The 54,800-nt window shown below is 64.3% G+C and carries 58 protein-coding genes and 1 tRNA gene (1 of these 59 running past the window's edge); 22 read left to right on the top strand and 37 right to left on the bottom strand.

Annotated features, from left to right (window positions below; all coding sequences use genetic code 11):
* Positions 1–3 precede the first annotated feature (3 nt).
* Entirely contained in the window at positions 4–603 is a 600-nt protein-coding gene (locus tag ACTJKX_RS18390; RefSeq protein WP_440726226.1) for a nitroreductase family protein, read from the top strand.
* Between the two features lie 154 nt (positions 604–757).
* A tRNA-Gly gene (locus ACTJKX_RS18395) sits at positions 758–832 on the top strand.
* A 130-nt stretch (positions 833–962) separates the two neighbouring features.
* Here the strand turns inward: ACTJKX_RS18395 and ACTJKX_RS18400 are convergent.
* A complete protein-coding gene (locus tag ACTJKX_RS18400) occupies positions 963–1,388 on the bottom strand; it encodes a septal ring lytic transglycosylase RlpA family protein (RefSeq protein ID WP_440726086.1) in 426 nt (141 codons plus the stop codon).
* A 200-nt stretch (positions 1,389–1,588) separates the two neighbouring features.
* Between ACTJKX_RS18400 and ACTJKX_RS18405 the strand changes: the two genes are divergently transcribed.
* The 3 genes from ACTJKX_RS18405 to ACTJKX_RS18415 all read left to right on the top strand — a co-directional run bounded on the left by ACTJKX_RS18405 (position 1,589) and on the right by ACTJKX_RS18415 (position 2,821).
* On the top strand, positions 1,589–1,780 hold the full coding sequence (locus ACTJKX_RS18405) for a CsbD family protein (protein ID WP_440726087.1): 192 nt from the start codon (positions 1,589–1,591) through the stop codon (positions 1,778–1,780).
* A gap of 35 nt (positions 1,781–1,815) precedes the next feature.
* Positions 1,816–2,076 carry a GlsB/YeaQ/YmgE family stress response membrane protein gene (locus tag ACTJKX_RS18410; RefSeq protein WP_105864168.1) on the top strand — a complete coding sequence of 87 codons (261 nt, stop codon included), beginning with the start codon at positions 1,816–1,818 and terminating at the stop codon, positions 2,074–2,076.
* Positions 2,077–2,668: 592 nt separating this feature from the next.
* Positions 2,669–2,821 carry a hypothetical protein gene (locus ACTJKX_RS18415; protein ID WP_440726088.1) on the top strand — a complete coding sequence of 51 codons (153 nt, stop codon included), beginning with the start codon at positions 2,669–2,671 and terminating at the stop codon, positions 2,819–2,821.
* A 42-nt stretch (positions 2,822–2,863) separates the two neighbouring features.
* Here ACTJKX_RS18415 and ACTJKX_RS18420 read toward each other — a convergent pair whose 3' ends face one another.
* The 12 genes from ACTJKX_RS18420 to ACTJKX_RS18475 all read right to left on the bottom strand — a co-directional run bounded on the left by ACTJKX_RS18420 (position 2,864) and on the right by ACTJKX_RS18475 (position 14,279).
* Positions 2,864–3,826, bottom strand: a complete 963-nt coding sequence (locus ACTJKX_RS18420) for a threonine ammonia-lyase (RefSeq protein WP_440726089.1) — start codon at positions 3,824–3,826, stop codon at positions 2,864–2,866.
* Positions 3,827–3,863: 37 nt separating this feature from the next.
* Positions 3,864–4,592 (bottom strand): amino acid ABC transporter ATP-binding protein, encoded by a 729-nt coding sequence (locus ACTJKX_RS18425; RefSeq protein WP_440726090.1) that lies wholly within the window; start codon positions 4,590–4,592, stop codon positions 3,864–3,866.
* The gene (locus tag ACTJKX_RS18430; RefSeq protein WP_440726091.1) at positions 4,589–5,323 is read right to left on the bottom strand and encodes an ABC transporter permease; all 735 of its coding nucleotides are present in this window, start codon (positions 5,321–5,323) and stop codon (positions 4,589–4,591) included. Before ACTJKX_RS18430 ends, ACTJKX_RS18425 begins: the two co-directional genes overlap by 4 nt.
* An 8-nt stretch (positions 5,324–5,331) precedes the next feature.
* Complete coding sequence (locus tag ACTJKX_RS18435) at positions 5,332–5,997, bottom strand: ABC transporter permease (protein WP_440726092.1); 666 nt, start codon at positions 5,995–5,997, stop codon at positions 5,332–5,334.
* Positions 5,998–6,111: 114 nt separating this feature from the next.
* Entirely contained in the window at positions 6,112–6,900 is a 789-nt protein-coding gene (locus ACTJKX_RS18440) for a transporter substrate-binding domain-containing protein (protein ID WP_149253916.1), read from the bottom strand.
* A gap of 72 nt (positions 6,901–6,972) precedes the next feature.
* On the bottom strand, positions 6,973–7,935 hold the full coding sequence (locus ACTJKX_RS18445) for an ornithine cyclodeaminase family protein (protein WP_440726093.1): 963 nt from the start codon (positions 7,933–7,935) through the stop codon (positions 6,973–6,975).
* Positions 7,932–8,534, bottom strand: a complete 603-nt coding sequence (locus tag ACTJKX_RS18450) for a helix-turn-helix transcriptional regulator (RefSeq protein ID WP_246683681.1) — start codon at positions 8,532–8,534, stop codon at positions 7,932–7,934. Before ACTJKX_RS18450 ends, ACTJKX_RS18445 begins: the two co-directional genes overlap by 4 nt.
* Before the next feature lie 133 nt (positions 8,535–8,667).
* Positions 8,668–9,825 carry a M20 metallopeptidase family protein gene (locus ACTJKX_RS18455; protein ID WP_440726094.1) on the bottom strand — a complete coding sequence of 386 codons (1,158 nt, stop codon included), beginning with the start codon at positions 9,823–9,825 and terminating at the stop codon, positions 8,668–8,670.
* A 156-nt stretch (positions 9,826–9,981) separates the two neighbouring features.
* A complete protein-coding gene (locus ACTJKX_RS18460) occupies positions 9,982–10,983 on the bottom strand; it encodes an ABC transporter ATP-binding protein (RefSeq protein WP_440726095.1) in 1,002 nt (333 codons plus the stop codon).
* 164 nt (positions 10,984–11,147) lie between these two features.
* Complete coding sequence (locus ACTJKX_RS18465; RefSeq protein WP_440726096.1) at positions 11,148–11,987, bottom strand: carbohydrate ABC transporter permease; 840 nt, start codon at positions 11,985–11,987, stop codon at positions 11,148–11,150.
* Between the two features lie 10 nt (positions 11,988–11,997).
* Entirely contained in the window at positions 11,998–12,930 is a 933-nt protein-coding gene (locus ACTJKX_RS18470; protein WP_394310674.1) for a carbohydrate ABC transporter permease, read from the bottom strand.
* Between the two features lie 92 nt (positions 12,931–13,022).
* Entirely contained in the window at positions 13,023–14,279 is a 1,257-nt protein-coding gene (locus ACTJKX_RS18475; protein ID WP_440726097.1) for an ABC transporter substrate-binding protein, read from the bottom strand.
* A 372-nt stretch (positions 14,280–14,651) separates the two neighbouring features.
* Between ACTJKX_RS18475 and ACTJKX_RS18480 the strand changes: the two genes are divergently transcribed.
* From ACTJKX_RS18480 to ACTJKX_RS18500, 5 genes are all read left to right on the top strand, one after another.
* Complete coding sequence (locus ACTJKX_RS18480) at positions 14,652–15,554, top strand: BadF/BadG/BcrA/BcrD ATPase family protein (RefSeq protein ID WP_440726098.1); 903 nt, start codon at positions 14,652–14,654, stop codon at positions 15,552–15,554.
* Positions 15,555–15,634: 80 nt separating this feature from the next.
* Complete coding sequence (locus tag ACTJKX_RS18485) at positions 15,635–16,417, top strand: GntR family transcriptional regulator (RefSeq protein WP_068288356.1); 783 nt, start codon at positions 15,635–15,637, stop codon at positions 16,415–16,417.
* Positions 16,418–16,431: 14 nt separating this feature from the next.
* Positions 16,432–17,442 carry an SIS domain-containing protein gene (locus ACTJKX_RS18490; protein WP_394310716.1) on the top strand — a complete coding sequence of 337 codons (1,011 nt, stop codon included), beginning with the start codon at positions 16,432–16,434 and terminating at the stop codon, positions 17,440–17,442.
* Complete coding sequence (gene nagA / locus ACTJKX_RS18495) at positions 17,439–18,611, top strand: N-acetylglucosamine-6-phosphate deacetylase (RefSeq protein WP_394310678.1); 1,173 nt, start codon at positions 17,439–17,441, stop codon at positions 18,609–18,611. The genes ACTJKX_RS18490 and nagA overlap by 4 nt, the downstream gene beginning before the upstream one ends.
* A gap of 253 nt (positions 18,612–18,864) precedes the next feature.
* Positions 18,865–19,101, top strand: coding sequence for a hypothetical protein (locus ACTJKX_RS18500; protein ID WP_311942777.1), 237 nt, complete (start codon positions 18,865–18,867; stop codon positions 19,099–19,101).
* Between the two features lie 91 nt (positions 19,102–19,192).
* Here the strand turns inward: ACTJKX_RS18500 and ACTJKX_RS18505 are convergent, their stop codons facing one another.
* Entirely contained in the window at positions 19,193–19,384 is a 192-nt protein-coding gene (locus tag ACTJKX_RS18505) for a hypothetical protein (RefSeq protein WP_440726099.1), read from the bottom strand.
* A gap of 95 nt (positions 19,385–19,479) precedes the next feature.
* On the bottom strand, positions 19,480–20,493 hold the full coding sequence (locus ACTJKX_RS18510; RefSeq protein WP_440726100.1) for a histone deacetylase family protein: 1,014 nt from the start codon (positions 20,491–20,493) through the stop codon (positions 19,480–19,482).
* A 157-nt stretch (positions 20,494–20,650) separates the two neighbouring features.
* On the opposite strand from ACTJKX_RS18510, the gene ACTJKX_RS18515 reads away from it, so the two are divergent.
* Positions 20,651–20,896 (top strand): hypothetical protein, encoded by a 246-nt coding sequence (locus ACTJKX_RS18515; RefSeq protein WP_367625180.1) that lies wholly within the window; start codon positions 20,651–20,653, stop codon positions 20,894–20,896.
* A gap of 7 nt (positions 20,897–20,903) precedes the next feature.
* On the opposite strand, the gene ACTJKX_RS18520 is transcribed toward ACTJKX_RS18515, so the two are convergent.
* Positions 20,904–21,653 carry an SDR family NAD(P)-dependent oxidoreductase gene (locus ACTJKX_RS18520; RefSeq protein ID WP_149253902.1) on the bottom strand — a complete coding sequence of 250 codons (750 nt, stop codon included), beginning with the start codon at positions 21,651–21,653 and terminating at the stop codon, positions 20,904–20,906.
* 185 nt (positions 21,654–21,838) lie between these two features.
* On the opposite strand from ACTJKX_RS18520, the gene rhmD reads away from it, so the two are divergent.
* Together rhmD and ACTJKX_RS18530 are read left to right on the top strand one after the other, a co-directional pair.
* A complete protein-coding gene (rhmD, locus tag ACTJKX_RS18525) occupies positions 21,839–23,017 on the top strand; it encodes an L-rhamnonate dehydratase (protein ID WP_394310684.1) in 1,179 nt (392 codons plus the stop codon).
* Positions 23,018–23,078: 61 nt separating this feature from the next.
* Positions 23,079–23,765 (top strand): GntR family transcriptional regulator, encoded by a 687-nt coding sequence (locus ACTJKX_RS18530; protein ID WP_311942790.1) that lies wholly within the window; start codon positions 23,079–23,081, stop codon positions 23,763–23,765.
* Between the two features lie 39 nt (positions 23,766–23,804).
* Here ACTJKX_RS18530 and ACTJKX_RS18535 read toward each other — a convergent pair whose 3' ends face one another.
* From ACTJKX_RS18535 to ACTJKX_RS18620, 18 genes are all read right to left on the bottom strand, one after another.
* On the bottom strand, positions 23,805–24,572 hold the full coding sequence (locus ACTJKX_RS18535) for an SDR family NAD(P)-dependent oxidoreductase (protein WP_394313667.1): 768 nt from the start codon (positions 24,570–24,572) through the stop codon (positions 23,805–23,807).
* A 1-nt stretch (position 24,573) separates the two neighbouring features.
* Positions 24,574–25,614: a histone deacetylase family protein gene (locus ACTJKX_RS18540; protein ID WP_440726101.1), complete on the bottom strand. Its 1,041-nt coding sequence runs from the start codon at positions 25,612–25,614 to the stop codon at positions 24,574–24,576.
* A 15-nt stretch (positions 25,615–25,629) separates the two neighbouring features.
* Entirely contained in the window at positions 25,630–26,397 is a 768-nt protein-coding gene (locus ACTJKX_RS18545; RefSeq protein ID WP_440726102.1) for an SDR family NAD(P)-dependent oxidoreductase, read from the bottom strand.
* A gap of 1 nt (position 26,398) precedes the next feature.
* Positions 26,399–27,790, bottom strand: a complete 1,392-nt coding sequence (locus ACTJKX_RS18550; protein ID WP_440726103.1) for a glutamine synthetase family protein — start codon at positions 27,788–27,790, stop codon at positions 26,399–26,401.
* Positions 27,790–29,178, bottom strand: a complete 1,389-nt coding sequence (locus tag ACTJKX_RS18555) for an aspartate aminotransferase family protein (protein ID WP_440726104.1) — start codon at positions 29,176–29,178, stop codon at positions 27,790–27,792. The genes ACTJKX_RS18550 and ACTJKX_RS18555 overlap by 1 nt, the downstream gene beginning before the upstream one ends.
* Before the next feature lie 240 nt (positions 29,179–29,418).
* Positions 29,419–30,741, bottom strand: coding sequence for an NAD(P)/FAD-dependent oxidoreductase (locus ACTJKX_RS18560; protein WP_440726105.1), 1,323 nt, complete (start codon positions 30,739–30,741; stop codon positions 29,419–29,421).
* Positions 30,742–30,753: 12 nt separating this feature from the next.
* Positions 30,754–31,644: an ABC transporter permease gene (locus tag ACTJKX_RS18565; RefSeq protein ID WP_440726106.1), complete on the bottom strand. Its 891-nt coding sequence runs from the start codon at positions 31,642–31,644 to the stop codon at positions 30,754–30,756.
* An 11-nt stretch (positions 31,645–31,655) separates the two neighbouring features.
* The gene (locus ACTJKX_RS18570) at positions 31,656–32,606 is read right to left on the bottom strand and encodes an ABC transporter permease (RefSeq protein ID WP_440726107.1); all 951 of its coding nucleotides are present in this window, start codon (positions 32,604–32,606) and stop codon (positions 31,656–31,658) included.
* Positions 32,607–32,993: 387 nt separating this feature from the next.
* Complete coding sequence (locus tag ACTJKX_RS18575) at positions 32,994–34,667, bottom strand: peptide ABC transporter substrate-binding protein (protein WP_440726108.1); 1,674 nt, start codon at positions 34,665–34,667, stop codon at positions 32,994–32,996.
* An 81-nt stretch (positions 34,668–34,748) separates the two neighbouring features.
* Entirely contained in the window at positions 34,749–36,080 is a 1,332-nt protein-coding gene (locus tag ACTJKX_RS18580) for an NAD(P)/FAD-dependent oxidoreductase (RefSeq protein ID WP_311942817.1), read from the bottom strand.
* 1 nt (position 36,081) lies between these two features.
* The gene (locus ACTJKX_RS18585) at positions 36,082–36,780 is read right to left on the bottom strand and encodes an SDR family NAD(P)-dependent oxidoreductase (RefSeq protein WP_440726109.1); all 699 of its coding nucleotides are present in this window, start codon (positions 36,778–36,780) and stop codon (positions 36,082–36,084) included.
* Positions 36,777–37,298 (bottom strand): MarR family winged helix-turn-helix transcriptional regulator, encoded by a 522-nt coding sequence (locus ACTJKX_RS18590; protein WP_149253889.1) that lies wholly within the window; start codon positions 37,296–37,298, stop codon positions 36,777–36,779. The genes ACTJKX_RS18585 and ACTJKX_RS18590 overlap by 4 nt, the downstream gene beginning before the upstream one ends.
* Complete coding sequence (locus tag ACTJKX_RS18595) at positions 37,295–38,938, bottom strand: ABC transporter ATP-binding protein (RefSeq protein ID WP_440726110.1); 1,644 nt, start codon at positions 38,936–38,938, stop codon at positions 37,295–37,297. Before ACTJKX_RS18595 ends, ACTJKX_RS18590 begins: the two co-directional genes overlap by 4 nt.
* Before the next feature lie 144 nt (positions 38,939–39,082).
* Complete coding sequence (locus ACTJKX_RS18600) at positions 39,083–40,441, bottom strand: MATE family efflux transporter (protein ID WP_440726111.1); 1,359 nt, start codon at positions 40,439–40,441, stop codon at positions 39,083–39,085.
* A gap of 96 nt (positions 40,442–40,537) precedes the next feature.
* A complete protein-coding gene (locus ACTJKX_RS18605) occupies positions 40,538–41,851 on the bottom strand; it encodes an MFS transporter (RefSeq protein ID WP_440726112.1) in 1,314 nt (437 codons plus the stop codon).
* 194 nt (positions 41,852–42,045) lie between these two features.
* The gene (locus tag ACTJKX_RS18610) at positions 42,046–42,993 is read right to left on the bottom strand and encodes a DUF6282 family protein (protein ID WP_440726113.1); all 948 of its coding nucleotides are present in this window, start codon (positions 42,991–42,993) and stop codon (positions 42,046–42,048) included.
* 45 nt (positions 42,994–43,038) lie between these two features.
* Positions 43,039–43,959 (bottom strand): hypothetical protein, encoded by a 921-nt coding sequence (locus tag ACTJKX_RS18615; protein ID WP_440726114.1) that lies wholly within the window; start codon positions 43,957–43,959, stop codon positions 43,039–43,041.
* 131 nt (positions 43,960–44,090) lie between these two features.
* Positions 44,091–44,873 (bottom strand): IclR family transcriptional regulator, encoded by a 783-nt coding sequence (locus ACTJKX_RS18620; RefSeq protein ID WP_440726115.1) that lies wholly within the window; start codon positions 44,871–44,873, stop codon positions 44,091–44,093.
* A 114-nt stretch (positions 44,874–44,987) separates the two neighbouring features.
* Here ACTJKX_RS18620 and ACTJKX_RS18625 point away from each other — a divergent pair, with 114 nt between their 5' ends.
* Entirely contained in the window at positions 44,988–45,773 is a 786-nt protein-coding gene (locus tag ACTJKX_RS18625; RefSeq protein ID WP_440726116.1) for an HpcH/HpaI aldolase family protein, read from the top strand.
* 27 nt (positions 45,774–45,800) lie between these two features.
* Here the strand turns inward: ACTJKX_RS18625 and ACTJKX_RS18630 are convergent, their stop codons facing one another.
* From ACTJKX_RS18630 to ACTJKX_RS18640, 3 genes are read right to left on the bottom strand one after another with little or no spacing between them, the layout of a single operon-like run.
* On the bottom strand, positions 45,801–46,079 hold the full coding sequence (locus ACTJKX_RS18630; RefSeq protein WP_149253881.1) for a DUF6460 domain-containing protein: 279 nt from the start codon (positions 46,077–46,079) through the stop codon (positions 45,801–45,803).
* Positions 46,080–46,081: 2 nt separating this feature from the next.
* On the bottom strand, positions 46,082–47,752 hold the full coding sequence (locus ACTJKX_RS18635; protein WP_440726117.1) for a cisplatin damage response ATP-dependent DNA ligase: 1,671 nt from the start codon (positions 47,750–47,752) through the stop codon (positions 46,082–46,084).
* Positions 47,749–48,789: a ligase-associated DNA damage response exonuclease gene (locus tag ACTJKX_RS18640; protein WP_440726118.1), complete on the bottom strand. Its 1,041-nt coding sequence runs from the start codon at positions 48,787–48,789 to the stop codon at positions 47,749–47,751. Before ACTJKX_RS18640 ends, ACTJKX_RS18635 begins: the two co-directional genes overlap by 4 nt.
* A 130-nt stretch (positions 48,790–48,919) precedes the next feature.
* Here ACTJKX_RS18640 and ACTJKX_RS18645 point away from each other — a divergent pair, with 130 nt between their 5' ends.
* From ACTJKX_RS18645 to ACTJKX_RS18680, 8 genes are all read left to right on the top strand, one after another.
* Entirely contained in the window at positions 48,920–49,990 is a 1,071-nt protein-coding gene (locus ACTJKX_RS18645) for a purine-nucleoside phosphorylase (RefSeq protein ID WP_440726119.1), read from the top strand.
* A gap of 330 nt (positions 49,991–50,320) precedes the next feature.
* The gene (locus ACTJKX_RS18650) at positions 50,321–50,596 is read left to right on the top strand and encodes a DUF4242 domain-containing protein (protein ID WP_311942855.1); all 276 of its coding nucleotides are present in this window, start codon (positions 50,321–50,323) and stop codon (positions 50,594–50,596) included.
* A gap of 53 nt (positions 50,597–50,649) precedes the next feature.
* The gene (locus ACTJKX_RS18655) at positions 50,650–51,093 is read left to right on the top strand and encodes a VOC family protein (protein WP_394313698.1); all 444 of its coding nucleotides are present in this window, start codon (positions 50,650–50,652) and stop codon (positions 51,091–51,093) included.
* Complete coding sequence (locus ACTJKX_RS18660; RefSeq protein WP_311942860.1) at positions 51,077–52,150, top strand: GlxA family transcriptional regulator; 1,074 nt, start codon at positions 51,077–51,079, stop codon at positions 52,148–52,150. Before ACTJKX_RS18655 ends, ACTJKX_RS18660 begins: the two co-directional genes overlap by 17 nt.
* 554 nt (positions 52,151–52,704) lie before the next feature.
* The gene (locus tag ACTJKX_RS18665; RefSeq protein ID WP_394313700.1) at positions 52,705–53,616 is read left to right on the top strand and encodes a class I SAM-dependent DNA methyltransferase; all 912 of its coding nucleotides are present in this window, start codon (positions 52,705–52,707) and stop codon (positions 53,614–53,616) included.
* A gap of 139 nt (positions 53,617–53,755) precedes the next feature.
* Positions 53,756–54,109 carry a hypothetical protein gene (locus tag ACTJKX_RS18670; RefSeq protein ID WP_311942864.1) on the top strand — a complete coding sequence of 118 codons (354 nt, stop codon included), beginning with the start codon at positions 53,756–53,758 and terminating at the stop codon, positions 54,107–54,109.
* A gap of 71 nt (positions 54,110–54,180) precedes the next feature.
* Entirely contained in the window at positions 54,181–54,534 is a 354-nt protein-coding gene (locus ACTJKX_RS18675; RefSeq protein WP_311942866.1) for a hypothetical protein, read from the top strand.
* Positions 54,535–54,706: 172 nt separating this feature from the next.
* Positions 54,707–54,800 carry the beginning of a ligase-associated DNA damage response DEXH box helicase gene (locus tag ACTJKX_RS18680; protein ID WP_440726120.1) on the top strand. 2,555 nt of this gene lie beyond the right edge of the window, so the window shows 94 of its 2,649 coding nt (coding positions 1–94); the start codon lies at positions 54,707–54,709; its stop codon lies off the right edge, out of view.

A 54,800-nucleotide genomic window follows, 5' to 3' on the forward strand; every position in this document is an offset into this window, starting at 1 on the left:
CTCATGTCCAAGACCTTTATCGATCATATCAAGACCCGCCGCACGCAATATGCCCTGGGCAAGACGCTGCCCAAGAGCGAGGAAGAGATCAGCAGATTGATCCAGGACGTGATCAAGCATGTCCCGTCCTCCTTCAATTCGCAGAGTTCGCGCGCCGTGATCCTGTTCGGCAAACAGAGCGACAAATTCTGGCATCTGACCAAGGAAATCCTGCGCAAGATCGTGCCCGCCGACAGCTTCGCCTCGACCGAGGCCAAGATGGATTCCTTCGCCGCCGGCGCCGGCACCGTGCTGTTCTTCGAGGATCAGGACGTGGTGAAGAGCCTGCAGGAGCAGTTCCCGCTCTATGCCGACGCCTTCCCGGCCTTCTCCGAGCAGTCCGGCGGCATGGCGCAGTTCGCCGTGTGGACGGCCCTGGCCGAGCACGGCATCGGCGCCAGCCTGCAGCACTATGCCCCGCTGGTCGACGAGGCCGTGCAGAAGGAATGGCATGTGCCCAAGTCCTGGAAGCTGCGCGCCCAGATGCCCTTCGGCTCCAACGAGCAGCCCTTCCCCGAGAAGAGCTTCATGAACGACAATGATCGCTTCAAGGTCTACAGCTGAGGGCCGCCGGCGCCGCGAGCCGGCGCAGTGAGCCGATAGTTGCGAGATCGTCAGGCCCGGCCTTGAGCCGGGCCTTGTCACATTCAATGAAAAGCGCAGGGGCGGCCTTGATCCATCCCTGAGAAACAGGCTACAAGATCGCAGCAATCGCTGCGCGGGTGTAGTTCAGAGGTAGAACGTCAGCTTCCCAAGCTGAATGTCGTGGGTTCGATTCCCATCGCCCGCTCCAAAATCCTCCTGGCAACAATGGTCAAGTAGCCATTGCGCGCTTGGGGCAAGCCGGTCGCACAAAGTCCCGGACGCAAAGGTACCCCTCCAGGCCAAGGGGGTGAAGATGCAGCTGTCCATGCAGCCGTTGGCTATCGTCGACGAGGCGGGAGCCTTGGCGGCGAGTTGCCCTTGTCCGAGGCCTGGGAAGACGCCGCAATCCTAGCGACTGAAACTCTCGTCGTGCCCATGCCGAGCATGCCGACGGCCTTGGCCGCTCCATAGGAGAGGTCGATCATGCGGCCACGCTTATGGGGGCCTCGATCGGTGACGCGGACGACAACGCTCTTGTGGTTCCTAAGGTTGGTAACGCGCAGCGTCGTTCCGAAAGGCAGGGTCCGATGGGCAGCCGTCAGCCCGGCTGGATTGAAGCGTTCGCCGTTGGCGGTACGGCGCCCTTTCAGCTCCCTACCGTAAAAGGATGCTGTACCCAGGGTTTCTGCATGTCCAGAAACCATAGCCATGAAGATGATTATCATGGAAAAGGCGAAAATTCCGCTTATGAGGCGCATACCCATCCAGTCAATTCCTTCTGTAATTGACGATTAATTACGGTAGGAATCGAATGGTTTCGATTTTGTTATCTCTCGATTGCGGCAATTTCGCTACCACCGCTCACGTACTGCGGCGGATTAATCCATAAGCCAAAATCACTACGGAACCTCGAAAGGACACCAGCGTTTGTGAGCTGGGGGTCTGCATTCAAGGGAGTAACCGAGTGAACAGCACAACGGACAAGGTGAAGGGTATCGCCAACAAAGTGGCGGGTTCGGTGAAGGAAGGCGTCGGCAAGGCCGTGGGTAATCAGGAGATGGAAGCCGAAGGCGCGATTCAAAAAGCCAAGGGAGAGATTCAGGAGGCCAAAGGCAAGGTCAAGGACGCGGTCAAGTCGGTCATCGACAAGGCGTAAATCCCAGACAATCCAATAGAAGCGGAGGTGAAGGAATGGATCGTCCTGAAGTTGGCTGGATCGCTGCGATCATTATCGGCGGCTTGGCCGGTTGGCTGGCTGAGATGTTCATGAAGAGCAACACCGGCGTTCTCATGAACATCATTCTTGGCATCGTCGGTGCGGCCCTCGCCAGCTTTCTGCTGGGGTTGATAGGCGTGGGCTTCGGCGGGTGGCTGGGCTACCTCATCGCGGGCTTTATCGGCGCCTGCATCCTCATTGCGCTCGCGCGAATGCTAAGCGGTTCTCGCGTCTGACGCTCGAGGCCAGATGGGGTGAACGCCACCCCGTCTGGCTTTCGCGGAAATATGACGGAGGAAACGCCTTGGCACCGCCTGGCTTGCGCCAGATCTGCAGTCTGTCGGCATTCGAACGACCGAAGTCCTGGGTGATCCTCGAAAATGCCGAGGCATTTCGGCTTGGCCATCGGCTATCTTCACTTCGGAGAAGTCGAGAGCCATTGAGGATTTTGCTCGCAATGAAGGCGTCCGTCTGCGCTGGCCTATCCTCCATTCGGCTTTGAAATATCCGCATCATGTCCCTGCGGCCTTGACTATTTCACCCCCGGGTGTTACCGGTAAGTAACATCGATGGAGAATCAGGAGGCTTTCGGGGGAAGGGGGTTCTCGCCGATTTCAAGGGCTCCAATAGCCAGCGAAACACGGATCTTTCTGTCCGCATTGCGCATGTTTTGAGCATGCGCTGATCAGCGTTGAGATCGGTGCACTTCTTATTCAATAACGAAATCATATTTAATTTTTAGCTTGCGTGAAATTTCATCGCGCTCGTGGAGCATGGGGCTTCCTCCTCGGAAGCATTGCCTCTCTATATTTTCAAGAGATTCCAGAAATGAAGATCATCCTTACGTCTATTTTTCTATTTCTTAGCGCCGTCACCGCCATCACGCTCACGTCGGTATCGGCTGAGCCTGCGGGCGACAGCACGGCCGTCACGCAGAATCAGGCCCACGCAGCCGCGCACAGCGCGGGTTCCTTCGTCTAATCGATCAACGGCCCGGTTCGATCCACGGATTGGGCCGTTTCTTCAGCTGAATACGGCCTTGACCAAATTGTCCCGGTCGTAATTGGCCCCGCACAGCAGCACCACATTGACCTGGTCGCGGCAAGCGTCCGCGACCTTGGCGAACCCTGCCAGGGCCAGGCCGGCAGATCCTTCCACCAGCATGTTCTCCTTGAAGGCGAGGTCGCGGAGCGCGGCGGCAATCTCTTCTTCCGAGCAGATGATCGTCTCGTCCACCACGGCCCTCGCCAGCTCGAGCGTGATCGTCTCCTCGGCAAGCCCGCCGGCGACGCCATCCGCCAGTGTCTCCAGATGCTCGGTCTCGACCACCTTGCCCGCTGCCATCGACAGGGCAAGCGCGCAGGAGTTGCGGGCCGCGACGCCATAGACGCGCGCACGGGGCAGGAAGCTCTTCAGCACACTGCCGATACCGCTGATCAGGCCCCCGCCCCCCATGGCGATGAAGACATTGTCGATGTCCGGGTGCTGTTCCAGGAGTTCCAGTCCGATGGTGCCCTGCCCGGCAACGACGTCGGGATCGTCATAGGCCGAGATATATTCATACCCCTTGTCGCGGGCGAGCTCGAGCGCGTGCTGCTCCGCATACCAGGTCTCCGCACCATGCAGCCGCGTCTCCACGCCATAGGAGCGGATGCGGGCGAGCTTGGCGGCGGCTACCGTCTCAGGCAATACCACGGTCAGGTCCCGCTCGAAGGAACGGGCGGCCTGGGAAGAACCGATGCCGTGATTGCCGGACGAGGCGGTGACGAGATGCCGGCCCGGCGCCAACGCCGAGATCTTGGCGCTGGCACCCCGGATCTTGAAGGAGCCGGTCAGCTGGAAGTTCTCGGCCTTGAAGAAGAGCCGGCTGCCTGCTTCGGCGCCGATCTGCCGGGACGGCAGCAGCGGCGTCTCGTAGATATGGGCCTTGATGCGCTGGCGCGCCTGCACCGAGCGGGCGGCCGAGGCCAGAACGTCTGGATTCATGACACTATTCTCCTTGGCCGAGCGTCGCCAGGCCGGGTCAATGCCGCGCGATCTGGCGCAGGAAATCCCGGGTGCGGGCGTGTTGCGGATTTTCAAAGAAGGCCTGAGGCCCTGCACTTTCCACGATCCGGCCGCCATCGAGGAAGACCACGCGGTCGGCCACATTCCTGGCAAAGCTCATCTCATGGGTGACAATGACCATGGTCAGCCCCTGGCGCGAAAGGTCGATCATCACATCGAGCACTTCCTTCACCATTTCGGGATCGAGGGCGGAGGTCGGCTCATCGAACAGCATCACTTTCGGCGACATGCACAGCGCCCGAGCGATGGCCACGCGCTGCTGCTGGCCGCCGGAGAGCTGGCCGGGATAGGAAGCGGCCTTGTCGGCGAGCCGCATGCGCTCCAGCATCGCCATGGCGAGTTCCGCCGCCTCCCTGCGGCCGAGCCTGCGCACACGGCGGGGTGCCAGCATCAAATTCTCGAGCGCCGTCTTGTGCGGGAACAGGTTGAACTGCTGGAACACCATGCCGACCTCGCCGGCGAGGTCGAGCACGTTGGAGCAGTCCCGCGCCAAGGCACGGCCGGCGATGCGGATATCGCCGCCGCTGCGCGTCTCCAGGCCGTTGAGGCAGCGAATGAAGGTGGATTTGCCGGAGCCCGACGGGCCGCACAGCACCACCCGCTCGCCCGCCTTCATCGACAGGCTGACGCCCTTGAGGACGGCATGGGGGCCATAGGATTTGGTGAGATTGTCGGCCTGGATCACGACGCCACCTCCGCAGGCCGGCGGCCAGCCGCCGCTGCCTTGCTCGAACCGAGGCCGGTCGAGCGGAACAACGCACTCTCGCTCACCCGGAAGATGAGGCTGAAGACGAAGCCCACCAGGAGATAGACGAGGCCGGCGACGATGAACACTTCGAAGGGCGCATAGGTCTTGGCGGTAAAGGCCCGCGCCGCGCCCGTCATCTCCATCACGGTCACCGCGCTCGCCAGCGAGCTCGCCTTCAGCACGAGGATGATCTCGTTGCCGATCGAGGGAAAGATCGCCCGATAGGTCTGCGGCAATACGACATCGATGAAGGTACGCCGGCGCGACAGGCCGAGCGAGATGCAGGCCTCGAACTGCCCGGCCGGTATCTTGCGAATGCCGCCGGCGATCACCTCGGCGACATAGGCCGAAGAATTAATGCCGATCGCCAGGATGGCGCAATAGACCGGATCGCGCAGGATCGGCCAGAACACGCTGCTGCGCACGGCAGGGAACTGCGCGAGGCCGTAATAGAGGATGAAGAGCTGCACCAGGAGCGGGCTGCCGCGCAGCAGGAAGGTGTAGAGCCAGGTCGCCCCGCGCAGCAGCCGGAACTTCGAGACCCGGCCCAGGGCGACCGGCAGCGCCACGATCTGCCCGACCGCAAAGGCAGCCAAGGTGATCAGCAGCGTCAGCTTGAGCCCGGTCAGGACGACGGGAATGGCGCGAAGCAGCATTTCCAAGGACATGTCGCCTCCTATCGCATCCAGGTCAGGCGGCTGTTGCCGAAGCTCAGCACGGCGGTCGAGACGGTGGTGATCAAGACGAAAAGGGCCGCGACGACGAGATAGAAGGTCATCGGCTGGTGGGTGGCGCCGGCCGCCACCACGCCCTTGCGCATCAATTCCTCCAGCCCGACGATGGAGACCAGCGCGCTTTCCTTCAGGATCACCAGCCATTGATTGCCGAGGCCGGGAAGCGCGTGGGAGAACATCTGCGGCAGGATGATCTTGCGGAACAATTGGCCCTGCTTGAGGCCGAGGCTGCGCGCCGCCTCCCATTGCCCCGGAGGAATGGTCTGCAAGGCGCCGCGCAGGATCTCGGTCAGATAGGCGCCCGACACGAAGGACAGCGCCGCGATGCCTGCCGCCAGCGCGCTGACCTCGACATAGGCGCCCATCAGGCCGGTGAGCAGCACCGTCCCGCCATAGAACACCAGGAAGATCACCAGCAGTTCCGGCAGGCCGCGAATGACGGCTACATAGGAGGCCACCAGCCAGCGCAGGGGCTTGGGACCGGAGCTCCAGGCGAAGACGGCGGCCACGGCAAGAACGAACCCGACCACGAAGCTGCCGACGGCCACCTGCAGGGTGACGAGAAGCCCCTGAAGGAGTTGCGGAAGATAGGTTGAAACCACGGACATCGGAGGGATCTCGCTTCGGGAGCCCGCTGGAGTAGCGCTCCCCCTCCCCTTTAGGGAGAGGGAGCAAGCATCCCATCGGCTCAAGGCGCTACGCGGCGGCGCCGGCGCTTACACTCATTTCTTCTTGAAGGAGACGTCGTATTTGAACCACTTCTCCGAAAGCTTGGCGACCGTGCCGTCGGCGAGCATGGCGTTGACGGCCTCGTCGATCCGCTTCTTCAAATCATCCTTGCCCTTCTTCAGGGCGATGGCCTGGCCCCGGCCGAACTCGGCATAGTCGGCACTGGTGATCAGCGGGCCGGCGATGGTGATGCCGCTGTCCTTTCGGGATGCCATCATGCCTTCCCAAGCGGAACGTTCCATCAGGCCGGCATCGAGGCGGCCGGCGACGATATCGTCGGCGACCTGCTCGGCCCGGTCATAGAGACGGACGTCGGCATCCTTGAAATGGGCCCGGATCACCGCCTCATGGGTCGAACCCGTCTGCGCACCGATCACCTTGCCGGCCAGCCCCTCTTCGAGAGCCTTGGTGTCTTTCGCCTGGGCGACGGGACTCCCGGCGGCGACGACGATGTTGTTGGGCGCATCGGCATAGGGTGCCGAGAAATCGACCTGCTTCTCGCGCTCGTCGTTGATCGACAGGCCCGACATGATCAGATCGTATTTGCCGACCTGCAGGCCGGGCAGCAGGCCGTCGAAAGCCTGGTTGGTCCAGCTGCAATCGGCACCGATGCGCTTGCAGACCTCGTTGCCGATGTCACGATCGAAGCCGACGATCTCATTGGCGGCATCGACGGACTCCCAGGGCGGAAAATCCGCACTGGAGGCGATGCGCAGGCTTTCGGCCCTGGCAGCCGAAACGCCCAGCAGCGCGGCGAGCGAAACCAACAATACTCTCTTCACGGCAGTCCCCTCTCAAGAAACATGAACGGCGCGGGCATGGCGGGCTGCCCGCTCAGACGACGAAAAACGGACTCACATCACCAGATCGGGCACCCGCTGCAGGGCTGTCCTGGTGATGGCGATGTCCTGGGTGGCCAGACCGGTGAGGTCGGCAATGGTGATCGCGTCGCTGGAACCGCGCCCCGGCTTCGATCCGTTCAGGATGGCGCCGAGTTCGAGGCAGTCCTCCTGCCGGAACAGGCCGGCCTGGAAGGCGGCGGCGAATTCGCCATGGTCGAGGCTCTGGCTGGCGAGATCGGCGACCAGCAGATCCGCCCGTGCCACCAGGGCCAGGTCCAGTTCCTGCTTGCCGGGGGCGTCAGCTCCGACGGCGGTGATGTGGGTGCCAGGCGTGACCCATTCGCTCGCGACATAGGGTGTGGTCGAGGGCGTGGTAGCGATGATCACGTCGGCCGAGCGACAGGCCTCTTCCAGATCGGCCGCAACCGAGACGTCGATGGGCGACCCGGCGAATTCGTCGGCGAGTTCGCGCGCCTTCTGCACCGAACGGCCCCAGACCAGGAACTGCACGGGACGCTTGGCCAGCGCCGCGGCGGCGCGGATCTGGAAGCGCGCCTGCGTACCCGTACCAAGCACGGCGAAGACTTCGCTGTCGGGGCGGCAGAGGGCGAAGGTGGCAACGGCGCCGCCGATGCCGGTGCGCAGATTGGTGAGCCAGCCTTCATCGTTGAGGATGGCGACGGTGGCGCCGGTGACGGCCGAAATCGCGATCATCATGCCGCTGCTCGACGGCAGGCCGCGCTTGGGATTGTCGTAGAAACCGGAAGCGATCTTGACCACGAAGATCGGGTCGCCGGCGATATAGCCATATTTGATGTGGCAATCGGCATTCTGCGCGGGCAGCCCGAGATAGCCGACCGGCGGCACATTGGCCCGGCCGTCCGCGACGGCGACATAGGCATCGGTGATGGCTGAGATGGCGGCGGCATCGATCGAAACCAGCTCCTGGAGCTGGGCCAGCGAAAGGCTAATCATTTCTCGTTTCTCAAATATTTGTAGACCGTCGCGCGCCCCATGCCGAGCACGCGCGAGATATAGGCGGCGGCGTTCTTGCCGCTGAAGGCGCCGCTGTCGGCAAGGGCAGTGACCAGATCCTTGCGGTCGGCATGGGTCATCGAGGAAATCGTGACGTTGCGCCCCTGCGTCCATTGCCGGATGAACTCGTTGATCCTTTCGTGCCAGTCTTCCTTGAACAGGGCATCCGGCCGGTAATGCGGCTCGGGCACGCGCACCAGCGCCGACAAGGTCTGCATCACGGCGTGGAAGTCGGAGACGTTGACGTTGATGCACATCACGCCCAGCGGAGCGCCTGCCTCGTCGCGCAGCACGACGGTGATCGACTTGAGGGCCCGGCCATCCCAGTTGACCTTCTCATAGGGACCGATCACCGGGTTCTGGCTGTCGAAATCGACCTCGTGCAGCAGCGAGGGCTCGCCCAGCACGCGCTTGGAGAAATTGCCGGCGATGTAGACGGCCTTGTCGGTGGCAAGCTCATGCAGGACCACCTCGACATAGGGCTGGAATAGCGCCGCGATGGCGTCGCAGATCGGGCGATAGCGGTGAAGGCTGTCCATAGGCATCCGATCCAAGCGTCATTCCCTGTCGCGGCGGTTGGCGCGGCTTCTCGATAAAGCTCGCCATGCCATCGCCATCCTGGCCGCAACGTTTAGGTCTCAAGAACAAAAAAGTCTACAAGAGATTTTATGTCTACAACAATGCCTGTTCGGCCGTGGCCGAAAGAAGGCGGACGCCAGTGCCGATGATGGCATCGTTGAAATCGTAGTCGGGCTGGTGAAGCCGGCCATTTCGGTCCGATGGGCCATTGCCGATCCAGGCATAGGCGCCGGGCAGATGCTCGAGAAAGGCGCCGAAATCGTCACCCGCCATGGTCGGCACGCCGATATGCAAGGCGGGGCTGCCGGGCAATGTGCGGGCAGCCCGGCGCATGATCTCGGCCTCGGCCGGCGTGTTGACCACGGGCGGGCTCGGCAGGTCGTCGAAGCCGATCTCGACCTCTGTCGAGGCGATCCTGGCGGCGGATTGGGCGATCTCCTCCACCCGCGCCTTCAGCAGGGCCAGAATGTCGGGGCGCAGGCCGCGGAAAGTGCCGGCCAAAGTGGCCTCACGCGAAATCACGTTCTGGGCAAAGCCGCCCTGGAACGAGCCGACGGTGACGACGGCCGCCTCGAGCGGATTGACGGCCCGGCCCACCGCCTGCTGGATGCCGGTGACGAAATGGCTGCCGGCCAGGACGGGATCGCCGGTCATGTGCGGCATGGCGGCGTGACCGCCGGGCGCCTTGAACTTCAGGGTGAATTCCCCCGCCCCGGCCATCACCGGGCCATCATGGACGATCACCTCGCCGGCCGGCACATCCGGCCAATTGTGCAGGCCGAAAATATTGCGGGCGGGGAAGCGCTCGAGCAGGCCGGCATCCAGCATGAGCTGGGCGCCGCCATAGCGCTCCTCCGCCGGCTGGAACACCAGATAGACCGTGCCGCGAAAACGGCGAGTAAGCGAGAGATAGGACGCCGCCCCCAGAAGCATGGTCATGTGGCCGTCATGGCCACAGGCGTGCATGGCGCCGGAGATCTGCGAACGATGGTCGAAGCTGTTGTGCTCATCCATGGCGAGGGCATCCATGTCGGCTCGCAGGGCCACGCCGGGCCCTTCCCCGCTCCCCTGGACGACGCCGACCACGCCATAGCCGCCGACGCCGGTATGGACGGGAATTCCCATTTCGGTCAGGCGTTCGGCAACGAAGGCCGAGGTCCAGGCTTCCTCGCGGGAGATCTCCGGATGGCGATGCAGGTCATGCCGCATTGCAACCAGGCGAGGCAGGGCATCTTCGACGATGTCGGTCATTGCAGGATTCATCCGTCAAATGGCAAGCATAGACGAACTAGTCCACAATGAATGTTTTGTCTACATGCACGAGAGACGACGGCGAGGCCGTATGCCGGTTTTCTCAGCTCCGTCGGCATGCCGACGGAGCGGGACCGGCACCCCGAACCGTGCCACTCAGCCGCGCAGGCGCTTGCCGTTCTCGTCGAAGCGCAAGGTCCTCGTCGCATCGGGCGTGGCGTAGATGGTGGCGCCCGGCTCGACCTGATACTCGCCGGAGAGCCGCACGGTGATCGAGCCTGCCTTCTCGGTATCGAGGTAGAGATAGGTGTCGGCACCCAGATGCTCGGCATAAACGACCGTGCCCTTCCAGTCGCCGGCCTCGCGGCTGACGGAGACATGCTCGGGCCTCACGCCGATCGTCTTGACGCTCTCGCCCAGGCGCGCACCATCGACGAAATTCATCTTGGGCGAGCCGATGAAGCCGGCGACGAAGGTGTTGTCGGGGTCGTTGTAGAGATGCATGGGAGCGCCGACCTGCTCGATATGGCCGGCATTCAGCACCACGATCTTGTCGGCCAGGGTCATGGCCTCGACCTGGTCGTGGGTGACGTAGATCATCGTCGCCTTGAGGCGCTGGTGGAGCTGGGCAATCTCGATGCGGGTATTGACGCGCAGCGCCGCATCAAGATTGGACAGGGGCTCGTCGAACAGGAAGAGCTTGGGCTCGCGCACCACGGCGCGGCCGATGGCGACGCGCTGGCGCTGGCCGCCAGAGAGTTCGGACGGCCGGCGGTCGAGATAGGGCTCGAGAGCGAGCATGGCCGAGGAAGCCTTGATGCGCTTGTCGATCTCGGCGGCCGCCTCGCCGGCCTGCTTGAGGCCAAGGCCCATATTGTTGCGCACGGTGAGATGGGGATAGAGCGCATAGCTCTGGAACACCATGGCGATGCCGCGCTTGGCCGGCGGCACCTCATTGACGCGCTGGCCATCGATCTTCACGCCCCCGGAGGTCGTGTCCTCCAGCCCCGCGATGATGCGCAGCAGCGTGGACTTGCCGCAGCCCGACGGTCCAACGAAGACGACGAATTCGCCGTCTTTCACATCCAGGTTTATCCCCTTGAGGATATCAACCGAGCCGAACGATTTCTTCACATTCTCGATATTCAGCGAACCCATGATACTTCCCCTGAAGTTTGCCTGTGGGGCGCATGCGCGCTTCTTCATCCGCTCGATGCGGACCACGAAAAAATTTCATCGCAGATTGGGCGACAGGATACCTTGAGCCGGCTCATCACCAGGTCGTCTCGCGCAAAGCGGGCGGCATGGCGTGACGCCAGGCTCTACTTGACGGCGCCCGAGGTGATGCCGCGGATGAGTTGCCGCGAGAAGATCACATAGAGCACCAGCACCGGCAGGATGGCGAGCGACAGCGCCGCCAGCACGGCATTCCAGTTGGTGACGAACTGCCCGATGAAGACCTGGGTACCCAGCGTGATGGTCTTGGTCTTCTCGCCTGGCGCCAGGATCAGCGGGAACCACAGATCGTTCCAGATCGGGATCATGGTGAAGACCGCAACGGTCGCCATGGCCGGCCGCACCAGCGGCAAGACGAGGCGGAAGAAGATGCGGTATTCCGACAATCCGTCGATGCGCCCGGCATTCTTGAGATCGTCCGAGACCTGCTTCATGAACTCGGACAGGATGAAGACCGCCAGCGGCAGGCCCTGCGCCGTATAGACCAGGATGAGCGCCGTCAGCGTGTTGACCAGGCCCGTGGCGACCATGAGCTGCAGGATGGCGACGGTGCCGAGCCTGATCGGGATCATGATGCCCAATGCCAGGTAAAGCCCCATCAGCGTGTTGCCCCTGAAGCGGTACTCGGCCAGCGCGAAGGCCGCCATGCCGCCGAGCAGCAGCACGAAGAACAGGGAGACCACCGTGACGATCATGCTGTTCTGGAAGTAGAGGAAGAAGTCGCCCTGGGCGAGCACGGTCTTGTAGCCGATGGCATCGAAGGTCGCAGGCCCCGGCGGCGTCAGGGGGGAGCGGAAGATCGCATCCCTCGACTTGAAGGAGTTGATCAGGATCAGGATCACCGGAAACAGGGCGATCACGGTGTAGGCGATCAGCACCGTATGGGCGGCGATCGACCGGGCCGGAGAGTGCGTGGCTTTGCTCATGTCGATCTCCTCAGAACTGATAGCGCCGCAGCCGTGTCTGGATGGCGAAGAGATAGACGCACACGCCGGCCAGGATGATGAAGAACATCATGGAGGCGATGGTGGCGCCCATGTTCGGATCGCCGAGCTGCAGCTGGAAGCCGAAGAAGGTGCGGTAGAGGAAGGTGCCGAGAATGTCCGTGGCGTAGTTCGGCCCGGCCAGCGCACCCTGCGCCGAATAGATCAGGTCGAAGGCATTGAAATTGCCGACGAAGGTGAGGATCGAGATGATGCCGATCGAGGGCAGGATCAGCGGCAGCTTGATCTTCCAGAACTGGGCGATGCCGGTAATGCCGTCCATCTCGGCCGCTTCGATCACCTCGTCGGGGATCGACAAGAGCGCGGCATAGATCAGCATCATGGGGATGCCGACGAACTGCCACACCGAAACGAGGCCGAGCGTGGTGAGCGCATAGGCTTCCTTGCCGAGCAGCGGCGTGAACCAGCTCTTGAGGCCGATCAGGTCCAGCATCGAGGGCGCCACGCCCCAGAGCGGGGAAAGGATCAGCTTCCACACGAAGCCGACGATCACGAAGGACAGCACGGTCGGGATGAAGATCGCCGTACGGTAGAAGGCGGCAAAGCGCAGCTTGGGATGGGAGAGCAGGGCCGCCAGCACGATGCCGATCGGGTTCTGTACCACCATGTGGATGAGGAAGAACCAGCAATTGTTGCGCAGGGCGTTCCAGAAGCTGGAGGCCCAGCGCGGGTCGCCGAACAGCGTGCGGAAATTGTCGAGTCCCGCGAAATTCGACACACCATCGACAGTCCGGAACAGCGAAAGCTGCAGGGTACCGATCAGCGGCAGGATCATCACGAGCGTGTAGATGATGACGGCCGGCGCCAGGAAAACCGGAATGTGCCAGCGGAACGCTTTTCTACTTGGTGAATCTTCGAGAGACATTGCAGCAATCCTCGCATGTGCGTTGCTGTTGTCGGAGATGGCGATGAGGGGGAGGATGGCCGCGCCGTCATCGAGGCGCGGCCGAGCCGAACTTACTTAGCCGGCTTATACCAACTGTCGAGCCCCCTCTGGAGCTTCTCGGCAGCTGCTTGCGGCGTGTCTACGCCGTTGATCACATTGGCGGATTCCACCCAGGTCTCGTTTTCGAGATTGGGCGTGCCGCGCGACAGGATCTTGTAGGTCGAGCGGATCGTCGACTTGCACTTGTTACGCCAGGACACGAATTCCTGCGCCAGCGGATTGTCGAGTTTCACCTCGCTCTTGGCGAGGCTGAAGAAGCCCGGCAAAGCATTGGCGTAGAGCGTGGCGAATTCCGGCGAGGCGATCCAGGCCAGCAGTTTCTTGGCCGCTTCCGGGTTCTTGCTCTTGGCGTTCAGGCCGAAGCCGATGTCGTTGTGGTCGGAGATGTAGCAGGTATCGCCGGCCTTGCGCACCGGTGGGGGGAAAGCGCCCATCTTGAACTGCGCCTGGGCACCGAAGGGAGAGATTTCCCAGGAGCCGGCCGGATAGATGGCGGCACGGCCGAGCGTGAACAGGTTCTGGCTGTCGGGATAGGTCTGCGCTTCGAAGCCGTCGCCCAGATAGGACTTCCACTTGGCGAGCGTGACGAAGGGCTCGATCCAATCGGCATCGGTCAGCTTCTGGCTGCCCTTGATCAGAGCCAGGCGCCCCTCCTCGCCCTTCCAATAATTCGGGCCGATGTTCTGGTAGCCCATGGTCGCGGCTTCCCACAGATCCTTGGTGCCCATCGCCATCGGAACATAGGTGCCGTCTGCCTTGATCTTGTCGAGGGCGGCGAAGAACTCTTCCTCGGTCTGCGGCGGCTTGAGGCCGAGCTTGTCGAAGGCGTCCTTGTTGTAGATGAAGCCGTGGATCACCGAGGCCACTGGCACGCAGAAGGTGGTCTTGCCATCGTCGGTCTGCCAGGCAGACTTGGACGTGTCGGTGAAATTGTCCATGCCCGGCAGGGTCGACAGATCCGTCAGCTGCCCCTTCTTGTAGAGCTCCAGCGAGGCATCGAAAGGACGGCAGGCGATCACATCGCCGGCGGTGCCGGCATCGAGCTTGGCGTTGAGCGCGGCATTGTATTCAGGCGGCGCCGACGGGGTGAAGTTCACCTTGATGCCGGGATTGGCCTTCTCGAAAGCCGGGATCAGCTTTTCCTGCCAGATGGCAAGATCGTCATTGCGCCAGCTCTCGATGGTGAGGGTCGCATCCTCGGCCCAGGCGGCCGTCGCGCCGAGAAAAGTAGTGCCCAGGAATAGGGCCGTCAAAAGTCGCTTCTTCATCCGTCTTCCTCCCTGTACCGGCCACTGCCTGGGCCGGCTCTGGTCGACCTTGCGGTACCCAGCCCCCGCCGGGATGCGCCGCTCATGCAGCCTTTCCGGCCGGCAACTGGTCTGCTGCCCGGAGACCCGAAGAACCTGCATGCCCGCAGGCCTCCGCTCGGCAGCGCCGGCCTAGGTCCGACCCCACCTCCCCGATGGGCCGGACAATACCAAATAAATACCACTTGTCTAGTGGTCTCACATAACTTTTCTCGATGAAGCATCACATTTCGTATAAGTATCTGTTTTAACTTGGTTTAAATTTTTTGCCCAGAACACCTCTTGACGAGTGGTAGCTTATTGGTATTGTCTTCGCATAGGGAGAACACAGCAATGATGATCCTCGGCGTCGATGGTGGAGGCACGAGCTGCAGGGCGGCGCTCGCGACAGCCCAAAGCCAGATCATCGGCCGCGCCAAGGCCGGGTCGGCCAATATCCGCACGGATTTGAACGGGGCCTGCGAGAGCATCATGGTAGCCGTCGGTCAGGCCTTCGCCGCCGCCGGCCAGGATCCGGCCCATATTCCCGACACACCCGTCGTGCTCGGCCTGGCGGGCGCCAATATCGGAACCTATGCTGCCGAACTGCGGGCTCGCCTGCCCTTTCGCCGCTGCTTGATCGAGTCCGACGTGCTCATCGCCCTGGAAGGCGCGATCGGCGCGGGAGACGGCGCCATCGGCATCCTGGGCACGGGCAGCCACTATCTGGCGCGTCAGTCGGGTGAGATCCGCCGCCTGGGCGGCTGGGGTTTCCTGCTCGGTGACCAGGGCAGCGGCGCCAGGATCGGACGAGACCTGCTCGAGGAGGCACTGCTCGCCCATGACGGCATAGCCCCCCATACCTCCCTCCTGGATGCCATTCTGGCAGCGCATGGCAACGATCCGCAGGCGATCGTGGAGTTCACCAAATCCGCTCAGCCCCATGATTTCGGAACTTTCGCGCCGATGGTCTTCGACTATCTCGAGCGCGGAGATCCAGCGGCGGACAGGATCGTCGAGCGGGCCGTCTCGGCGGTCGAGGCTTCCCTGGACGCCCTTGCGCTTGCCAACGCGACGCCCCGTTGCTTATTGGGCGGCCTGGCAACGCTGGTCGGACCTCGCCTGCCCCCGAAACACCGGGAGCGGCTCGTGCCTCCTCTGCAGGACGCGTTGGGCGGCGCAGTATCCATGGCTGCCCGATTATTCGGCCTCGAGCGGTCATTGTCGGATGGCAAACAGGGACTGATGCAGCCATGATCGCCAGGCAGTTGAGTCACGCCGAACTCTTGCCCTCCTACAGGGAGCAGGCCCGGGAATTCGGCTTGGAAAGGCAAGCCATGAGTGACGCCGTCGACCTCATCTTCCGCTCCCTCGCCGATGCCAAGGGCAGCAACGCGCCGCTCTATCTGCAATTGCGCAAATCGATCGAGGAAGCCGTGCGGGACGGTGTCCTGGCCGCAGGCGACGCGCTCCCTTCCGAGCGCGACATCGCCATGAAGGCCGATATTTCACGCGTCACCGTGCGCAAGGCGCTGCAGAACCTGGTCGAACAGGGCGTGCTGATCCAGCGTCACGGTTCCGGCACCTTCGTCGCGCCCCGGGTCGAGCGCGTCGAGCAATCCCTGTCGCGCCTGACATCCTTCACCGAGGACATGGCGCGGCGCGGCAAGCTGGTACACTCGGTCTGGCTCGAGCGCGGCCTCTATGTGCCCTCGCCGCAGGAGACGATGATCCTCGGTCTGACCGCCAACGAGATGGTGGCGCGTGTGAACCGTCTGCGCTTTGCCAATGAAGCCGCCGTCGCGATCGAACGTGCCTCGATCGGGGCCTCGCTGCTGCCGAACCCGGAAGCAGTCGGCTCTTCGCTCTACGCCGCCCTTGCCGAGCATGGCAACAAGCCGGTCCGCGCCGTCCAGCGCATCTCCGCCGCCAATCTCGGGCCGGAGGATGCCCAGCTTCTGCGCGTACCTCCCGGAGCCGCCAGCCTCAACATCGAGCGCGTCTCCTATCTGCCGAGCGGCAAGGTGGTTGAATTCACCCGGTCGATCTACCGGGGCGATACCTATGATTTCGTAGCGGAATTGCGTCTGGCCGAGCCCAGCGAAGGAGAAGCACTGTGACAACAGAGACCCACATGCGCCGCGAGGTGCTGGAAATTCCCCAGGCCGTCGCGCGCCTGTTCGAACAATCCACCACCGAGATGGAGCGGGCGGGCACCGCGCTGAAGGCCGTCGATCCGCGCGTCCTCGTCACCGTGGCCCGCGGTTCCTCCGACCATGCCGCCTCTTTTATCAAATATGCGGTCGAATTGACCACCGGCGTGCCGGTCGCCTCGCTCGGCCCCTCGATCGCTTCGATCTACCAGGCGCCACTCAAGCTCGCCGGCGCCGCCAGCCTTTCCATCTCGCAGTCCGGCAAGAGCCCCGACATCGTCGCCATGGCGGAAGCGGTGCGCCGCAGCGGCGCCGTCGCCATTGCCCTCACCAACACGGCAGGCTCGCCCCTGGCGCTCGCGGCCGATCACGCCATCGATATCGCCGCCGGCACCGAGAAGAGCGTTGCCGCGACCAAGACCTTCGTGAACTCCGCCGTGGCCGGCCTCGGCGTCCTCGCCCACTGGGCCGGCGACAAGGAGCTGCTGTCAGCCCTTCAGGACCTGCCCCGTCATCTTGAGCAGGCTGTCGCTTGCGATTGGACCACCTTCGCCGATGCCCTTGACGGCACTTCTTCGGTCTTCGTGCTCGGCCGCGGCCCGGCCCTGGCGATCGCCAACGAGGTGGCCCTGAAATTCAAGGAGACCTGCTCGGTGCACGCGGAAGCCTATAGCGGCGCCGAGGTCATGCATGGGCCGATGGCGCTGGTCGGGCCCGGTTTCCCGGTGCTGGCCCTGGCGGCTCGCGACAAGGCGGAAAGCTCGATCATCGGTGCCGCCGACGCGCTAGCGGCCAAGGGGGCCGCTGCCTTCATCACCGCCGACGGCGCCAGGCAAGCCGCCCGCCTGCCCTTCGCAGCCACCGGCCACCCGCTGACCGACCCGCTGGTGCTGATCGCTTCCTTCTACGCCTTCGTCGAGGCCTTCGCCCGTCGTCGCGGCCTCAATCCCGACGAGCCCCGCAATCTGCGCAAGGTCACGGAGACGGTATGAGCATGCAATCGGCCCTGCTCGCCCCGCGCATCTTCGATGGCGAGGCCTGGCACCAGGATGCCGCCGTGATCGTCGATGGCGAGCACATCGAGGCGATCGTGCCGCGTAGCGCCGTGCCGGCAGGCATGGCGGTCGAGACGATCGAGACGGGTTTCATCGCCCCCGGCTTCATCGACCTCCAGGTCAATGGCGGCGGCGGTGTGATGCTGAATGACAGCCGCGACGCCGAAACCATCGCCACCATCTGCGCGGCCCACGCCCAGTTCGGCACCACGGCCCTGCTGGCGACCCTGATCACCGACACGCCCGCCATCACCGCCGAGGCCCTCGAGGCTGGCGCGGAGGCCGAACGACGGAAGGTGCCGGGTTTCCTCGGCCTGCATATCGAGGGGCCGCACCTAGCCGTTTCACGCAAAGGCGCGCATGATCCGCAATTGATCCGCCCGATGGAGGAGACCGATCTCGCCAGGCTGATTGCCGCCAGAGGCCAGGTTCCCGTCCTGCTCACGACGGTCGCGACGGAATCGGTAACGCCGGCCCAGATTCGCCGCCTCGCGGAGGCCGGTCTGGTCGTCAGCATCGGCCATAGCGACGCCGAATATGGCGACGTGGTCGTAGCCGCGGAAGCCGGTGCCTCCATGGCCACGCATCTGTTCAACGCCATGAGCCAGATCAAGAATCGCGAGCCGGGACTTGCCGGCACGGCGATCGCACTCGGCGGCCTCTCCGCCGGGCTGGTGGCCGACGGTATCCATGTCGACCCCATCACCATCGACATCGCGCTACGGGCCAAGAAGCAACCCGGCCGGATCTTCCTGGTCACCGACGCCATGGCCACCATCGGCACGGATATGCGGCAGTTCACGCTCAATGGCCGCGTGATCAAACGCGAAAACGGTCGCCTGACCCTCGACGACGGCACTCTCGCAGGCGCCGATCTCGACATGATTTCGGCCGTGCGTTTCATGCATGAGCGGATCGGCCTCGATCTCGGCGAAGCCCTGCGCATGGCCTCGCTTTATCCGGCCATGGCCGTTGGCATGGACCGACATTATGGCCGCCTCGATCGGGGCAGCCGGTCCGACATGGTCGTGCTGACGGATGATCTGGCGATCGCTTCGGTCCGGATCGGCGGATCGGTAGTTTTCCGCTCGGGAACGCCACGTTGATACAATAAAAAATAGATGCATACTGATACGCTTCCTGGAAAGAATTGGCCAGGAAGCGTTTCCATTTCTATATTATGGCCGGACTCTATCGCGACAACCGACTCGTATATTTTTTATGCCTTTGCGTCAGCATGATATCTCTGCTTGTCATTGGCTTAAAAAAATTCTCAGGTGATATATTTCATATCACGCCCATGTCACAGCCTTTCGTCATAGGGAAGGCAATTGTTAGACTTGGGCATTGGATGGTTGAATGAGCGATCCTTCGGACCCGCTCGGAAGTGGAGACGGCTCGGTCGTCACGCCGCTTCTTACGAAATTTCGCGGCCTCACTTCACCGGGACATCGGCAATTTGCCGTGGCCGAATTCGAATTCGCGGATGGGGCGATCATCCGCATCCCCATCGCTAGCGATGCCGTGGCCTCCTTCAACGACGCCTTGGTGGTGTGGATGTCGAAGGGCAATGCGGCTGGTGCGATCGTGCATTGAGCGTCATGCCGAAAAGCCGGCAGACTTTCGCTTAAGAGAAAACATTGAAGCGAGAAGTTCAGGCAAACCGTCCATAGCGGCGAAGACTGCTTCAGCCATGCAGATGGCGCCTGCCCCATTTGCGCTCGGACAGCTCGGCGTTGCAGCGTTCCTGTTTCCTGTGCCAGAGATAGCCCGACAGGATAACCGCGCCGATGGCAATATCGGCGGCGAGAACCTTGAACAGAGCCGGCATCCAGAGGGCTGCCAGCAAGGTACTGGCATCGACGGCAAGGCTGGTCATCGGAACAACTCCCTCAATCGTCCCAAACCAGCACTGAACCTACGCCCCGACCCCGGCATTTTGATGTCGTCAACCACAAGGGTTGGAAAAATACCTCACAGCCCGCCGAGGAAGCTGGCGAGATTGTCGCCGAGCGCGTCACAGACATAGCCGCCCTCCTGCACGATCGCCATCGGCAGTCCGAGGCTGGCGATACGGGAGGCGATGCGGGCAAAGCCCTTGGTGGTCACCGTCAATTCCTGGAAGGGATCGCCCTCGAAGGCGTCGAGGCCAAGTGCCACCACCAGCGCGCCCGGCGCGAAGGCGGCAATGCGGTCCAGGGCGATGTCGAGGGCCGCGAGGAAGCCTTCGTCACCCGTCTTGCGCGGCAGGGGCAGATTGAGGTTGTAGCCGAGCCCCTCGCCTTCGCCGCGTTCGTCCGGATGCCCCCAGAAGAAGGGATAGAAGCGGATGGGATCGGCATGAACCGAAACCGTGAAGATGTCTGAGCGGCCATAGAACATGCCCTGGGTGCCGTTGCCGTGGTGCAGGTCGACATCGAGAATGGCAATTCGGTCATAACGGCTGCGCAGGGCCTGGGCGGCGATGCCACTGTTGTTGAAGAAGCAGAAGCCCCCGGCCAGATCGGCAAAGGCGTGATGGCCCGGCGGACGGCAAAGCGCATAGGCGGCGCGTTCGCCGCCGAGCACCAGGCCGGCGGCATGATAGGCCGTATGGGCGCTGGCCAAGGCCGCCTCATAGGTCCCGGCCGAGATCGGGCAGGCCGTATCGGCCATATGATAACCCGCCTGTCCGACGGCGGAGGCTGGATAAGCCCCGTTGCGACGATCGGGATGGATGTTGGGGATCACCTCGGCAGAGGCCCCATCGATCTCGCACCAGCGCGCGTGAATATGGCGGAGGAAGTGGATGTAGTCGGGCTTGTGCACCGCGGCGACGGGCACCAGGCCGGCATCGTCGGGCGCGACCTGCGTCAGGCCGGCGCCAAGTGCTGCTTGCAACAGGATGTCACAGCGGCGCGGCACTTCCGGATTGGGCCTCTGCGTGCCGCTCGACAGGAAGAAGGTCGGATCGTGGCGCCTCTGTGTTTCGCTGAATACGACCTTCATGTCCGATATTCCTCCGTCGGCTGTGACTCGATCCGCCCCTGTTTAGCCGATTTGGCCGGAACCGTGGCTGTCAAATCGCCGCTGGCTGTGACCCGCGAAACTGCCGGACTGCTCAGTCGATGCGAGAAACCGGTACTGCTTCCCGAAGGATCGTTTCATGCGTCCGAGTACCGCTTTCCTTGCGCTGCTGGCCCTCGGCTGCGCCATACTGGTCTTTCTTGAGACGCAGGGACATTACCTGGCACGGTTGATCGACAGCCGGCTGCCCTGCCAGCAGAACCCCGCCAATTCCGCGCCTTGCTATGTGACGACGAGCCTCACCGTCATCGTCGCCGCCGCCGCCATCGGGCTGGCGGCGCTCGCCGTGGTGCTGGTGCGGGCGCTGATGGCTCGCCGTTGCTGATGCACGATCAGTAGGTGGCCCGGCCGCCCGAAATGTCGAACACGGCACCGGTGGTGAAGGAGCATTCTTCGCTGGCGAGCCAGGTGATGATGGCGGCCAGTTCCTCCACGGTGCCGAAGCGCCCCATCGGGATCTTCGACAGCATGTAGTCGATATGGGCCTGGCTGACCTGCTGGAGGATCGGCGTATCGACCGTTGCCGGCGTAATGGCGTTGACGGTGATGCCTTCCTTCGACAATTCCTTGCCCAGCGACTTGGTGAGCCCGATCACCGCTGCCTTCGACGAGGAATAGGCCGACGCCGTGGGATTGCCTTCTTTGCCGGCGATGGAGGCGACGTTCACGATGCGGCCATAGCCATGCTTCTGCATCAGCGGCGCAACGAAGCGGTTGCAGTAGAACAGGCCGTTGACGTTGATGTCGTAGACCCGCTTCCACTCCTCGATCGGATAATTGACCAGCAATTCGTTCTTGCCGGCCACGCCGGCGGAACAGACCAGCACGTCGATGCGGCCGAGCTGGCTTTCCGCAGTCTGGGCCGCCTTCTCGACGGCGATAGGGTCGGTGATGTCGATGGCGATGCCATGGGCCTTCGGGCCCAGCGCCTGGCGCACCGTCTCGATGCGGGCGGCATCCACGTCCCAGATCGAGACCGAACCGCCCTCGGCCACGATGCGCTCAGCCGTCTTGAGGCCGATGCCGGAGGCTCCGCCGGTGATGATGGCGCCGCGGCCCTCATAGCGAATGATCGTGGTCATGCCGGTCCTTCCCTGCCTTCCAAATGCCGGCCGTGCTGCCGGCGCCGCCGTGTTTTCCGGGGCAATCGGGTGATATCGGATTATTTGTCAGACAACAAGAGAGTGCGCTTTCAAGAATTTGTAAACTTGACTGACAAGTTTCTTGCGTCACTATTCGGCGCAACCCAACGCAGGAAGGACGAGGCATGGCATCTCCCCGCATCAAGCAGGTCAGGACCTATCTGGTCCGCAGCGAAGGCGGCGGCGATTATTTCAGCCAGAAGCAGGGCCATTGGCTGATCGACACGCTGATCGCCAATCCGATGTCCGGCTATGCCGACTACAAGGCTTCGCGCACCAGTTGGGGCGTCAACGTCATGGGCTCGATCGTGGTGGAGATCGAGAGCGAAAGCGGCCATGTCGGCCTCGCCACCGGTTTCGGCGGCGAGCCTGCCTGCTGGCTGATCCAGCACCATTTCCGCCGCTTCCTCGACGGCGCCGACCCGCGCGACCTCAATCGCCTCTGGGACCAGATGTTCCGGGCATCGATGTATTACGGCCGCAAGGGCCTGCCGCTCGCGACCATCTCCGTGGTGGACCTGGCGCTGTGGGACCTGATCGGCAAGATGAGGGAGGAACCGGTCTACAAGCTGATCGGCGGCCGCACCAAGGATGAGATCCGCTTCTATTGCACCGGCCCGCGGCCGGAAGCGGCCCGCCGGCTCGGCTTCTGGGGCGGCAAGGTGCCCCTGCCCCATGGCCCGGCCGACGGCATCGACGGCCTGCGCGCCAATGTGTCCTTCCTCGCGGCGCATCGCGAAACCGTCGGCCCCGATTATCCGCTGATGGTGGATTGCTACATGGCACTCGACGTGCCCTATGCGATCGAGCTCGCCACCGCCTGCAGGGACCTCGACATCTATTGGTGGGAAGAGGTGCTGCATCCCGATGATGTCGACGGCTATGCGCTGCTCAAGAGAGCTTTGCCGGCAACAAAATGGACGACGGGCGAGCATGAATATTCGCGCTACGGCTTCCGCAAGCTGATCGAGGGGCGCCATATCGACATCCTGCAGCCCGACGTGATGTGGGTCGGCGGCCTGACCGAATTGCTGCGGATCTCCGCCCATGCCAGCGCCTATGACATTCCCGTGGTACCGCATGGCAGCGGCCCCTTCAGCTATCACTTCGTGATGTCGCAGCCCCATTCGCCCTATTGCGAATATGTCGCCAACAGCGCCGACGGCCAGGACGTCCTGCCGGTTTTCGGCCCCCTCTTCACCAATGAACCGGTGCCTCGAAACGGACGCCTCGACGTTCCCGACACCCCGGGTTTCGGCCTGATCCGCAATCCGGCAGCAGTGCTGGTCGAAGCCGGAGCATAGCAGGACGCCCCGTCCTGCTTCGGTGCTTGCCCTCGGGTCGCCAATGTGATCACAGTCGGCGATGAGCACCGACAGTCTCGCCGCCGTCGAACCGGCCGACACCACGCCCAACCCGCTGCATCAGCAGGTCTACAGGACGCTGCGCGAACAGCTGATCATCGGCAATTTCCATCCCGGCAAAAGCATGAGCCTGCGCGGCATCAGCGACATGCTGGGCGTGGGCGTGATGCCTTGCCGCGAGGCGATCCGCCGCCTGGCCGCCGAGAACGCCCTGGAGGTCCAGCAGAACAGGCGGGTCTGCGTGCCGCATCTGACCGTGGCCCGCTTCGAGGAGCTGATGAGCGCGCGGCTCGCCCTCGAGCCGCTCTGCGCCCGGCGCGCTTTGCCTTTTGTCGATAGCGACAGGCTGGAGCGCATGATCGCCCATGATGAGACGATGAACCGGAACTATAAGACCGGCAACGCCGACGTCTACATGCTCGCCAATTACAACTTCCACTTCGAGCTCTACCGCGCCGGCAATTCGGACGTGCTGGTGCCGTTGCTCGAAAGCGTGTGGGTGCAGTTCGGCCCCTTCATGCGCACCATCTATGACGTGGTCGAAGGCGCCGAGATCATCGACAAGCACAAGATGGCGATCGAGGCGATTCGCCGGAACGATGCGGATTCACTGCGCACCGCCATCGAGGCCGACATTCTCGATGGCATGTACCTGCTGCGGCATACGCTCGGCCTGGGCGCGAACTAACACCACAGTTGCAGTTTTCATTCGAAGGGGATTGGAGTGTCAGCCCTTGCGCTCCTGCAGGATGTTGCCGCCGTCCACCACCAGCACGGAGCCGTTAACGTAGCTTGCGCCGTCGGAGGCCAGGAAAGCCACCGCAGCGGCGACCTCGTCAGGGGTTCCTGCGCGGCCCGGCGGCGTAGCGCGGGCAGCGATGCGCTCCTCCTCGGTTGAGGAGCCCGTCTCGATCCAGCCCGGCGCCACCGCATTGACGGTGACGCCATCCCCGGCCACCTCCAAAGCGAGGGCGTGGGTCAGCCCGACCATGCCCGCCTTGGCCGCCGAATAGGCCGCTTCGCCAGGATTGGAAACGTAGGGGCCGGTGACCGAAGCGACATTGACGATGCGCCCATGCCGCCCGGCGATCATGGCGGGCAGGAAGGCCCGGGTCACCAGAAAGGCGGTGTTCAGGCTGACGTCGATGCCGCGATTCCATTCGGCCTCGTCGAGATCGACGAAGCGCTTCTGCACGGCCGGCTTCAGCACGCTGCCCATGCCGGCATTGTTGACGAGGATATCGACATCGCCCGCCGCCGACCGCAATCGGCGCACCTCGTCGGGCCGCGTGAGATCGGCAACCGCTGCCCAAGCTTCGATGCCCTCGGCCTCCAGTTCCGCCGCGCGGCGATAGATTCGGTCGGTCGAGGCCGTGATCGCAACCGACAGGCCGGCTCGCCCGAAGGCCTTGGCAATGGCGAAACCGATGCCGTCGGGAGCGCCGGCGCCCGTCACCAGCACGGAGCGCGAGCGGACGAAAGATCCCGAAGCCATCTCACCCTCCCGCCTGTTCGAAGCCGGTCAGGACATTGACGGCATTGACCCCGAGCGCCCCGACGGCATAGCCGCCTTCCATCACGAACAGGGTCGGCAGGCCTAGCGCCGCGATCCGTGCCCCGATTTCGCTGAAATGCGGGCTGTCGAGCTTGAACTGCGAGATCGGGTCGTCCTTGTAGGTATCGACCCCGAGCGAGACCACCAGGGCCTGTGGATCGAAGGCCTCGATCCTGCTGCAGGCATCCTCGAAGGCGGCGGACCATTCCGGCCATTGCGTGCCGGACGGCAGGGGATAATTGAGGTTGAAGCCCTCGCCTGCGCCCTCGCCGCGTTCGCGGGCATAGCCGAGATGGAAAGGAAATTCGAAATCGGGGTCGCCATGCATGGAGGCGACCAGCACGTCGCCCCGATCGTAGAAGATCTCCTGCGTACCGTTGCCGTGATGATAGTCGACATCGAGCACCGCGACGCGCGAGCGGCCGGCATCACGAAAACGCTGCACGGCGATGGCGGCATTGTTGAGGTAGCAATAGCCACCGAAGAAATCGCGGCCCGCATGATGGCCGGGCGGGCGGCATAGCGAGAAGGCCGTACGCTCGCCGGCAAGCACGGCATCGGCACCGGCCAACGCGGTGTCGGCGGCGCGCTTGGCCGCCTGCCAGGTGGTAGCGGTGATCGAGCCGGCCATGTCGAAGGAATAGTAGGAAAGACGGGCGTCGAGGCCGCGGGGCGCCTTGTCGATGGGCGGCATGGAACGATGGCGCCAGCTATAGGGCCAGACCTCGCCATCGCGGCCGGCGGCCTGCCATTCCTCATACACGCCCTTGAGGAAGTCGACATAATCAGGCGTGTGGACGCGCTTGATCGGTGCGAGCTCATAATCCTGCGGGGTCAGTATCGGCCCGAGGCCCACGTCCTTGACCCGTGCCAGGATGATCTCGGCCCGTTCCGGCTTTTCGAAGGTCTCGACGATCTTGCCGAAGGAAAGCTCCATGCCGCTGTGATGGAGATGATGGTCGGCGGTGTAGAAGGTCTTCATGGCATAAGCTCGGGTTCAATAGCCTGCGGTGATGCCGAAATCGATGGAGAGGGCCGCGCCGGTGATCGGTGCGGCGCTAGGCTGGCAGAGATAATGGATGAGACTGGCGATCTCCTCGGCCTTGATGAAACGGGCACTCTCGCCCTGCGGGTAGTTGCCGAGCAGCCGCCGCTTATAGGCGTCGGGATCGCCGTCGCCATAGGTCGCGGCCTGGTATTCGATCATCGGTGTGACGACGTCACCGGGGCAGATGGCATTGACGCGGATGCCCTGTGGCGCGAGTTCCAGCGCCAGGGCCTTGCTGAGCAGCACCAACCCGCCCTTGGAGGCGCAATAGACGGCCGCCCCCTTGTTGCCCACCAGCCCGGCATCGGAGGCAATATTGACGATCACGCCGCGAGAAGAAGCGAGATGGGGAATGGCCGCCGAGATCAGGAAGAAGGCGCCCTTGAGGTTGACGTCGAGCACACGGTCCCAGTCCTCCTCGCCGACCTCCGTGGCGGGACCTTCCAACCAGACACCGGCAGCGTTGACGAGCACATCGAGGCCACCGGCCTCGCTCGCCTTCGCCACCACCTCGCGGCAGGCCTGGGCCGAGCGGATGTCGAGCGGCAACGCGAGCACCTCGGCACCCGCATCCGCCACCTTGGCCCGGGCCTCTTCGAGACGCGGGCCGGCAAGATCCGCCAGGACCATGCGCGCGCCGTCCTGGGCAAAGCGCAGGGCCGTCGCCAGCCCCATGCCGCCGGCGCCACCGGCAATCAGAATGGTCCGCCTGGCCATCTCAGACGACCTCCCCGTAAAGCTGCAGCTCCAAAGCGGTGATATCGGCGGCAAAACGCCGATATTCCGCCCGCTTGAGCGCCAGCAGCACATGGTGGAGGCGCTCGCCCAGGGCCTCCTTCAGGAAGGCCGAGCCGGCCGCCGCCTCGATGGCGCTGCGCCAATCGGCCGGCAGGGCGTCGTCGGCTGCGTTCGCATAGGCGGTGGCCGGTGGGCCCGGATCGCGCCGGGCGGCGAGGCCCCGGCGGATTCCCGCCAGCACGACGGCCCCGACCAGATAGGGATTGGCGTCGACGCCGGCGGCACGCTGCTCCAGATGCCGCCCCTCCGGCGAGCCGGCGGGAACCCGCACGGCGACGGCCCGGTTGTTGACGCCCCAGCTCGGCGCCGTCGGCGCGTAGCTCTGGGCCGCGAAACGCCGCCACGAATTGAGATGGGGGGCGAAGACCAGCATGCTCTCCGTCATGGTCTCCAGCAGGCCGGCAATGGCATGCCGCAGGGCCAGCGCGAGCTCGCCGTCGCGGTCGGCGAAGAGATTGGCACCGTCCCGGCCTGCCAGGCTGGCATGGGCGTGCATGCCCGAGCCGGCGCGACCGGCGAAAGGCTTGGCCATGAAGCAGGCCTTCATGCCGTGGCGCACGGCAAGTGCGCGCAGCAGCCGCTTCAGCATGACGAGATCGTCGGCGGCGCGCAGCGCGTCCTCGCGATGGCGCAATGTCAGCTCGAACTGGCCCGGCGCATATTCGGAGATCAGCGTCTGCACCGGAAGGGCTTGCGCTTCGGCGGCGCGATAGACCGCATCGACGAAGGGCTCGAGGCGATCGAGCTCATCGACGCTGTAGACATGGATGCCGCCGAGCCTCTCGCCGGTCAACGGTAGGCGGAGCGGCTGCGGGCGGCCATCTGCCGTCGCCTCGCGATCGAGCAGGTAGAATTCGAGCTCGAAGGCGGCGACAGGCTGCCTGCCCTCGGCCTGGAGCAAAGCCTGCTGGGCTGCCAGGGCATGGCGGGGATCGGCCGCCATCGGCGAGCCGTCGAGCTCGAACAGCGACAGGCGCACCTCGCCGCGCGGCGGCGAGGTCCAGGGCAGCGGCACCAGGGAGCCGGCGATCGGCCAGGCGCGCCGGTCGGCATCGCCATCCGACCAGACCAAGCCGGTTTCCTCGACATCCTCGCCGGTGACGTCGAGGCCGAGAATGGAGCCGGGCAGATGCCGGCCGCCGCGGAACAGCGGCAGGAGTTCCTCCCGCCTGATGATCTTGCCGCGGGCAATACCGTTGATGTCGACAAGGACGAGATCAAAGGCGCCGATCTCGGGATGATCGGCCAGGAAGGCCTCGGCTTCGGCAATATCGGCGGCCTGGGCCGGCCGCGTCGACAGGGCGCCGGCCATCACGCCGCCTCCCCGGCCTGGCAGAAGCGGGCGAGGATCTCGCCATAGGCGGTAACCAGCGCCTGGGCTTGCGCCTCAGCCAAGGCCGGACTGACCAGGATCATGTTGTGGAAGGGGGTGAGCAGGAAGCCGCGATTGAGCAGGGACAGGTGCAATCCCTCCTCGATGACCGAGGAGGCGGCTTCACGGGCTTCCCCCGCGTTGCGTACCGGCTCGGAGCTGAACACCACTTCCAGCCGGGCGCCGACGCGGGTGACATGCCAGGGCAGGCCCTGCGCCCCGATGGCCTTGATAAGGCCTGCCTCGATGATGTCGGTTCGCGCGGCCATGGTGGCATAGGTCCCTGAGGTCATCACCTTTTCCAGGCTCGCCCTCAGGCAGGCGAGTTGCAGCGCACTGCCGGACAAAGTGGTGCCGATGCCGGAATGGCCATGGCTGTCGCGCGCCCGCCGCGCCCGGTCGAGCCCCTCGGCCACCTCGGCGCTCATGCCCCACACGCTCACCGGCACGCCGCCGCCGATGGGCTTGCCCATCACCATCAGGTCGGGCTCCAGACCGTGCAGCATGGTGTAGCCGCCGAGGCCGGTGGAAATCGTATGGGTCTCGTCGATCAGCAGCAGCGTGCCATGTTCGCGCGTCAGCCGCCGCAACGTGTCGTGGAAACCCGGCGCCGGCAGGATCATGCCGCAATTGGTCATCACCGGTTCGGCCAGCACGCAGGCGACTTCACCGGACGCCAAGGCGCCGCGCAGCGCTTCCTCATCGTTGAAGGGAATGGCAATGGTGGTCTCGCCGAGATCGACCACCTGACCGAGCAGGCTCGCCCGCGAGAAAGTACGGCCATTGACGAGATCGACCAGCGTGTCATCGACGGCGCCGTGATAGCAGCCGTCGAACACCAGGATCTTGCGCCGCCCGGTCACGGCCCGCGCCACGCGGATGGCGAAGCGGTTGGCATCGCTCGCCGTGGCGCCGATCTGCCAATGCGGCAGGCCGAAGCGGGCGGCCAGCAGCTCGCCGACGATCTCGGCATCGGCGGATGGCAGCATCGTCGTCAGGCCGCGATGGCCGGTATTGCGCAGCACTTCCAGGATCGGCTCGGGCCCGTGACCGAACATGGCGCCGGTATCGCCGAGGCATAGATCGACCACCGCATTGCCGTCGATGTCGGTGAGATGCACGCCGCTCGCCTGCTCGATCACCATCGGGAAGGGCATCGGCCAATCGAGCATCCAGTGCATCGGCACATTGTCGAAGAGGCCCTTGCCCTTGCGCTCCGCCATGGCCCGCGCCTTGGGACGACGCTCGGCATAAAGCTGCCGTTCCGCCGGCAGCAGGGCCTTCACCCGCGCCTCGATGGCTGCATTGTCGATCGGCGTGCTGGACACGAGGAACCTCCGCTGAATGGATTGTGGCACCGTTCATCGCCGAACGATGGCCCGCACTATTGTGATCACAATCAGCAGATTGAAGGCTATACTGTCAACAGATATCCAGAAAAATCCGCGAATTGTGATCACGTTATCGCCCCAGATCGAAGTCTCCTCTCTTCCCGAGCGGACAGCGGGCGCGATCCAGCGGTCGCGCCCTTCAACTCTCTGCAGTGGAAAATCGGGGAGTTTCCCGCGTCAGGCGTGCGGCGGCAGGGGCGCGCCGTCCATGCGGGTCTTCAGCCAATCGCGCGCCCGGTAGTAGCGCAGCGTGAGCTGGGGGCCGAAGCTCATATAGAAAGGCGCCTTGTGCAGCGGCTCGACCTTGAGCGAGAGCTCCTGCTCCGGCACATCCAGCGCCCATTCCGAGAGGATGCCGCCGAGCATGCTGCCGGTGGGCACGCCCCGCCCGGAGAGTCCCGTGAGGGCGACGATGCCGGGCGCCAGGCCGTAGAGACGGGGGATGGTCCTGGCCTGCATGTCGAGTTCGCCGAACCAGAAATACTCCCAGCGGATCTCCCGCCTAATCTGCGGATGCAGCCATTTCAGGCGATCACTCATGACCTGATGCGTATAGGCAAGGTCGCGCCCGCGCCGCCCCATCGGGAACATCGAGGCGACGATGCGGCCCTCGGCATTGTATTTGTAGACATAGATGTCGCCGCGGCCGTCATGCATGGTGGTGTTCTCGGGCAGGACGGAGCAGCGCTCCTCCTCGCTGAGCGGCTGCGTCGCCGCCACGAAGACCCGCATGATCTTGAAGCTCTGGTCGAGCTTGGGCCAGCCCTCCACCGTATAGGCGCCGGTGGTGAAGATCACCTTGTCGGCCACCACGCTGCCATCAGCGGTATGGGCCACCCAGCGTAGGCCTTCGCGCGTGACATTGGTCACCTTCGAGCCCGTATGCAGTATCCCGCCTTCCTGCTGCACGGCTCGCGCCAGGCCGCGCGCATAGCCGAGCGGATTGAGATGGCCCGCCTCACTGTGGAACCAGCCGCCATGGAAGCGCGGGCTGCCGGTGATCGCTTCCACCTCCGCCTTGTCGACGAAGCGGGTGCGGGCGCCGACGGCGTTGTATTCCTCGACCTTGCGCTTGATGGCATCGATGGCACCCGGGCGGGCCGCCGCCTGGACATAGCCGTTCTGCTGCCATTCGCACTGGATCTGGTAGCGCTCGATCATGACGCTGACGCGGGCATTGGCCTGGGTCTGCCGGGCGATCAGCCTTTCGGCCCAGGGTTCGCCGAGCAGCCTGCGCAATTCGGGCAGGCTGAAATGGGTGAAGGTCGGCGTACAATGGCCGGCATTACGGCCGGAGCCGCCGAAACCGGCCTGCTCGGCCTCCAGCAGCACCACGTTGACGCCCTTGCGCACCAGTTCAAGCGCGGTGGTGAGGCCGGTATAGCCGGCACCGACGATGCAGACATCGGCCTGCACGCGCCCGGTCAGGGGCACGGTGTGCGGGGCGGGAGCGGCCGTCGCATACCAGAGCGTCGCGTCGAAGGGCGAGAATTTCGACATGGCCAGGCCCTCTCAGTTCAGGTCGCTTCGGGCGTCGAGGGCATCGCGCAGCCCATCGCCGATGAAGTTGAAGCTGGTGACGGCGAGCGTGATCGCCACGCCCGGCACGATGGCGAGCCAGGGGGCATTGGCGAGATATTGCTGGGCCCCGTTGAGCATGTTGCCCCAGCTCGGCAGCGGCGGCTGGATGCCATAGCCCAGGAAGCTCACATAGGCCTCCAGCAGGATGGCGCGGGCCACCGTCAGCGTCGCCGCCACGATGATCGGCCCGATGACGTTGGGCAGCAATTCGCGGAACATGATCCAGCTGTTCGACAGCCCCACCATGCGCGCCGCCAGCACGAAATCGCGCTCGCGCAGCGAGCGCACTTCCGCCTCCACGATGCGCGCCACCTCCATCCAGCTGGTGACGGCGATGATCACCGTGATCATCAGCGGGCCCGGCTTGATGAAGGCCGCCAGCGTCAGGAGGAGGAAGATGCTGGGGAAGGACAGGAAGGCGTCGACGAAGCGCATCAGGGCTGAGCCGGCCCAGCCGCCATAATAGCCGGCGGTGACGCCGATCACCGTGCCGAGCGCCGTGCTGAGCAACATGGCGAAGAAGCCCACCAGCAGCGAGATGCGCCCCGCCATGAACAGGCGGGCGGCGAGGTCGCGGCCGAGCGGATCGGTGCCGAAGATGTGGTAGCCGGTGAAGGGCGGCGCGAAGCGGGCCCTCAGATCGATGAAGAGCTCGTCATAGGGCAGCAGGCGCGGGCCGAGGATGCAGGCAAGCGTCAGGAGGATGATCATTGCCAGGCCGACCATGGCGAGCCGATGCCGGCAGAAGCGCCGCACCGTGCGACTGCGCCACCAGCGCGGCTTCGGCGAAGGCGATGCGGGGGAAAGAGTTGCTGAGGCCATTGCTTTTCTCCCTAACCGAGCCGGATGCGGGGATCGACGAAGGCGACCAGCAGGTCGGCGATCAGATTGCCGATGAGCACCAGGATCGCCGAGAACATCAAAAGCCCCATGATCACCGGATAGTCGCTGTAGCCCAGGCTATCGAGGAACAGCCGGCCCATGCCCGGCCAGGTGAAGACGGTTTCCGTCACCAGCGCTCCGCTCAGGATGGTGGGTATCTGCAGGCCGGCCAGGGTGATCATCGGCAGCAGGGCATTGCCGATCACGTGCTTGACCAGCACGCGGCGCGGCTTCAGCCCCTTGGCCTTGGCCGTGCGCACGAAATCCTGGTTGATCACGTCGAGCGTGGCCGTGCGCATGTAGCGGCTCCAGACCGCCACATTCACCAGCGCCAGCACGATGCTGGGCATGATGAGATGGATGGCATAGTCGGCGAAGCTGCCGTCCCCCACCGTGAACATGTTGCCCGCCGGCAGCCATTTCAGCTTCAGCGAGAAGAGGTAGATCGCCACCAGGCCGAACCAGAAGGTGGGAATGGAGAGCGCCACCATCGCCCCCACCGTCGCCAGCGTATCGAACAGCGAATAGCGACGCGTAGCACCCATCACGCCGATCCAGGTGCCGATGACGATGGAAATCAGGGTTGAAAAGCCCATCAGCAGCAGCGTGGCGAAGAGATGCCCGCCGATGATGGAGAGCACCGGCTGGCCGTCGCGATAGGACCGGCCCCAATCGCCTTGCACCAGACGCCAGAACCAGTCGAGATACTGGATCGGCAGCGGACGGTTCAGGCCCATCTGCTCGGCGATGCGATCGAGCGCCTCCTTGGTCATGCCCGGCGTGAGCGTGTATTGCGAAAGCGGGCCGCCGGGCGCCAGATTGAGCACAGCAAAACCGATGACCGAGACCAGCAGCAGCAGGATGAGGCTCTGCCACAACCGGCCAGCGAGATAGCGCAGCATGGGATCGTCTCCACAAGAGCAAAGCGCGTTCAGGATCGAACGCTTTTTGCTCTATCTCTTTGGTTCCAAGCCAATCCAAAAGGATTGGCTGAAGCGTTTTGCGATTCCAGGCTAGCCCTCTCATCGCAAAACGCTTCGGGCCGACCCTATGGGCCGGCTGTCAGCAGGGTGGCAGGCCAAGCCGACCACTTCGGGTTAACGCGGAGGTACCACTACCCTCCCCTGGAGGGGGAGGGTCGGCCTGAAAGGCCGGGGTGGGGTGAAGCGCCTGACCGTGATCATGCGAACAGGCTACCAAGCGAAGAACCACCCCACCCCGAGGCTTTGCCTCGACCCTCCCCTTCCAGGGGAGGGTAAAAAGGCGCTCGTTTACCGCGGGCAGCAGGCCTATTTGGCCCAGCGCCAGGTGTTGACGTTCCAGCTGTCGATGCGGTTGTTGATGTTGGGCAGGAAGCCCTCCACACCCTTCTTGCGCCCACGCACGGTGGCGTATTGATAGATCGGCAGGAAGGGCAGGTCGGTCCGCATGATCTCCTGGATCTTGAAGTAGAGCTTGCGGCGCTCCTCCGGCACGAAAAGGTTGCCGGCCTCCTTCAGGAGCCTGTCCACTTCGGGATTGGCATATTGCCAGGTGTTCTGGCCGTTACCGCCCTTCGCCCCGCTCGAAGTCGACATGAAATAGTCCGAGGTATCGGGATCAGGCCCGGTGATGAAGTTGATGCCGACGACAACGCTGTCGAACTTCGACAACATCCAGTAGTCGCCCCACATCACGGCCGGCGGCAGGTTGGAGATCGTCATCTCCACGCCGATGTCCTTGAAGGATTGCTGCATGAATTGCTGCACCTGCTCACGCAGATGGTTGCCGGCCGTGGTCGAATTGCTGAAGGACAGGCGCACACCGTCCTTGGCGCGGATTCCGTCGGCGCCGGGCACCCAGCCAGCCTCGTCGAGCACCTTCTTGGCCTTCTCGGGATCGTAGTCCTGCTTGGGAAGGTCCGGATTGTAGTAGAAGGACTGCTGTGGCATGTAGGATTCGGTCGGGGCGGGCAGGCCGTAATAGAGCGCCTCGATGATCGTCTTCTTATCCAGCGCATGATAGAGCGCCTTGCGGACGGCCGGGTCCTTGAACTGCGGACGTTCCATATTGAATCCGACCGACTCGATGGTCGCATTCGGCACGACATCCACGACCTTGCCCTCGAGCGTCTTGGCTTCCTCGTAATGGTCGGCCGTGATCCATTGCAAGCCCAGGACATCGACGTCCCCGGTCTTGAACTGGGTGTACATCACCGTCATGTCGGGGATGTATTTGTAGACGATGCGCTCCAGATAGGGGCCTTCTCCGAAATAATCCTCGTTGGCGGCAAGCTCGATATAGTCGCCGGCGACGCGCTTGCTCCACTTGAAGGGCCCGGTGCCGACGGGCGCATTGTTGAAAGGCGCCGTGTTCTTATCGGCAGCCTCGCCGAGGATGTGCTTGGGCACGATGAAGGTGGAGGCCAGGATCGAGGGATAGGGCGCGAAGGGCTTGTCCATGCGCCAGCTGATCTCGGTGGGCGACACTACCTTGATGTCACGCACATGCTCGTGGCCGGTGCGCCGCCAGCTGCGGAAATTCGGGTCGACCATCAGTTCCAGCGTGAACTTGACGTCCTCGGCCGTGAAGGGCTTGCCGTCATGCCACTTCACGCCATCGCGCAGCTTGACCTTCCAGGTGAGGCCGTCGGCGGAAATGCCGCCATTCTCCACGGTCGGCACCTCGACGGCGAGGGATGGCGTGAACTTGCCGTCCGGATCGACGTCGAACAGCGGATTGAACACGCTGTAATGGATGCCCTCGTCCACCTCGATATGGAGCAGATGCGGATTGAAGACCGTCGGCTCCTGCGAGAAGCTGATGACCATCTGGCCCGACGGCTTGTCCTTGCCGGCCGCCAGAGCCTCCTCCCGCCCAAGCAGGGCCGGCATCAGCAGCGCCGAGGCGCCGGTCGCCGCCATGAGGCCGAGGGCCTGCCGGCGATTGGGATGGGGAAACTGGTTTCGCTCTTGTTTCGACATGATGAGTTCCTCTGGAGAGTGGCTTTATTTTTATGGTTGTTGCAGTCGGTTGCTGGCCCGAGATCTCCCGGGCCGGCAGGCTTAGAACCCGCTGATCAGCTCGATCTTCGATCCGTCCGAGAAGCGGGAGAAACGGAAATTGGCCGGGTCGACCAAGGGCGGCCGTCCGGTGACGAGATCGGCCATCAGCTTCCCGGCCGCCGGGCCGATGCCGAAGCCGTGGCCGGAGAAGCCGGTAGCGATGTGGAAGCCGGGTATGGCTTCGACCGGCGAGATCACCGGCACGGCATCCGGCGTGACGTCGATATAGCCGGCCCAGCGCTGCGCAATCTCTGCCTTGGCGAAGACCGGGAAGGCCTTGGTGAGATTGGCCAGGGCGACATCGGTCAATTCCTTCGCCGGCTCGGGATCGAGCACCCGGCAGCGTTCGAAGGGGCTGACCTCGTCCATCGCCCATTGCTTCGGCACGCGGGCTTCCTCGAAGAAGCGGCCACCCATCCTCAGATTGAGCGAACGCCATTCCTTGCGCAGCGCCGGCAGGAAATCGAAGAAGAAGCGGAAGCTGTTGGGCACGATGTCAACGACGTTCTCATGCCCGGAGGCGATGGTATAGCCGCCATCCGCGCGCTTGCGCACGGCAAAGCCGTTGGACCAGATTGCCGGTCCCGGCCCGCCTTCCAGCGGCTTGGTGCGCAGGACGGAATTCTTCACCTTCAACTGCGGCAGGCGAATGCCGAAGCGGCCAGAGAACAGGCTCGACCAGGCCCCGCCGGCCAGGACGACGGCACTGCAGGCGATCGGCCCGCGTTCGGTGACGACGCCGCTGATCGCTCCGCCCGACGTCTCCACGCCGCGCACGGCGCATTCGGTCAGGATGGCGGCGCCCTTGCGCCGGGCCGCCTCCGCGATCAGGGGAGCGGCGCGCTGCGGCTCGGCGCGGCCGTCCTCGGCGGTGAACAGCGCCCCCTTGATGTCCATGGTGGTGCCGGGAAACATCCGCTTGTATTCGGTGCCCGAGATCATGCGGGAGTCGAGCTGGTAGCCGTCGAGATTGCGGTTCCAGCGCTCGTGGTCGGCATATTCCTTGTCGTTCTCACAGGTGAACATGATGCCGGCACGGGTATAGCCGGTGTCGCCTTCGACGCGCTGGTCGAGCGTCTTCCAGATCCTCAGCGCCTCGGCCATCAGGGGCACTTCACGCGGGTCGCGCCGCGAGATGCGTACCCAGCCCCAATTGCGGCTCGACTGTTCCTGGCCGATGCCGCCCTTCTCGCAAAGCGCGACCTTGAGGCCCCGCTCGGCCAGTTCGAGCGCCGTGGAGGTGCCGATGATGCCGCCGCCGATGACGACGACATCGACCTTGGCGGGCAGCGCCGCGTCGCCTTGGACGGGAATGACAGTGGGGCCGGGCATGTCAGTAGGACTCTTCGAGCTGGCAGTTGATGGTGAATTCGGCGACGCTGGCTTCGTTGGGCAGGTCGATCAGCATGGCGATGATGCGGGCGAGATCATGAGGCGAGGTCATCTTCTCGGCCGAGCGGTCGGTCAGGGCGAGAGCCATGTCGGTGGCGACGAAGCCGGGACAGATCGCGGTGGCGCGGATGCCGCGCTCGAAGCCTTCGTGACGGATGCCGTGCGCCAGGGCGACGGCCGCATATTTCGAGATGGAATAGAGGCCGGCCCGCGAGGATTTGACCCGCTTGCCCGACAGCGAGGCGATGACGATCACCCGCCCGCTCCCGCTCTCGGACAAGGCCTGCCAGGCCGCCTTGGCCAGGCGCCGCGGCGCCTTGACGTTCACGGCCAGCATGGCATCGAGATCCTCGTCCTCGGCCTCGATGACGTTCTTGGGGATCATGATGCCGGCATTGGCGACGATTGCATCGATGCGCCCGAAACGCCGCAGGGTCGCCTCGGTCCAGTCCGCCTCCGCCTGGGGATCGGCGGCGTCATAGGCCTGCAGATGCACGCGTTCCGGATCCGCCCAGGCGGGCTGCTCCGGCCGCCGCATGCCCAGCGAAAGCCGCCATCCCCGGCTGGCGAGCTCGGCCGCCACCGCCTGGCCGATGCCTCGATTGGCGCCCGAGATCAGGGCTACCCTCTGCTCGCTCATGCCACCTGTCCTTCCTTGTCGGCACTGTTCTGAGGCGGCATGCCCACGAAACGGCAATAGGCCCGTTTCAGGATGTCCATGACCTGTCTCTGCTCATGCTCGGGGATGAAGTCGAAGAAGCGTTTCGACTGCTCCGTCGCCAATACACGCACCTTGGCGGCCAGCTCGGCGCCGGCCGGCGTGATGTAAAGTTCGTGGGCCCGGCTGTCGTCGGACGAGATTTTGCGGGTGAGCAGCCCCTGCTCGATCATGTGGTCGACCAGCCGTCCCATGGCGGAACGGTCCTTCATCACCAGATGAGCGATCACCGAGGGGCGGATGCCGGGATGGCTGTCGACCAGCAGCAGCGTGGTGACCTTGCCGGTGCCCTTGGCCACTTCGAGGCCATCGAGCCATTCGTCGAGGTCTCGCGACACCGCCAGGCTGATCACCCGGATGTAGAAGCTGAGCGTATCCTCGAGCACATCGAGATCGATATGCGCGGGCAACGTCGGCGGTTTGGCCCGTTTTACCTTCATGCGGCCGGCTCCCACTCGCTGCCCGGAATGGCCGCCACCAGACGCTTGGTGTAGTCGTTCTGCGGTCTGCGGAAGACCTGCGCCGGCGGCCCGGATTCGACGATCCGGCCCTTGAACATCACCGCGACCTCGTCGCAGATCTGGCTGGCAACGCGCAGATCATGGGTGATGAAGATCATGGCCAGATGCATCTCTTTCTGGATGCGCGCCAGCAATTGCAGGATCTGGGCCTGGATCGAGACATCGAGCGCAGAGACCGCCTCATCGGCGATCAGCAGGACGGGATCGAACATCAGCGCGCGGGCAATGCCGATACGCTGGCGCTGGCCGCCGGAGAATTCGTGGGGAAAGCGGTCATAGGCGCCGGCATCGAGGCCGACGCGAGCGAGCAGGCCGACCGCCTTCTCCTTGGACTTGCCGGCGGCCATGCCCTGCGCGATGGGCCCGACGGTGAGGATGCGGCCGATGGTATGGCGGGGATTGAGCGAGGCATAGGGATCCTGGAAGATCATCTGGATGCGCGGGCGCAGCGGCCGGAATTCATCCTCGCGCAAGGGCGCGATATCCTTCCCTTCGAACAGGATGCGGCCTCCGTCGCTGCCCATCAGCTTCATCAGCACCCGCCCGAGCGAGGACTTGCCGGAGCCCGATTCCCCGACGAGCCCCAGCGTGCAGCCCTGCCGGATCGAGAAGCTCACATCGTCGACGGCGCGTATCGGCGTGCCCTTGGCGAAGAACCGCCCCTGCCCCTGATAGGTCTTGCTGATCCCCTCCGCCTCCAGGATGACGGGCGGCAGCGCCGCGGGAGCGGTATCACCGGCCGCCATGCGCGGCACCGCCGCGATCAGCGTCCTAGTATAGGGATGCTGTGGCTCGCGCAGGACCTGGGCTGCCGTGCCCTGCTCCACCAGCCGGCCCTTTTCCATCACCACGACACGGTCGGCGATCTCGGCCACCACGCCGAAATCATGGGTGATGAACATCACGCTCATGCCCTTGCGGCGCTGGATCTTGCGGATGAGCTCGAGGATCTGGGCCTGGGTGGTAACATCGAGCGCCGTGGTCGGCTCGTCGGCGATCAGCACGTCCGGATCGAGGGCGAGCGCGATGGCGATCATCACGCGCTGGCGCTGGCCGCCGGAGAGGCGGAAAGGATATTGGTGGCGGATGGCGGCCGGATTGGGTAGCCCGACCTCGCCGAGCAGCTCGACCACCTTTTGCTGCCGCGTGGCGGGCGTACCCACGCCATGCGCCTCCATCGCCTCGGCGATCTGGTCACCGATGGTCATCAGCGGATTGAGGGCGGAAAGCGGATCCTGGAAGATGATCGAGACGGCCCGGCCGCGCAGGTCGCGCAGCCGTTCTTCCCGGGTCGCCAGCAGATCCATGCCCTTGAACAGGATGCGCCCGCCCGTCACCGTCAGCGATGACGACAGCAGGCCCATGATCGTGTTGGCGGTGACGGATTTGCCCGAGCCGGATTCACCGATGATGCAGAGGATCTCGCCGGCCTTGAGCTCGAAGGAGATGTTCTCGACGGCGTAGGGCCGTTCCATGTTGCGCGGCAGGCTGACGGTGAGCTTGTCGACCGACAGGATGGTGGCGCTCGGGGTTTTCGGCTCGGCGTCGGAGACCAGCATCGTGACCGTCCTTCCCAATCACCGGCGGGACATCAGCACCCCGCCCTCGATATAGTGGACGATTACAACTAATTTTGCCGGCGAGGCCAAGCGAAAATTTCAGGCAACGAAGGTATCGCAATGCCGCAATCCGGAGCAGCCCGCTCAGGCGGCCTTGGTCTGGATGCCTGAAAAGGAGCCCGGCAACAGGCGGAAATAGGCCAGTCCCTGCCCGGCGCCACGCGCCACCAGGAAGCCGATCAAGGCGAGCCACAGACCGTGATTGCCGAGAGGCTGCAGCAACCACCACAGCCCGAAATAGCAGGCGAGCGCCACCGCCATCAGGTTGCGCATGGCTGCATTCCAGGTGGCGCCGACATAGACGCCGTCGAAGGTGAAGGCGAGCGCGCCTGCGATGGGCGTGACGGCGGCATAGGGCAGGAACTGCCGGGCCAGCTCGCGGACCGAGGCGCTGGTGGTCATGAAATCGATGAAGGCCCCGCCCGCCGCAAACAGCACGGCGGACATGCCGATCGCCAGCCCCAGGCTCCAGATCACCGAATAGCGCACCGCCTTTTCGAAGGACGGCCGATTGTTGGCGCCGATCGAGCGCCCGCTGAGCTGCTCGGCCGCCGTGGCGATGCCATCAAGGAAATAGCCCCCGACCAGGAAGAAATTGTTGAGGATGGCATTGGCGGCCAGCGTCACGTCGCCAGCCAGCGCACCCTGGCGCCCGAAGAAGACGAAGGCGGCCAGCAAGGCGAAAGTGCGCAGCATGATGTCGCGGTTGATCGCGATCATGCGCACGAATTTGGCCCTGTCGAAGACGAGGGACCGCGGCACGCCCAGATTCCCGCCGAAATGGGCAACCACTACGGCCAGGCCGGCGACGACGCCGGTGGTTTCCGCCAATGTGGTGGCCCAGGCGGTACCGGCGACGCCCCAGCCCATTCCCAGCGTGAACAGGATGCAGAGCAGGATGTTGACGACATTGATGCCGATCTGCAGCAGCAGGCCGGTGGTGGTCCGTCCCAGGCCGATCAGCCAGCCGAGCACGGCATAATTGGCGAAGGCGAAGGGAGCGGACCAGATGCGAATGGCGAAATAGATCTCCGCCGCATGGGTCACCTCGGGCGAGGCGCCGAGGAGCGGGAAGGCGACCGCCGCAATCGCGCGCTGCAGTGCCACCATGGCGAGGCCGAGCACGGCGGCCATCACCAGCGCCCGCAGGAACACGGCCCGTTGCTCCAGCCTGTCGTCGGCGCCGACGGCCTGCGCCGTCAAGCCGGCGGTACCCATGCGCAGGAAGCCGAAGCCCCAGAACAGGAAATCGAACAGGAGGGCGTTGAGTGCCACCGCCCCAAGCAGGGCCTCGCTGCCGATCTGGCCGATCACGGCGGTGTCGACCAGCCCGAGCAGCGGCGTGGACAGATGGGCCAGCGTCATCGGCGCGGCAATGCCGATGACGATGCGGTGGCTGACGGGAACGGGGCGGATGGGGGCGTCGATCGAAGCGGCGGGCATGGGCGGTGATTTTCCTCGCGCCTTGGTAGCCCCAATCAAGAGTCATTCCAAGGTGCCCCGCCCAAGATACCCCCGAGCCGATTTGCCCGCCCCCTGTTACGAGCCGTTTCCGGGAACCGGTTGCACCAGGCGCAACGCACCTTGCCCGGCATTTTCCTTCTCGACCTCCTCGGCGAGTTCACGCCCCCGCGTTTCCGGCAACAGGGCGATGGCGAGGAGCACGAAGAAATAGGCGCTGACCGCCGTGACGGCCATGGCATCGCGCAACAGGAGGTGCCCGCCTGCGGTCATCAGGCCGATGACCGTGGGAAAGAAGGCGCCGGCCGCCCGGCCGAAATTATAGGCAAAGCCCTGGCCGTTGCCCCGGATGGCGTTCGGGAACAATTCGGTGAAATACGGCCCGAGGGCGCTGTAGATGCCGAGCGCCGCAAAGCCCAGCACGAAATCGAGCGCGAACATCACCACCCCGCCACCCGGCAGATAGAGGAAGGCCGGAATGAAGATCCAGTTCAGCAAGGCAAAGAGCAGGAAATTGCGGCGGCGGCCGATGGCATCGCACAGATAGGCGGCGACGATATAGCCGACGAAGGAGCCCACGGTGAGGACGAACATGTGATAGCCCACGCCTACCGTGGAGATTTCCCGCACCGTCTTCAGGAAGGTTGGCAGCCAGATCACCATGGAAAAGCCGCCCGCCTGTACGCCGAAGGCCAGGAGCGAGGTCAGGCAGGTGGTGCGCAGATAGCGCCGGTGGAAGATCATGAACGGGCTCACGTGTGCCTCCCCGGCCTTCACCCTCTTCTCCCTGGCCGCCAGGAAGACGGCCGGCTCGGGCACGCCGCGCAGGGCGAGCAGGACCAGGATGGCCGGCGCTGCCCCAAGCCAGAACATCCAGCGCCAGGCCTGGGTATCAGGCAGGGTCGCGAACAGGATGGAGGAGAGGATCGCCGCAATGGCGTAGCCGATCGCATAGGCGCTCTGCACGGTGCCGACGGCCTTGCCGCGATATTCGGAACGGATGATCTCGCCCATCAGCACCGAGCCGGCAGCCCATTCGCCGCCGAAGCCGATGCCCGACAGGATGCGGGCGGCAAGCAACTGTTCGAAGGAGTTGCAGAAGCCACTCAGCACGGTGAAAAACGAAAACCAGAGGATGGCGAGCTTCATGACGCGCACGCGCCCGATGCGGTCGCTCAGGATACCGGCCGCCCAGCCGCCGATGGCGGAGGAGATCAGGGCCGAGGTTCCGAGAAAGCCGGCCTCGGCATTCGTCATGCCCCATACCGCGATCAGGGTCGGGATGAGAAAACTGTAGAGCTGGGTGTCGAGCGCATCGACAGCCCAGCCGCCGAAACAGGCATAGAGCGTCTTGCGCTCGGTACGATCGAGACTGGTGAACCAGGCGAACATGCATTCCTCCCTGCTTCCGGCCTTATGTTGGAGGCTGCGCGTCCGACCGTCCTGGCAGAAGCGAGCAATGGGGCCGGTTATGTCGATAGGCCTTGAACCGGCGCTGCGTGAGCATCGGATATGCGTCTGCACTCGGCGGCCCGAAAATGCCGCCGAAACTCATTGCGAAACTCAAACTTGCGTCAGGCGTAGGCTCAGGCCGCCTGGGAAACGAGCTCCTCCAGCCCGAGCACATGCGCCGTGTTGGTCGAAACCATCCGGCGGATCGCCTCGTCGGAATAGCCGAGCGCCAGGCACAGGCGCACGCCGCGCCGGAACCCTTCCAGCGGGCTGAACACACCGACCTGCCCGAGATCCGAACACAGGATGGTGCGGTCGACGCCGGCCGCTTCGATCTGCTGGCGCAAATCCTCCGCCGAGCGCGTCTTGAACTTCGATCCTTCCAGGAACATGCAGAGCGAATGCTCCACATAGGCGCCCATGGCGGCAATCTCCTTCACATCGTCCAGGCTCGCGCCGACGATATCTTCGGGATGGGTGAAGATCAGGCGCTCGACGCCGCGGCGCTGCGCTTCCTCGAACAGGATCCAGGTCTCGCTGACATGGAGATGCCCGCTGGCAAGCGCCATGCCGCTGCGGGCGATGACGTCCAGGACTTCCTTGACGTCGTCGAGCACCTGCCTGTTGGCATCGAGGACCGGGACCGCCCGGGCCGGCCGCATCTTCTGGGTCGATGCCGGATGCGACCAGGAGGAGGTCTTCTCCCATTCGAGATGGTTCTCGGCGGCCAGTGTCGGCATCCAGACGATCTTGCCGCCCATCGCCGCCGTATGCTCGACGGCGTAGGGATTGATGCCTCCCACCACATTGTTGAGCACGATGCCGGAAAAGACCTTGGTGGTGAGTTCCGGATGATGCTGGGAAATCAGGGCCGCCGTCGCAACGCCGGCATAGTCATGATCCTTGGTGACCACCGCCGCAAAGCCCGCCTCCGACATCTGGCGGGCCAGTTCCAGATGGTCGAGCCCGCGCGGCGCGATCGAGGGACCGCTATGGACATGGGGATCGATCGCCCCCTTGAGCAGCGCGTCGATGCGCTTGGTATCCCCGGCCGATCCGGTATCAATGGTCAGTGCGTCCATGGTACTGCCTCCTTGTCCTGCCTGCTCTACTGCGCGATCGGTGCGTCAGGACGGGGTCCCGGCACCCTCGGCCGGCATCGGATAGTCGGCGGCGTTCAGCACCCAGCCGGGCTTCAGCGAGAAATCCAGGCGCGGCGGGCAGAAGATGTCGACGAGCTGGTTCACCCCCGCCAGCATGCCGCGGGAGGTATGGATCGCCGGCGGCGGGATCACCATCACCGAGGGCGCTTCGCAATATTCGTGCTGGTCGTCGCGCCAGGCGTTGAGATCCGTGGTCCAGGGCCAGCGCAGATGGTGTGTGAAGGCTCCCTCCAGCGCGAGGGAGATCTGTTCGAAATCGTCGTGATGATGCGGCGAGAGCTTGGTGACGTCGCGTGGCCCGTGCTGCACCGGCAGGACGTTCACCATCATGGTCGAGCCGCGCCAGATGCGCCCGAACCGCCCGGGCTCGTCCGGCACGTCGAGCGAATAGACAAGAAGCCGCGATCCGCCCGTCGCTTCCGGCCAGGGCTGGAAGGGCGCCACATTGGGATGCGGCGTGTCATAGGATGCCGCGTTCGCGCAGCGGGCCACGAGATCCCCGGCCCTGGTGGTGAACAGGCGCACGACCGGCCCCGATCCCACGATCCGGATCGTGCTCGGGCCGGGCGGAACGAAGGCAATCGAATAGCCTGGCACACGCGTCTTGCCATCGGCTGTCTCGACCTCGGCGCTGACGGCGGCATCGGGCAAAAGCAACACATATTCGTCGGGCTGCGCAGCGCGGGAGAAACAGGCGCCATCCCGCGCTTCGCTATAGGCGACCACGCAATGCTGGCTGCGGATGAGCCAGCTGCGTCCATTGGCATCGTCCTCCTGGGGCGGGGCCTCATAGAACTTGCCGCAATCGGCGCCGGCGAAGGCGGTCGCCATTGGCCTGGCCTGGACCGACGCCAGCGTCGAACGCGGATCCGAAGCATCATACATGGCAACCTCCCAGCGGCCCGGCGCAGGTCACGCCCAATCAGCCATTTTGCTTTTTGTTTCGTTAACCGAAACGATGTTCTATTTATTTTTGAAGCAAAGTCCTCCCTTGTCAAGAGGGCCGCCAGCGGCCGTCAATCGAGCACGTAGCCCAGCGCTTCGGAAACCTGCTTTGCGGCCCTGACCGTCCGCTCGATCTGCTCGGCGGTGGGCGTCTCGGTGATGAACTGCACGGAATCGACGATCGCCAGCGTCCCGACCAGGGAGCCGGCTGCATCGAAGACCGGGGCCGCCAGCGCATTGAGGCCGATCAGGATCTCGTTCGGCGCGATTGCCCAGCCGGCCTGGCGCACGCGCTCGATCTCCTTGCGTAAGCCGCCGGGCGTGACGATCGTCGCCTGGGTGCGGCGCTCCAGGCGCATGCCGAACACGGTGGCCCGCAAGGCGTCATTGCCGAAGGCAAGGGCGATCTTGCCCTGGGCTGAACTGTGAAACTCGAGCAGGGACCCCGGCCGGACGCCGATCTCGACGGTGGATTTGCCCGGGACGGTGGTGAGCACGCGCACCCCGTCCGCTTCCAGCTGGGCGATCACCGCCGAATGGCCGAGGCTGTCGCGCAATTCCCGCAGGGTCCGGGCACTGGCCGAGACGATGTCGCGCCCCTCCCCCACGGCCTGCCCCAGCTTGATCAGGCGACTGCCGAGCTGATAGCGCTCCGTCTCCGGCAGTTGGACGATGTAGCCATGCTGCACCAGCGTCTGCAGATAGCGCCAGATCCGGCTCTTGGTGGTCTCCAGGGCGACGGCCATCGCCGACACGCCCATGGGCCGCCCCTCCTCCGCCAGCAGTTCTAGGATGCGCATGGCCAGAACCACCGCCTGAACGCCGTCACCGCCCGGGCCGCTAACACGAGGCATTCTTCAGTTCCTCACGAGGCAGGGCAGGCCCGGCCATTGACACGGGCGCCCTTTAGGTTGAACCTAATCATAGAAACAATGTTTCGACTATCGAAACAAGAGAAAATCATCGCCATGCACGACAATGCCCCCGCACGCCCGGCCGACGCCTTCCGCCAGCGCCTGCTGTCGCGAAAGCCCCTGCTCGGATCGTTCATCAAGACACCCACCGTCCACGCGGCCGAAATCCTCGGCGATCTCGGTTTCGACTTCGTTGTCGTGGACGAGGAACATGCTCCCTTCGATCGCGGCCAGACCGAACTGATAATGCTGGCCGCACGCGCAGCGGGCACCGCCGCGATCGTCCGCGTGCCCGAGATCGCCCGCATCCTCGGTGCCCTCGACGATGGAGCCGCGGGCGTCCTGGTTCCGCATATCTCCTCCGCGACCAGGGCCCGCGAAGCCGCCGCGGCCTGCCGCTATCGCGGCGGCCGACGGGGATTTTCCAATTCGCCGCGCGCCGGGCGCTATGGCGGCCTCGGCATCTGGCCGCATGTCGACCGTCAGGACGCGCATGTCAGTCTCATCGCGATGATCGAGGATCCTGAAGCGCTGGCGGAGATCGATGCCATCCTGGCAACCGAGGGCCTCGATGCCGTCTTCATCGGGCGGGGCGATCTTACGGTAGCCCTGCAGGCCGAGAGCCCCGAGGCGCCGCCCGTACAGGCAGCCGTCGAGACGATCTGCGCCGCGGCCGAACGGGCGGGCAAGCCTGTCTGCATGATGGTGGCCAACGCCGCCGAAGCGAAGCGCTACCATACAATCGGCGCCTCCGCCTTTATCATTGCCTCGGACCAGGCCTTCATGCGCAGGGCGGCGGCCGAAAGCCTGGGTAGCTTTGCCAAGGAATTCGCCGCGTAGCGACACCCGGGACAGGCGTCTGCCGTTCTACTTGCGCCCGCCGGATGGGGCGGATTTCAGCAGGCGCAGCACGAGCCAGATCGGAACCACGATCACCGCGCCGAGCAGGAAATAGCCGAACAGGTCCTTGATCATGCCAAAGCCCTGCGCCGAAAGGCGCTCGAGGAAATGCCGAAGCCTGGCAAGGAGTTCCCAGGGGGTGAGGTCGAGCCAGGCCAGCACGAGGCCCACGGCAACGGAAACCACCACCAGCTTGATAATCGTGCCCATCACCGAGCCGCCCATGAACTTCTCCAGCCCAGCCATAGCTAATCTCCTGTCGTACCAGCCCCTATTTCGGGCGTGACGGCCGCGCGGTCAAGCAGGGCGGTGAGGCTTTCCAGCCTGTCGGCTTCGCCCGGCGGCTTGTCCCAGCGCAAGCGCGCCAGACGAGGAAAACGCATGGCGACGCCGGATTTGTGGCGACTGGAGCGCGCCAGTCCCTCGAAGGCGACTTCCACCACCAGGCCTTTGTCTGCGGTGTGGACAACTTCCCGCACCGGGCCGAAGCGGTTCACCGTGTTGTTGCGGACGAAACGGTCGATGTCGCGCAATTCCTCGTCGGTGAAGCCGAAATAGGCCTTGCCGACCGGCACCAGCTCCTCGCCCTTCCACACGCCGAACGTATAGTCGGAATAGAAGGAGGAGCGCTTGCCATGCCCGCGCTGGGCATACATCAGCACCGCGTCGATGCGGAACGGCTCGCGCTTCCATTTGAACCACAACCCCTTCGGCCGACCCGGCACATAGAGGCTGTCGCGCCGCTTCAGCATCAGCCCTTCGACCGCCTCGGCATCAGGACCGGCCCCGGCGCCAGCCGGATTCTCCCGGGCCAGCGCCAGGGCATCCGGCCCAGCGAAGGCGACCAATGGCGAAAGGTCGAGACGCGGCGAAGCAAGGCGCACCACGAAGGCCTCCAGCCGGGCGCGCCTTTCGATGAAGGGTCGGTCGCGCAGATCCTCGTCCCCTTCGGCCAGCAGGTCGTAAGCCCTGATATGAGCGGGATAGTCGGCGATGAGCCTCGGCGTCACGCTCTTGCGGTTGAGCCGCTGCTGAAGGGCGTTGAAATTCTCGATGCGGCCTTCGCCCCCCTCGTCGAAGCGTCGCACCAGCAATTCGCCGTCGATGGCCCCCTCGAAATCGAGGGCCTCGACGAGATCGGGAAAGGCCGGGGCGATATCCTCGCCGGTGCGCGAATAAAGGCGCAGCATCGGCCCGTTCGCGGTGCGCGCGCCGACGGCCTGGACGCGAATGCCGTCCCATTTCCATTCCGCCACATGGCTCTCCGGCAGAATGGCCGCAAGATCGCCCTCTTCCAGGGCATGGGCCAGCATCACCGGCCGGAAGGGTGCCGGATTGCCACTCTCGGGCCGCTCCCCGTGCCCTTCCGCCCAGGCAAACAGGCTCTCATAGGGCGGCTGCAGGCCAGGCCAGGCGAGCTCGATATCATCAGGAGACAGAGAGCCCAGCGCGGCCACGGCGCTCTTGGCGAGACGGGCGGAAGCACCGATCCGGAGCGCACCCGTGATCAGCTTGAGGAAGGCCCAGCGCCCGGTTTCATCCAGCGCGTCGAGATGGCGGGCGATCAGGGCCGGCATCTCCGAACGGCCGGCCTGGCTCAAGGCCTCCACCACCTCCGACAGGCTGGTCGCATGGTTCATGCCCGGCCGGACCGGCCACATCAGTGCGATGGTTTCGGACAGGTCGCCGACATAGTCGTAGGACAGCGCGAAGAGCTCGGGATCGGCACGTTCACCGATCAACTCGCGCAGCAGAGCCGGCTTGGCGTTGCGGAAGGACAGCGCCCCGGTGATCGCCGCCAGCGCATAGCCGCGGTCCGGATCGGGGGTCTCGCGGAAATAGCTGGTCAGCAGGCGCAGCTTGGCGTTGCGGCCCGGCTCATAGGCAAGGCGGTCGAGCAGTTCGGCGAAGCGGTTCATGCCTCCTCGGCCTCCTCGTCGCCATAGCCGATCATGTGCAGGGGCTGGGCCTTCAGCCCCTGGCTGCGGGCCCAATGCACCAGCGCGTCCTCCTGGCCATGGGTGACCCACAGCTCCGAACAGCCCGTTTCCAGGATCGAGCGCTGCAGATCGGGCCAATCGGCGTGGTCGGAGATCACCAGCGGCAGCTCGGCACCGCTCTGGCGCGCTCGCGCCCGGATGCGCATCCAGCCCGAAGCGTAGACGCTGAGGGGATCCGGCATCTTGCGTGACCAGACTTCCTGGGCTGCGCTGGGCGGGCAGAGCACGATGGCACCGGCCAGTTCGGCCGGCTTGACGTCGCGCACCAGCTGCAGCGCCCCGAGTTCGATGCCGAAACCCTGATAGAGGCGCGTCACCTTCTCCATGGCGCCATGCAGATAGATCGGCGCCTGATGCCCGGCATGGCGGGCCATGGCGATGATGCGCTGCGCCTTGCCGAGGGAATAGGCGCCGACGAGATGGGTCCGCTCCGGAAACAGGGCCAGCGAATCCATGAGCTTGCCGATCTCATGTCTGGGATCGGGATGGTGGAACACCGGCAAAGCGAAGGTGGCTTCCGAGATGAAGACGTCGCAGGGCACCGGCTCGAAGGGCAGGCAGGTCGGATCGGCCTGGCGCTTGTAATCGCCCGAGGCGACGATGCGCAGCCCCTTCGCCTCGAAGGCGATCTGTGCCGACCCCAGCACATGGCCAGCGGGATGGAAGATCACGCTCACACCGCCAAGATCGATCGTCTGGCCGAGGATGGCGGTCTGGCGGGTCTCGCAAAAATCCTCGCCATAGCGCGCCGCCATGATCGCCAGCGTCTCGGCGGTGGCCAGCACCTGGCGATGGCCGGCGCGGGCATGATCGGAATGGGCATGGGTGATCAGGGCCCGCTCGACTGGCTTGATGGGATCGACATGGACGTCCGCCGGTGGGCAGTACAGCCCCGACGGCGTCGGAATCAGCAAGTCCGAAGGCCGCATGGCGAGAACATAGGGTGAAAGCGGCATGGGGCCAAGGTGTCGTCCGCAACCCCGCTTCGGGCAGCCTCGATCTTTGCAGGGTATCGGTGACGCGGACAGGATGACAGCGCCGCATCCATGCGATACCGGAAGAAGCCACCCTGGAGATCCAATCCCGATGCTGTTCACCCGGACGCCGACGCTGACCAATGCCCGATCGCGGGTGTCATCCACCGGCAAACATCTCGTTGGCGCCGGCCTTGCGGCGGCTTTCGCCCTCATCGGCAGCGCTCATGCCAGTGCTGCCGAGCGGATTGCCCCCAAGGTGATGGTGATCACCATGTTCGGCGAGGAAACCAAGCCCTGGCTCGAGGCCCGCAAGCTGACGACGAAAATCAAGGTTCCCGGCCTGTCGAAGGACTATCCGGACGTCGCCTGCGATTCCGAGGGCCTATGCGTGATGACGACCGCAATGGGCTATGCCAATGCGGCCAGTTCAACGGCAGCCCTTGTGCTCGGCGGCCAATTCGACCTGAAGCAGACCTATTTCCTGATCGACGGCATCGCCGGCATCGACCCCAAGGATGGCACGCTGGGATCGGCGCTGTGGGCACGCTATGTCATCGATGGCGGGCTTCGCCACGATATCGATCCACGCCAGATCCCGCCCGACTGGCCCGACGGCATGCTGCCTCTCGGCGCCGCCAAGCCGAGCGACAAGGCAGGCTGGAGCGCCGGTACCGAGGTCTATGCCCTCAACGCCAAACTGGCGGAAAAGGCCTTCGAACTGACCCGTTCCGTCGAACTCGCTGATGGCAAGGAGGCCGAGGACTATCGCGCTCGCTACCAGGACGAGGCCGCCCGTGCCAAGCCGGCGGTGAAGCTGTGCGATACGGTCTCGATCGACACCTATTGGCACGGATCGAAGATCGGCGATGCCATGGAGCGCTGGGCCAAGCATGCCACCGACGGCAAGGCGAACTACTGCACCACCCAGATGGAAGACAATGCCACGCTGACCGCCCTCAAGCGCGGCGCCGATGCCGGCCTGCTCGATTTCGAGCGTATCGCCGTGCTGCGCACCGCCTCCAATTTCGATCGCGAGGCACCCGGCCAGAGCGCGGCGGAATCGCTCTCGGCCAAGTCCGGCGGCTTCGGCCCGTCCGTCGCCAATGCCTATCGCGTCGGCTCGGCCTTTGCCGATGCCATCATCAAGGATTGGCCGGACTGGTCGGCCGGCGTCCAATAAACGCTTCGCTGGATCATCCTCGCACGGCTCCTGTGGGCAGGAGCGCCGAGATCTGCTGCGCTTTTGCCTGAATCCCCGAGCGCAAAAGCTCGAAACGGCTGGGGCCGTCTCGGCGCGCCGGCTGCTTCCTGCCTGGGGCCGGCGCCCGATTGGCGCGATTGGTGGGGACTTCGTCGCCCGCGTCCGCTGCCGGCCGGCTAGGATGCGCAGGGCTGAGGACAGCTCGTCCGATTGTCACGATCACCATCCGACATTGTCGAAACTGCCGCCTGTCCTGCCGATGGGAACCGGACGATCCTCGCCTTCCTCACCCGCAAACGGAGCGAAGAGATGAAGCGCTATGTGATCGAACGTGACATTCCCGGGGTCGGCGGCCTGAACCGGGACCAGCTCAAGGATGTCGCCCGCACCTCGAATGCCGCCTTGGCCAAGCTCGAGGGTCGGGCCCAATGGCTGCAGTCCTATGTGGTCGATGACAAGACCTTCTGCGTCTACCTGGCCGAGAACGAGGACGCTGTCCGCGAGCATGCAAAGCTCAGCGGCTTTCCGGCGACCAAGATCACCGAAGTCCGCAGCGTGGTCGAGCCGATGACGGCCAATTCCTGACGCCGGGACGCCGCCTCCTCCAGGCGGCGTCCGTTCCTGGTTGGATGAGGCCGATGCGAAATCCGCAATTTCCAGACCTCGGTCGTCCGTGCCGTGGCCTCCTGCGCTGGGTCGATCTCGCGGCAACGAATATTGCGAGCGCCAAGGTGTTCTATGCCGGCATGTTCGGTTGGAGATCGAGTGATGAAGCGATGAACGGCGGTCAATTTACCCGATTCAGTGTGTCCGGCATGGATTTCGGCTCTGCCTACCAGCTCAGCCATGCTCATCGCGCACAGGGCGTACCTTCGCATTGGACGCCCTATTTCGAGGTGGGCGATCTCGAGGAGGCCCTCGCACGCGCCATCTCCCTCGGCGGCGAGGTGGTCGTCCACTTGGCCAACGCACCGGGTTTGGCACGGATCGCCCTCATCCTCGATCCGGTCGGTGCACTGGTCGGATTGTGGGAGCTGCCTGGCGCAGGCTTCACGGAGAGCTCCGATGCTGGCGCAGGCTGAAGCCTCGAGCGACTCGGCAGCGGCCAAACTGGGAGCCAAGCCGATCGAGGTCACGATCGTGCTGCTGGATGGCGGCTATGCCTCGACCGCCATTGGCCCGCTCGAGGTTTTTCACTCGGCCGGTTCTCTGTGGAATTGGCTTCATGGAGAGACCCCGAGGCCGCCATTCCGGGTTCGGACTGTCTCCATCGACGGCCAGGGCGTGACCAGCCTGTGCGCACTGGGCCTGGTGCCGACATTGTCGATCGACGACGTCGAGCACGCGGACATCGTCATCGTGCCGGCCTCCGGCTGGGACATCCAGGATCGCTTCATCGGCGATGAGGCCTTCCTCTCCTGGCTGCGCAAATGGCATAAGCGGGGTGCCTACATCGCTGGCATCTGTACGGGCGTGATCTTCCTGGCCGAGGCCGGGCTGCTCGACGGGCGGATCGCAACGACGCATTGGGGCGTTGCCGACATCCTGCGCCGGCGCTACCCGCAGGTTCATTGGCAGACCGAGCAATTCGTCACCGAGGACGGTCATATCCTGTGCAGCGGTGGCGTCTATGCCTCGATCGACCTCAGTCTCTATCTGGTGGAGAAGTTCTGCGGCCATGAGGTCGCCCTGCAATGCGCCAGGTCCCTTCTCGTCAGCATGCCGCGCGGCCGCCAATCCGGCTACGCCGTGCTTCCCCTCTCGCGTCCGCATGCGGACGGCCGGGTTCGCGAGGCGGAGGAGTATCTGCGCATGCATTTCGACAAGGACGTGTCGCTCGATGCACTGGCGGGGCGCAGCGGCATGAGTCCGCGCAATTTCATCCGCCGCTTCAAGGCTGCGACCGGTTCCCTGCCCGGTGCCTATGTCCAGATGCTGCGCATGTCGGCGGCAAAGGAACTGCTGGAAGCCGGGGCGACGTCCATTCAGGCGGTCTGCGCCAAGACGGGTTATGCCGACATCGTGTTCTTCAGGAGCCTGTTCAAGCGCCACACCGGCATGACTCCGGCGGAGTATCGACGACGCTTCGCCCATATGAATTTCGACCGCAGCGAATTGGTCGCCGGCCACAGGGCCTAGAGCGTTTTGCGATCTGGTGGAATCACCAAGAATCGCAAAGACGCCTTAGCCAATCCTTCGGGTTGGCTTGGGAACAAGGAGTTCGAGCAAATGAGCGTTCACGCCTGAACGCGCTTTGCTCTAGGCATCCTCAACCTCACCGGAGGTCTCGCATGGGCGCTCAACCGGCAGCCCTGAGATGGCTTGCGTCCAAGATCCACACATTCGCCCGCCTCGGCGCTGCTGCGGTCTCTCGCCATCGCGAACGAATCTGCCACGCCCGCACGCTGGAGGCACTGAACGACCGTGGTCTCCGGGACATCGGCCTGTTCCGCGTCGGCGAAAAAATCCGAGCGGAACGCTTCGCCGATTGCTGTCATCATCTCAGGTCGCCCCAGGCGGAAGAAGACCCATTCGGGGCCTGGCAGAGCATGCATAATGCAGCCTGCGATAGAGCGCCAATGGATCCGGGTGGCAACAGCAATGCGATCGGAGCCACGGATTGAACCGCCCCTGCGAGTGCGGCCTATTCTCTTGCTATTCTCTTGCCGCAGGTCCTGGCCTATAGGCGTGCCATGCTCAAAGCCCGCTCCTCCGGCAACGCCGTTGCCGACCGCCGCTTCGCCTATGCCATGGCCTACAAGGCGGGGGGCGATCTTGCTTCGGCTGCAGAGCTGGTGGTGCAGGCCCTCGACGAAGCGCCGGATTGGGCTGCCGGCTGGCTGGCCCTCGGCGATCTCAACGAGACGCTCGGCCGCCGGCGCGAAGCCATCGATACTTATCGCCAGGCCCTTCGTCTCGACCCGGCCGACGAAGCCGGCGCCGGCGCACGCCTGGCGCGGCTCGGCGAGATGCCGCCCGACGGCGCCATGACGCCGGCCCATATCGCCGCCTTGTTCGACGAATACGCGCCGCGCTTCGAGCGTTCCCTGGTCGACGATCTCTCCTATCGCGGGCCTGCCCTGCTGCGCATGGCCCTGGAGGGGATCGGCCGAAACGGACCGTTCCAACGCGCCCTCGATCTGGGCTGCGGCACCGGCCTTGTCGGCGAAGCCTTCCGCCCGCTCTGCCAGGACATCGTCGGGGTCGATCTTTCCGCCGCCATGCTCGCCAAGGCGCGGGCCAAGCAGGTCTATCGGCAGCTGGAGCAGGCCGAGATCGCCGATTTTCTTCTCCGGCAGGCCGCGGATAGCGCCGACCTGATCCTGGCAGCCGACGTCTTCATCTATCTCGGCGATCTCGATAACATCTTCCATCAGGCCGCCCGTATCTTGGTGTCCGGCGGCCTGTTCGTCTTTACGATCCAAAGCCACAGCGAGCCGGCCGCCTTCATCCTGAACCACGATCTGCGTTACGCTCATTCACGGGGCGGCATCGAGAACTGGGTGGCCGGGGCCGGCCTGCACCTGCGCCATCTCGACGATGCCTGGGCTCGCACCGATCGGGGCATGCCGGTACCGGGCCAGGTCGTCGTACTCGAGCGATAGCCGCCCCCGGAGAGAAAGACCGGGCGCAGCTCCCGGTACGCCGTGCGCCTTGGCAAAATGACTTCCCAAACGTAAGGATGGCCTGGGGGACTTGGCTGCTTGCCAGCCAGAGGAGAGTCATGCGCTTGAAGGGGGCATCATGTTTTCGAGAATTTCCGCGGTCGTCCTGGCCGGTCTTGCCTGCGCGAGCTGCGCCACCAGCGACGGATTGCAGACCCTGACGCGGACGGCTGACCAGACGCCGCGCGGCCGGGTCATCAAGAACACCACCCGCATCACAAACGGCATCCTCGCCGGCAATCTGATGGTGTCGAATTTCTACTACTGGAATCGGCCGCAACCGGTAACGGCGCCAATCTTGCGCGACATGGACATCCGGGCCCGCCGCGCCGGCTGCCTCGACGGCAATGCCCCGACACGCAGCAGCGTCAGCGCCCGCTGGGGTACCTACACCTCGGCCTATCGCATCATCGGCCATTACGACTGCGACTGAACGCCCCGGCGGCGCAGGACGCCCCGCGAACAGCTTTCAACCAAGACACAGCCTTTCCCGGAGGAAAGACCATGGACTCGAAACTTCTCATCGTGGCTGCCGCGGGCCTCAGTCTTGCCAGTTGCGCCGGCCGCAGCGACCTGAACCTGATCACCCGCACCTCGCAGGACACCGCACGGGGCGAAGTGGTCAAGCGTATCTCGCGCATTGACGGGGGCCCTTTTGCCGGCGGCCTCATGGTCTCCAATTTCTACTACTGGCGCCGGTCGCAGCCGATCACTCCGGCCATCCTGCGGGATTTCGATGCACGCGCCCGCCGTGAAGGCTGCGCCGGAGGCCTGCCGCCGATGCGCCACAGTCTCACGGGGCGCTGGGGCAATTATGTCTCGGCCTACACCATCATGGCGATCTATGATTGCCGCTAAAGTGTTTTGCGATTTGGCGCTATTGCCGACGATCGCAAAGACGCGTCAAAAACAAGGAGCTAAAGCAAAAAGGCGTTTTCGCGAAAACGCGCTTTGCTTTGGACACTTCAGCTCGGCAGTGGACATCTGACCGCGGCACGCCAATATCTCCGCAGGAATTGGCGATAGCGGCATGAACGAACAAAGCGGGACGCGGGAGAACGGAGATCCAATCTCCACAGCCCCGCTCCCAACTCTTCCGGCGGTCTTCGCAAACTGGTTCGCTG

It is taken from the genome of Labrys sp. 22185 (assembly GCF_052045555.1).
In the GTDB taxonomy this organism is placed as follows: Bacteria; Pseudomonadota; Alphaproteobacteria; order Rhizobiales; family Labraceae; genus Labrys; species Labrys neptuniae.

Excerpts from the sequence above, each read along its gene's own strand:
- ACTJKX_RS18430 (WP_440726091.1), bottom strand. The coding sequence starts at position 5,323 with ATGTCCTTGGAAATGCTGCTTCGCGCCATTCCCGTCGTCCTGACCGGG.
- ACTJKX_RS18460 (WP_440726095.1), bottom strand. The coding sequence starts at position 10,983 with ATGGGTTCGCTGAATATCGAGAATGTGAAGAAATCGTTCGGCTCGGTT.
- rhmD (WP_394310684.1), top strand. The coding sequence starts at position 21,839 with ATGGCATCTCCCCGCATCAAGCAGGTCAGGACCTATCTGGTCCGCAGC.
- ACTJKX_RS18610 (WP_440726113.1), bottom strand. The coding sequence starts at position 42,993 with ATGGACGCACTGACCATTGATACCGGATCGGCCGGGGATACCAAGCGC.
- ACTJKX_RS18670 (WP_311942864.1), top strand. The coding sequence starts at position 53,756 with ATGTTTTCGAGAATTTCCGCGGTCGTCCTGGCCGGTCTTGCCTGCGCG.
- ACTJKX_RS18605 (WP_440726112.1), bottom strand. The coding sequence starts at position 41,851 with ATGTTCGCCTGGTTCACCAGTCTCGATCGTACCGAGCGCAAGACGCTC.
- ACTJKX_RS18585 (WP_440726109.1), bottom strand. The coding sequence starts at position 36,780 with ATGAGCGAGCAGAGGGTAGCCCTGATCTCGGGCGCCAATCGAGGCATC.
- ACTJKX_RS18515 (WP_367625180.1), top strand. The coding sequence starts at position 20,651 with ATGCGTCCGAGTACCGCTTTCCTTGCGCTGCTGGCCCTCGGCTGCGCC.
- nagA (WP_394310678.1), top strand. The coding sequence starts at position 17,439 with ATGAGCATGCAATCGGCCCTGCTCGCCCCGCGCATCTTCGATGGCGAG.
- ACTJKX_RS18540 (WP_440726101.1), bottom strand. The coding sequence starts at position 25,614 with ATGAAGACCTTCTACACCGCCGACCATCATCTCCATCACAGCGGCATG.
- ACTJKX_RS18435 (WP_440726092.1), bottom strand. The coding sequence starts at position 5,997 with ATGTCCGTGGTTTCAACCTATCTTCCGCAACTCCTTCAGGGGCTTCTC.
- ACTJKX_RS18415 (WP_440726088.1), top strand. The coding sequence starts at position 2,669 with ATGAAGATCATCCTTACGTCTATTTTTCTATTTCTTAGCGCCGTCACC.
- ACTJKX_RS18520 (WP_149253902.1), bottom strand. The coding sequence starts at position 21,653 with ATGACCACGATCATTCGCTATGAGGGCCGCGGCGCCATCATCACCGGC.
- ACTJKX_RS18560 (WP_440726105.1), bottom strand. The coding sequence starts at position 30,741 with ATGTCGAAATTCTCGCCCTTCGACGCGACGCTCTGGTATGCGACGGCC.
- ACTJKX_RS18600 (WP_440726111.1), bottom strand. The coding sequence starts at position 40,441 with ATGCCCGCCGCTTCGATCGACGCCCCCATCCGCCCCGTTCCCGTCAGC.
- ACTJKX_RS18620 (WP_440726115.1), bottom strand. The coding sequence starts at position 44,873 with ATGCCTCGTGTTAGCGGCCCGGGCGGTGACGGCGTTCAGGCGGTGGTT.
- ACTJKX_RS18615 (WP_440726114.1), bottom strand. The coding sequence starts at position 43,959 with ATGTATGATGCTTCGGATCCGCGTTCGACGCTGGCGTCGGTCCAGGCC.
- ACTJKX_RS18410 (WP_105864168.1), top strand. The coding sequence starts at position 1,816 with ATGGATCGTCCTGAAGTTGGCTGGATCGCTGCGATCATTATCGGCGGC.
- ACTJKX_RS18505 (WP_440726099.1), bottom strand. The coding sequence starts at position 19,384 with ATGACCAGCCTTGCCGTCGATGCCAGTACCTTGCTGGCAGCCCTCTGG.
- ACTJKX_RS18530 (WP_311942790.1), top strand. The coding sequence starts at position 23,079 with ATGAGCACCGACAGTCTCGCCGCCGTCGAACCGGCCGACACCACGCCC.
- ACTJKX_RS18450 (WP_246683681.1), bottom strand. The coding sequence starts at position 8,534 with ATGGACAGCCTTCACCGCTATCGCCCGATCTGCGACGCCATCGCGGCG.
- ACTJKX_RS18665 (WP_394313700.1), top strand. The coding sequence starts at position 52,705 with ATGCTCAAAGCCCGCTCCTCCGGCAACGCCGTTGCCGACCGCCGCTTC.
- ACTJKX_RS18590 (WP_149253889.1), bottom strand. The coding sequence starts at position 37,298 with ATGAAGGTAAAACGGGCCAAACCGCCGACGTTGCCCGCGCATATCGAT.
- ACTJKX_RS18550 (WP_440726103.1), bottom strand. The coding sequence starts at position 27,790 with ATGGCCGGCGCCCTGTCGACGCGGCCGGCCCAGGCCGCCGATATTGCC.
- ACTJKX_RS18445 (WP_440726093.1), bottom strand. The coding sequence starts at position 7,935 with ATGATTAGCCTTTCGCTGGCCCAGCTCCAGGAGCTGGTTTCGATCGAT.
- ACTJKX_RS18595 (WP_440726110.1), bottom strand. The coding sequence starts at position 38,938 with ATGCTGGTCTCCGACGCCGAGCCGAAAACCCCGAGCGCCACCATCCTG.
- ACTJKX_RS18675 (WP_311942866.1), top strand. The coding sequence starts at position 54,181 with ATGGACTCGAAACTTCTCATCGTGGCTGCCGCGGGCCTCAGTCTTGCC.
- ACTJKX_RS18545 (WP_440726102.1), bottom strand. The coding sequence starts at position 26,397 with ATGGCCAGGCGGACCATTCTGATTGCCGGTGGCGCCGGCGGCATGGGG.
- ACTJKX_RS18535 (WP_394313667.1), bottom strand. The coding sequence starts at position 24,572 with ATGGCTTCGGGATCTTTCGTCCGCTCGCGCTCCGTGCTGGTGACGGGC.
- ACTJKX_RS18470 (WP_394310674.1), bottom strand. The coding sequence starts at position 12,930 with ATGTCTCTCGAAGATTCACCAAGTAGAAAAGCGTTCCGCTGGCACATT.
- ACTJKX_RS18390 (WP_440726226.1), top strand. The coding sequence starts at position 4 with ATGTCCAAGACCTTTATCGATCATATCAAGACCCGCCGCACGCAATAT.
- ACTJKX_RS18400 (WP_440726086.1), bottom strand. The coding sequence starts at position 1,388 with ATGGGTATGCGCCTCATAAGCGGAATTTTCGCCTTTTCCATGATAATC.
- ACTJKX_RS18660 (WP_311942860.1), top strand. The coding sequence starts at position 51,077 with ATGCTGGCGCAGGCTGAAGCCTCGAGCGACTCGGCAGCGGCCAAACTG.
- ACTJKX_RS18465 (WP_440726096.1), bottom strand. The coding sequence starts at position 11,987 with ATGAGCAAAGCCACGCACTCTCCGGCCCGGTCGATCGCCGCCCATACG.
- ACTJKX_RS18645 (WP_440726119.1), top strand. The coding sequence starts at position 48,920 with ATGCTGTTCACCCGGACGCCGACGCTGACCAATGCCCGATCGCGGGTG.
- ACTJKX_RS18625 (WP_440726116.1), top strand. The coding sequence starts at position 44,988 with ATGCACGACAATGCCCCCGCACGCCCGGCCGACGCCTTCCGCCAGCGC.
- ACTJKX_RS18580 (WP_311942817.1), bottom strand. The coding sequence starts at position 36,080 with ATGCCCGGCCCCACTGTCATTCCCGTCCAAGGCGACGCGGCGCTGCCC.
- ACTJKX_RS18420 (WP_440726089.1), bottom strand. The coding sequence starts at position 3,826 with ATGAATCCAGACGTTCTGGCCTCGGCCGCCCGCTCGGTGCAGGCGCGC.
- ACTJKX_RS18640 (WP_440726118.1), bottom strand. The coding sequence starts at position 48,789 with ATGCCGCTTTCACCCTATGTTCTCGCCATGCGGCCTTCGGACTTGCTG.
- ACTJKX_RS18630 (WP_149253881.1), bottom strand. The coding sequence starts at position 46,079 with ATGGCTGGGCTGGAGAAGTTCATGGGCGGCTCGGTGATGGGCACGATT.
- ACTJKX_RS18500 (WP_311942777.1), top strand. The coding sequence starts at position 18,865 with ATGAGCGATCCTTCGGACCCGCTCGGAAGTGGAGACGGCTCGGTCGTC.
- ACTJKX_RS18575 (WP_440726108.1), bottom strand. The coding sequence starts at position 34,667 with ATGTCGAAACAAGAGCGAAACCAGTTTCCCCATCCCAATCGCCGGCAG.
- ACTJKX_RS18635 (WP_440726117.1), bottom strand. The coding sequence starts at position 47,752 with ATGAACCGCTTCGCCGAACTGCTCGACCGCCTTGCCTATGAGCCGGGC.
- ACTJKX_RS18565 (WP_440726106.1), bottom strand. The coding sequence starts at position 31,644 with ATGGCCTCAGCAACTCTTTCCCCCGCATCGCCTTCGCCGAAGCCGCGC.
- ACTJKX_RS18455 (WP_440726094.1), bottom strand. The coding sequence starts at position 9,825 with ATGACCGACATCGTCGAAGATGCCCTGCCTCGCCTGGTTGCAATGCGG.
- ACTJKX_RS18655 (WP_394313698.1), top strand. The coding sequence starts at position 50,650 with ATGCGAAATCCGCAATTTCCAGACCTCGGTCGTCCGTGCCGTGGCCTC.
- ACTJKX_RS18485 (WP_068288356.1), top strand. The coding sequence starts at position 15,635 with ATGAGTGACGCCGTCGACCTCATCTTCCGCTCCCTCGCCGATGCCAAG.
- ACTJKX_RS18475 (WP_440726097.1), bottom strand. The coding sequence starts at position 14,279 with ATGAAGAAGCGACTTTTGACGGCCCTATTCCTGGGCACTACTTTTCTC.
- ACTJKX_RS18510 (WP_440726100.1), bottom strand. The coding sequence starts at position 20,493 with ATGAAGGTCGTATTCAGCGAAACACAGAGGCGCCACGATCCGACCTTC.
- ACTJKX_RS18570 (WP_440726107.1), bottom strand. The coding sequence starts at position 32,606 with ATGCTGCGCTATCTCGCTGGCCGGTTGTGGCAGAGCCTCATCCTGCTG.
- ACTJKX_RS18490 (WP_394310716.1), top strand. The coding sequence starts at position 16,432 with ATGCGCCGCGAGGTGCTGGAAATTCCCCAGGCCGTCGCGCGCCTGTTC.
- ACTJKX_RS18650 (WP_311942855.1), top strand. The coding sequence starts at position 50,321 with ATGAAGCGCTATGTGATCGAACGTGACATTCCCGGGGTCGGCGGCCTG.
- ACTJKX_RS18480 (WP_440726098.1), top strand. The coding sequence starts at position 14,652 with ATGATGATCCTCGGCGTCGATGGTGGAGGCACGAGCTGCAGGGCGGCG.